This window comes from Klebsiella sp. 141161, assembly GCF_050600815.1.
Lineage (GTDB): Bacteria > Pseudomonadota > Gammaproteobacteria > Enterobacterales > Enterobacteriaceae > Klebsiella > Klebsiella aerogenes.
This window is the reverse complement of sequence record NZ_JAQIRN010000007.1, coordinates 114846-171337: the sequence shown is the minus strand read 5'-3', so window position 1 is coordinate 171337 and position 56492 is coordinate 114846. Positions and strand designations below refer to the sequence as shown.

At 53.4% G+C, this 56492-nt stretch carries 54 protein-coding genes, 2 tRNA genes, 1 other RNA gene and 1 other annotated feature (2 of these 58 cut by a window edge); of the genes, 35 read left to right on the top strand and 22 right to left on the bottom strand.

Annotated features, from left to right (window positions below; all coding sequences use genetic code 11):
• Positions 1 to 778 carry the 5' end (the start) of a nitrate/nitrite two-component system sensor histidine kinase NarX gene (gene narX, locus PGR79_RS18555; protein WP_430922245.1) on the bottom strand. It extends 1001 nt beyond the left edge of the window, so only the first 778 of its 1779 coding nucleotides appear in the window; its start codon is at positions 776 to 778; its stop codon lies off the left edge, out of view.
• A gap of 311 nt (positions 779 to 1089) precedes the next feature.
• Here narX and PGR79_RS18550 point away from each other — a divergent pair, with 311 nt between their 5' ends.
• The 5 genes from PGR79_RS18550 (at position 1090) to narI (ending at position 9524) form a co-directional block, all read left to right on the top strand.
• On the top strand, positions 1090 to 2478 hold the full coding sequence (locus PGR79_RS18550; RefSeq protein WP_045375160.1) for a NarK family nitrate/nitrite MFS transporter: 1389 nt from the start codon (positions 1090 to 1092) through the stop codon (positions 2476 to 2478).
• A 386-nt stretch (positions 2479 to 2864) separates the two neighbouring features.
• Positions 2865 to 6608, top strand: coding sequence for a nitrate reductase subunit alpha (locus tag PGR79_RS18545; protein WP_045393812.1), 3744 nt, complete (start codon positions 2865 to 2867; stop codon positions 6606 to 6608).
• The gene (gene narH / locus PGR79_RS18540; RefSeq protein ID WP_087857950.1) at positions 6605 to 8140 is read left to right on the top strand and encodes a nitrate reductase subunit beta; all 1536 of its coding nucleotides are present in this window, start codon (positions 6605 to 6607) and stop codon (positions 8138 to 8140) included. Before PGR79_RS18545 ends, narH begins: the two co-directional genes overlap by 4 nt.
• Positions 8137 to 8847, top strand: a complete 711-nt coding sequence (gene narJ / locus PGR79_RS18535; protein ID WP_045375167.1) for a nitrate reductase molybdenum cofactor assembly chaperone — start codon at positions 8137 to 8139, stop codon at positions 8845 to 8847. The genes narH and narJ overlap by 4 nt, the downstream gene beginning before the upstream one ends.
• Complete coding sequence (narI, locus tag PGR79_RS18530) at positions 8847 to 9524, top strand: respiratory nitrate reductase subunit gamma (RefSeq protein WP_015367083.1); 678 nt, start codon at positions 8847 to 8849, stop codon at positions 9522 to 9524. The genes narJ and narI overlap by 1 nt, the downstream gene beginning before the upstream one ends.
• Here the strand turns inward: narI and PGR79_RS18525 are convergent.
• The gene (locus PGR79_RS18525) at positions 9521 to 10417 is read right to left on the bottom strand and encodes a DMT family transporter (RefSeq protein WP_430922242.1); all 897 of its coding nucleotides are present in this window, start codon (positions 10415 to 10417) and stop codon (positions 9521 to 9523) included. The genes narI and PGR79_RS18525 overlap by 4 nt on opposite strands.
• A gap of 107 nt (positions 10418 to 10524) precedes the next feature.
• On the opposite strand from PGR79_RS18525, the gene PGR79_RS18520 reads away from it, so the two are divergent.
• Complete coding sequence (locus tag PGR79_RS18520) at positions 10525 to 10968, top strand: Lrp/AsnC family transcriptional regulator (RefSeq protein WP_049056889.1); 444 nt, start codon at positions 10525 to 10527, stop codon at positions 10966 to 10968.
• A 185-nt stretch (positions 10969 to 11153) separates the two neighbouring features.
• Here PGR79_RS18520 and PGR79_RS18515 read toward each other — a convergent pair.
• The 5 genes from PGR79_RS18515 to PGR79_RS18495 form a co-directional block, all read right to left on the bottom strand.
• A non-coding RNA gene (locus PGR79_RS18515) (RtT sRNA) lies at positions 11154 to 11286 on the bottom strand.
• A 43-nt stretch (positions 11287 to 11329) separates the two neighbouring features.
• Positions 11330 to 11414: transfer RNA gene (locus PGR79_RS18510), tRNA-Tyr, on the bottom strand.
• Positions 11415 to 11453: 39 nt separating this feature from the next.
• Positions 11454 to 11538, bottom strand: a tRNA-Tyr gene (locus tag PGR79_RS18505).
• Between the two features lie 159 nt (positions 11539 to 11697).
• Positions 11698 to 12540 (bottom strand): formyltetrahydrofolate deformylase, encoded by an 843-nt coding sequence (gene purU / locus PGR79_RS18500; RefSeq protein ID WP_087857947.1) that lies wholly within the window; start codon positions 12538 to 12540, stop codon positions 11698 to 11700.
• A gap of 44 nt (positions 12541 to 12584) precedes the next feature.
• Positions 12585 to 13043 (bottom strand): YchJ family protein, encoded by a 459-nt coding sequence (locus PGR79_RS18495; RefSeq protein ID WP_113374297.1) that lies wholly within the window; start codon positions 13041 to 13043, stop codon positions 12585 to 12587.
• Positions 13044 to 13153: 110 nt separating this feature from the next.
• Between PGR79_RS18495 and rssA the strand changes: the two genes are divergently transcribed.
• The 3 genes from rssA (at position 13154) to galU (ending at position 16257) form a co-directional block, all read left to right on the top strand.
• Positions 13154 to 14053 carry a patatin-like phospholipase RssA gene (rssA, locus tag PGR79_RS18490; protein WP_113374163.1) on the top strand — a complete coding sequence of 300 codons (900 nt, stop codon included), beginning with the start codon at positions 13154 to 13156 and terminating at the stop codon, positions 14051 to 14053.
• Between the two features lie 89 nt (positions 14054 to 14142).
• A complete protein-coding gene (rssB, locus tag PGR79_RS18485; protein ID WP_087857945.1) occupies positions 14143 to 15156 on the top strand; it encodes a two-component system response regulator RssB in 1014 nt (337 codons plus the stop codon).
• Between the two features lie 198 nt (positions 15157 to 15354).
• Positions 15355 to 16257: a UTP--glucose-1-phosphate uridylyltransferase GalU gene (gene galU / locus PGR79_RS18480; RefSeq protein ID WP_045397556.1), complete on the top strand. Its 903-nt coding sequence runs from the start codon at positions 15355 to 15357 to the stop codon at positions 16255 to 16257.
• Positions 16258 to 16381: 124 nt separating this feature from the next.
• Here the strand turns inward: galU and hns are convergent, their stop codons facing one another.
• Positions 16382 to 16789 carry a histone-like nucleoid-structuring protein H-NS gene (gene hns / locus PGR79_RS18475; protein WP_004103116.1) on the bottom strand — a complete coding sequence of 136 codons (408 nt, stop codon included), beginning with the start codon at positions 16787 to 16789 and terminating at the stop codon, positions 16382 to 16384.
• A 546-nt stretch (positions 16790 to 17335) separates the two neighbouring features.
• Here hns and tdk point away from each other — a divergent pair.
• Positions 17336 to 17956, top strand: a complete 621-nt coding sequence (gene tdk / locus PGR79_RS18470; protein WP_045397553.1) for a thymidine kinase — start codon at positions 17336 to 17338, stop codon at positions 17954 to 17956.
• A gap of 184 nt (positions 17957 to 18140) precedes the next feature.
• On the opposite strand, the gene adhE is transcribed toward tdk, so the two are convergent.
• The gene (adhE, locus tag PGR79_RS18465; RefSeq protein ID WP_087857943.1) at positions 18141 to 20819 is read right to left on the bottom strand and encodes a bifunctional acetaldehyde-CoA/alcohol dehydrogenase; all 2679 of its coding nucleotides are present in this window, start codon (positions 20817 to 20819) and stop codon (positions 18141 to 18143) included.
• Positions 20820 to 21297: 478 nt separating this feature from the next.
• Here adhE and PGR79_RS18460 point away from each other — a divergent pair, with 478 nt between their 5' ends.
• The 7 genes from PGR79_RS18460 to PGR79_RS18430 all read left to right on the top strand — a co-directional run bounded on the left by PGR79_RS18460 (position 21298) and on the right by PGR79_RS18430 (position 29167).
• Positions 21298 to 21945 carry a YchE family NAAT transporter gene (locus tag PGR79_RS18460; protein ID WP_045397549.1) on the top strand — a complete coding sequence of 216 codons (648 nt, stop codon included), beginning with the start codon at positions 21298 to 21300 and terminating at the stop codon, positions 21943 to 21945.
• 753 nt (positions 21946 to 22698) lie between these two features.
• Positions 22699 to 24330 (top strand): oligopeptide ABC transporter substrate-binding protein OppA, encoded by a 1632-nt coding sequence (oppA, locus tag PGR79_RS18455; RefSeq protein WP_045397547.1) that lies wholly within the window; start codon positions 22699 to 22701, stop codon positions 24328 to 24330.
• A gap of 84 nt (positions 24331 to 24414) precedes the next feature.
• The gene (oppB, locus tag PGR79_RS18450; RefSeq protein ID WP_015367069.1) at positions 24415 to 25335 is read left to right on the top strand and encodes an oligopeptide ABC transporter permease OppB; all 921 of its coding nucleotides are present in this window, start codon (positions 24415 to 24417) and stop codon (positions 25333 to 25335) included.
• A 14-nt stretch (positions 25336 to 25349) separates the two neighbouring features.
• Complete coding sequence (oppC, locus tag PGR79_RS18445) at positions 25350 to 26258, top strand: oligopeptide ABC transporter permease OppC (RefSeq protein WP_087857941.1); 909 nt, start codon at positions 25350 to 25352, stop codon at positions 26256 to 26258.
• Between the two features lie 11 nt (positions 26259 to 26269).
• Positions 26270 to 27283 (top strand): ABC transporter ATP-binding protein, encoded by a 1014-nt coding sequence (locus tag PGR79_RS18440; RefSeq protein WP_113374162.1) that lies wholly within the window; start codon positions 26270 to 26272, stop codon positions 27281 to 27283.
• Positions 27280 to 28284 (top strand): murein tripeptide/oligopeptide ABC transporter ATP-binding protein OppF, encoded by a 1005-nt coding sequence (gene oppF, locus PGR79_RS18435; protein ID WP_059304977.1) that lies wholly within the window; start codon positions 27280 to 27282, stop codon positions 28282 to 28284. The genes PGR79_RS18440 and oppF overlap by 4 nt, the downstream gene beginning before the upstream one ends.
• Positions 28285 to 28300: 16 nt before the next feature.
• Complete coding sequence (locus tag PGR79_RS18430) at positions 28301 to 29167, top strand: ion transporter (RefSeq protein WP_162750197.1); 867 nt, start codon at positions 28301 to 28303, stop codon at positions 29165 to 29167.
• 68 nt (positions 29168 to 29235) lie between these two features.
• Here the strand turns inward: PGR79_RS18430 and PGR79_RS18425 are convergent, their stop codons facing one another.
• On the bottom strand, positions 29236 to 29565 hold the full coding sequence (locus tag PGR79_RS18425) for an HI1450 family dsDNA-mimic protein (protein ID WP_015367064.1): 330 nt from the start codon (positions 29563 to 29565) through the stop codon (positions 29236 to 29238).
• 34 nt (positions 29566 to 29599) lie between these two features.
• Positions 29600 to 31060 carry a cardiolipin synthase gene (cls, locus tag PGR79_RS18420; RefSeq protein ID WP_045397543.1) on the bottom strand — a complete coding sequence of 487 codons (1461 nt, stop codon included), beginning with the start codon at positions 31058 to 31060 and terminating at the stop codon, positions 29600 to 29602.
• 144 nt (positions 31061 to 31204) lie between these two features.
• Between cls and PGR79_RS18415 the strand changes: the two genes are divergently transcribed.
• Positions 31205 to 31378, top strand: coding sequence for a YciY family protein (locus PGR79_RS18415; RefSeq protein ID WP_086538044.1), 174 nt, complete (start codon positions 31205 to 31207; stop codon positions 31376 to 31378).
• Positions 31379 to 31430: 52 nt separating this feature from the next.
• Here PGR79_RS18415 and PGR79_RS18410 read toward each other — a convergent pair whose 3' ends face one another.
• A complete protein-coding gene (locus PGR79_RS18410; RefSeq protein ID WP_015367051.1) occupies positions 31431 to 31727 on the bottom strand; it encodes a YciI family protein in 297 nt (98 codons plus the stop codon).
• Between the two features lie 210 nt (positions 31728 to 31937).
• On the opposite strand from PGR79_RS18410, the gene tonB reads away from it, so the two are divergent.
• Positions 31938 to 32678 (top strand): TonB system transport protein TonB, encoded by a 741-nt coding sequence (gene tonB, locus PGR79_RS18405; RefSeq protein ID WP_113374161.1) that lies wholly within the window; start codon positions 31938 to 31940, stop codon positions 32676 to 32678.
• Between the two features lie 43 nt (positions 32679 to 32721).
• On the opposite strand, the gene PGR79_RS18400 is transcribed toward tonB, so the two are convergent.
• From PGR79_RS18400 to pfkB, 3 genes are all read right to left on the bottom strand, one after another.
• Entirely contained in the window at positions 32722 to 33582 is an 861-nt protein-coding gene (locus tag PGR79_RS18400; protein WP_087857938.1) for a fructosamine kinase family protein, read from the bottom strand.
• A gap of 105 nt (positions 33583 to 33687) precedes the next feature.
• Positions 33688 to 33972 carry a type V toxin-antitoxin system endoribonuclease antitoxin GhoS gene (gene ghoS / locus PGR79_RS18395; protein ID WP_087857937.1) on the bottom strand — a complete coding sequence of 95 codons (285 nt, stop codon included), beginning with the start codon at positions 33970 to 33972 and terminating at the stop codon, positions 33688 to 33690.
• 86 nt (positions 33973 to 34058) lie between these two features.
• The gene (gene pfkB, locus PGR79_RS18390; RefSeq protein WP_087857936.1) at positions 34059 to 34991 is read right to left on the bottom strand and encodes a 6-phosphofructokinase II; all 933 of its coding nucleotides are present in this window, start codon (positions 34989 to 34991) and stop codon (positions 34059 to 34061) included.
• 357 nt (positions 34992 to 35348) lie between these two features.
• Here pfkB and PGR79_RS18385 point away from each other — a divergent pair, with 357 nt between their 5' ends.
• The 9 genes from PGR79_RS18385 (at position 35349) to ihfA (ending at position 43704) form a co-directional block, all read left to right on the top strand.
• The gene (locus PGR79_RS18385; protein ID WP_015705111.1) at positions 35349 to 36107 is read left to right on the top strand and encodes a DUF481 domain-containing protein; all 759 of its coding nucleotides are present in this window, start codon (positions 35349 to 35351) and stop codon (positions 36105 to 36107) included.
• Positions 36108 to 36537: 430 nt separating this feature from the next.
• Entirely contained in the window at positions 36538 to 38466 is a 1929-nt protein-coding gene (thrS, locus tag PGR79_RS18380; RefSeq protein ID WP_045374332.1) for a threonine--tRNA ligase, read from the top strand.
• A 3-nt stretch (positions 38467 to 38469) separates the two neighbouring features.
• A complete protein-coding gene (infC, locus tag PGR79_RS18375; protein WP_004189469.1) occupies positions 38470 to 39012 on the top strand; it encodes a translation initiation factor IF-3 in 543 nt (180 codons plus the stop codon).
• A 90-nt stretch (positions 39013 to 39102) separates the two neighbouring features.
• Positions 39103 to 39300, top strand: coding sequence for a 50S ribosomal protein L35 (gene rpmI / locus PGR79_RS18370; RefSeq protein ID WP_001124225.1), 198 nt, complete (start codon positions 39103 to 39105; stop codon positions 39298 to 39300).
• Positions 39301 to 39350: 50 nt separating this feature from the next.
• Positions 39351 to 39707 carry a 50S ribosomal protein L20 gene (gene rplT, locus PGR79_RS18365; protein ID WP_004102963.1) on the top strand — a complete coding sequence of 119 codons (357 nt, stop codon included), beginning with the start codon at positions 39351 to 39353 and terminating at the stop codon, positions 39705 to 39707.
• Between the two features lie 118 nt (positions 39708 to 39825).
• Positions 39826 to 39950: a sequence feature (Phe leader region), on the top strand.
• Positions 39831 to 39875 carry a pheST operon leader peptide PheM gene (gene pheM, locus PGR79_RS18360; RefSeq protein ID WP_001386830.1) on the top strand — a complete coding sequence of 15 codons (45 nt, stop codon included), beginning with the start codon at positions 39831 to 39833 and terminating at the stop codon, positions 39873 to 39875. (Overlaps the previous feature by 45 nt.)
• Positions 39951 to 40013: 63 nt before the next feature.
• Positions 40014 to 40997 (top strand): phenylalanine--tRNA ligase subunit alpha, encoded by a 984-nt coding sequence (gene pheS / locus PGR79_RS18355; RefSeq protein WP_015367044.1) that lies wholly within the window; start codon positions 40014 to 40016, stop codon positions 40995 to 40997.
• A gap of 15 nt (positions 40998 to 41012) precedes the next feature.
• Positions 41013 to 43400 carry a phenylalanine--tRNA ligase subunit beta gene (pheT, locus tag PGR79_RS18350; protein WP_113374159.1) on the top strand — a complete coding sequence of 796 codons (2388 nt, stop codon included), beginning with the start codon at positions 41013 to 41015 and terminating at the stop codon, positions 43398 to 43400.
• A 4-nt stretch (positions 43401 to 43404) separates the two neighbouring features.
• Complete coding sequence (ihfA, locus tag PGR79_RS18345) at positions 43405 to 43704, top strand: integration host factor subunit alpha (protein WP_015367042.1); 300 nt, start codon at positions 43405 to 43407, stop codon at positions 43702 to 43704.
• A 57-nt stretch (positions 43705 to 43761) separates the two neighbouring features.
• Here ihfA and PGR79_RS18340 read toward each other — a convergent pair whose 3' ends face one another.
• The 3 genes from PGR79_RS18340 to PGR79_RS18330 are packed head-to-tail and all read right to left on the bottom strand — an operon-like array spanning position 43762 to position 46330.
• The gene (locus tag PGR79_RS18340) at positions 43762 to 44115 is read right to left on the bottom strand and encodes a RidA family protein (protein ID WP_081044938.1); all 354 of its coding nucleotides are present in this window, start codon (positions 44113 to 44115) and stop codon (positions 43762 to 43764) included.
• Positions 44112 to 45377, bottom strand: a complete 1266-nt coding sequence (locus tag PGR79_RS18335; RefSeq protein WP_333780163.1) for a D-amino acid dehydrogenase — start codon at positions 45375 to 45377, stop codon at positions 44112 to 44114. The genes PGR79_RS18340 and PGR79_RS18335 overlap by 4 nt, the downstream gene beginning before the upstream one ends.
• 38 nt (positions 45378 to 45415) lie before the next feature.
• Positions 45416 to 46330: a LysR family transcriptional regulator gene (locus PGR79_RS18330; RefSeq protein ID WP_015705115.1), complete on the bottom strand. Its 915-nt coding sequence runs from the start codon at positions 46328 to 46330 to the stop codon at positions 45416 to 45418.
• 278 nt (positions 46331 to 46608) lie between these two features.
• On the opposite strand from PGR79_RS18330, the gene PGR79_RS18325 reads away from it, so the two are divergent.
• A complete protein-coding gene (locus PGR79_RS18325) occupies positions 46609 to 48042 on the top strand; it encodes a hypothetical protein (RefSeq protein WP_015367038.1) in 1434 nt (477 codons plus the stop codon).
• 127 nt (positions 48043 to 48169) lie between these two features.
• Complete coding sequence (gene btuC, locus PGR79_RS18320; RefSeq protein WP_113374156.1) at positions 48170 to 49156, top strand: vitamin B12 ABC transporter permease BtuC; 987 nt, start codon at positions 48170 to 48172, stop codon at positions 49154 to 49156.
• Positions 49157 to 49192: 36 nt separating this feature from the next.
• Here the strand turns inward: btuC and PGR79_RS18315 are convergent, their stop codons facing one another.
• Positions 49193 to 49993 carry a MetQ/NlpA family ABC transporter substrate-binding protein gene (locus tag PGR79_RS18315; RefSeq protein WP_087857930.1) on the bottom strand — a complete coding sequence of 267 codons (801 nt, stop codon included), beginning with the start codon at positions 49991 to 49993 and terminating at the stop codon, positions 49193 to 49195.
• Between the two features lie 231 nt (positions 49994 to 50224).
• Between PGR79_RS18315 and PGR79_RS18310 the strand changes: the two genes are divergently transcribed.
• The 4 genes from PGR79_RS18310 to selO all read left to right on the top strand — a co-directional run bounded on the left by PGR79_RS18310 (position 50225) and on the right by selO (position 53627).
• Positions 50225 to 50776 carry a glutathione peroxidase gene (locus tag PGR79_RS18310; RefSeq protein ID WP_087857929.1) on the top strand — a complete coding sequence of 184 codons (552 nt, stop codon included), beginning with the start codon at positions 50225 to 50227 and terminating at the stop codon, positions 50774 to 50776.
• Complete coding sequence (btuD, locus tag PGR79_RS18305) at positions 50776 to 51525, top strand: vitamin B12 ABC transporter ATP-binding protein BtuD (RefSeq protein ID WP_113374155.1); 750 nt, start codon at positions 50776 to 50778, stop codon at positions 51523 to 51525. Before PGR79_RS18310 ends, btuD begins: the two co-directional genes overlap by 1 nt.
• 81 nt (positions 51526 to 51606) lie before the next feature.
• The gene (locus tag PGR79_RS18300; protein ID WP_045374354.1) at positions 51607 to 52071 is read left to right on the top strand and encodes an NlpC/P60 family protein; all 465 of its coding nucleotides are present in this window, start codon (positions 51607 to 51609) and stop codon (positions 52069 to 52071) included.
• A 113-nt stretch (positions 52072 to 52184) separates the two neighbouring features.
• Entirely contained in the window at positions 52185 to 53627 is a 1443-nt protein-coding gene (selO, locus tag PGR79_RS18295; protein WP_113374154.1) for a protein adenylyltransferase SelO, read from the top strand.
• 28 nt (positions 53628 to 53655) lie between these two features.
• Here selO and hemP read toward each other — a convergent pair whose 3' ends face one another.
• The 3 genes from hemP to ppsR form a co-directional block, all read right to left on the bottom strand.
• Positions 53656 to 53835 carry a hemin uptake protein HemP gene (hemP, locus tag PGR79_RS18290; RefSeq protein WP_162750204.1) on the bottom strand — a complete coding sequence of 60 codons (180 nt, stop codon included), beginning with the start codon at positions 53833 to 53835 and terminating at the stop codon, positions 53656 to 53658.
• Positions 53836 to 54004: 169 nt separating this feature from the next.
• Positions 54005 to 55051 (bottom strand): 3-deoxy-7-phosphoheptulonate synthase AroH, encoded by a 1047-nt coding sequence (aroH, locus tag PGR79_RS18285; RefSeq protein WP_113374296.1) that lies wholly within the window; start codon positions 55049 to 55051, stop codon positions 54005 to 54007.
• A gap of 154 nt (positions 55052 to 55205) precedes the next feature.
• Positions 55206 to 56039, bottom strand: a complete 834-nt coding sequence (gene ppsR / locus PGR79_RS18280) for a posphoenolpyruvate synthetase regulatory kinase/phosphorylase PpsR (protein WP_113374152.1) — start codon at positions 56037 to 56039, stop codon at positions 55206 to 55208.
• A gap of 329 nt (positions 56040 to 56368) precedes the next feature.
• Here ppsR and ppsA point away from each other — a divergent pair, with 329 nt between their 5' ends.
• Positions 56369 to 56492, top strand: the 5' portion of a protein-coding gene (gene ppsA, locus PGR79_RS18275; RefSeq protein WP_015367026.1) for a phosphoenolpyruvate synthase. It continues 2255 nt past the right edge of the window; only the first 124 of its 2379 coding nucleotides appear in the window; its start codon is at positions 56369 to 56371; the stop codon falls past the right edge of the window.

Below are 56492 nucleotides of genomic sequence, written 5' to 3'. Positions count from 1 at the left end.
AGTGTAACCGACGGTTGGCCTGCCATAAAAAGGCCAGGATTTCGTTTTTCTGCTCGAGCCCGGCAGTCTTTTCCTGTACCCGTCGTTCAAGCACGGCGTAGCTTTCCGCCAGCTCTTCCGACATGTTATTCAACGCCATGCCGAGGGTCGCCATTTCGTTGCGCCCGCTAATGTGCGCGCGCTGGGTAAAGTCGCGCTGGCTGACCGCCCGCGCCATACCCAGTAACTGTTTCCACGGTCGCAGCAGACGGGCGCGTAGCCAGATGATGGTAAAGATCAGCAGCAGCGCCATGCCAACGGCGAGGATCCGGTGGATCCAGACCACGCGCTCGATACGTTGTTCGGTGGTGTGGTCGAAGGCGGTCACCAATTGGTCAATACGGTCGACAAAATCGGCGACATCCTGTGCCACGTCGCTTTGCCTGACAGCCTGTTTCATACCTGGTCCCAGCGACAACTGCCAATATTGCTGTAGCGCTTTCAGCTGGACTTCCTGGCCGTCACGACGCGCGGAGTATTGCAACTCCGGGCTGAAAACGGTAGAGGTCATATCGTTAAACAGTTTTTGATCGTTGTCCGTTAGCGGAATAGCCGCCAGCAGGCGGTAGCTCTGCATACGCAACGAGCCGGCCTTGTTAATGGCGTGGGCGCTGCCCTGCACCCCATGCACCAGGCGGGCGGATATCGCCATGCCGGCCACGCCGATGATGGTGGCGAGCAGCACGATTAACGCCAGCTGATTAACCAACGTGAGCGGCGTAAAAAGACGTTTTAACATGGAATGGGTGGCTCCTGATGGGTCATCTCTCCGGGAGTGGCGCTTATTCTCAGCTATCCCCTGGAGTATACCCATACCCCTAAGGTATTACTCCTTAATTGTCGGTGGTAGACGCCGTGGTGGGAGGGATAACCAGAAACCCGGCAGTCGCGTGAAAAACCACACTTTTTTTCTCATAATTATCTACTCACTTCGGAGCATTATTTATTTTTGCACAAAATGGCCCGCGCTTTTCCTTTGATTTATATCAACTTACAGCCTTGAGCAACCCCTAAGGTAGCATCAGGAAATATGAATAATCAGAGGTATCTATGAGTCACTCTTCAATCCCGGAGAAGGCTAACAGCTCAGTCATCACCGACTGGCGTCCTGAAGATCCTGAGTTTTGGCAACAGCGCGGCCACCGTGTGGCGAGCCGTAATTTGTGGATCTCCGTTCCCTGCCTTTTACTGGCGTTCTGCGTCTGGATGTTGTTCAGCGCCGTCGCCGTGAATCTTAATAAAGTTGGCTTTCAGTTTACTACCGATCAGCTGTTTATGCTGACCGCGCTCCCGGCCCTTTCCGGCGCATTGCTGCGCGTACCTTATGCCTTTATGGTCCCGCTGTTCGGCGGCCGCCGCTGGACGGCCTTTAGTACCGGCATCATGATTATTCCGTGCGTATGGCTGGGCTTCGCGGTACAGGATACCTCTACGCCGTTTAGCGTGTTCGTGATTATCTCTCTGCTGTGCGGCTTTGCCGGCGCTAACTTTGCATCCAGTATGGCGAACATCAGCTTCTTCTTCCCGAAAGAGAAGCAGGGCGGCGCGCTGGGTGTTAACGGTGGGCTTGGCAACATGGGCGTCAGCGTGATGCAGCTGGTTGCGCCGCTGGTGGTCTCGCTCTCTATCTTTGCCGTATTTGGCGGAAGCGGTAGCGAGCAACCGGATGGCTCAATGCTGTATCTGGAAAACGCCGCATGGATCTGGGTGCCTTTCCTGATTATCTTTACCCTGGCAGCGTGGTTCTTTATGAACGACCTGTCGGCCTCGAAAGCGTCACTGAGCGAACAGTTGCCGGTACTTAAACGCCTGCATCTGTGGATTATGGCGCTGCTGTATCTGGCGACCTTCGGATCCTTCATCGGTTTCTCCGCCGGGTTTGCGATGCTGTCTAAAACCCAGTTCCCGGACGTGCAGATCCTGCACTATGCCTTCTTCGGTCCGTTTATTGGCGCGCTGGCGCGCTCGATGGGCGGCGCGATTTCCGACCGTCTCGGCGGGACCCGCGTGACGCTGGTGAACTTCGTGGTGATGGCGGTTTTCTGCGCGTTACTGTTCCTGACTCTGCCGACCAACGGTCAGGGCGGCAACTTCATCGCCTTCTTCGCGGTATTTATGGTGCTGTTCCTGACCGCCGGACTGGGCAGCGCCTCCACCTTCCAGATGATTTCCGTTATTTTCCGTAAGCTTACGATGGATCGCGTGAAAGCGCAGGGTGGTAGCGAAGCGCAGGCGATGCGTGAAGCGGCAACGGATACCGCCGCGGCGCTGGGCTTTATTTCGGCGATTGGCGCGATTGGTGGTTTCTTTATTCCGAAAGCATTTGGTATTTCGCTGGATCTGACCGGCTCGCCGGCCGGGGCAATGAAAGTCTTCCTCGTGTTCTATATTGCCTGCGTAGTGATCACATGGGCGGTATACGGCCGTAAACAGAAATAAGTCTTTTCTTAACGGTAAGTGACAGGGCGCGCCACAGGGTGCGCCCTTTTTATTATTTGTTGTTAGTTACAACATACTTTCACTTGTGCAAACTTGTTGAATTCAGGGAAATAACTATCGGTACGTCATCTACCACTTAATACCTAAGCGTGGCATAAATCCCGGTTAACATTCTGTCATATTTAAAATAATCCTTATAAAACAATTGGATATTTAATAAATATCGTTACTACTTTGGTGGTATCTGCGGGTTGGGTGCGGATTTATAAGCTATTTCGCATTGATCGCCATCAATTCTCCTCCTCCGACATGGCGCTATTTTCGCTGCAAATCCAGCAATGTCGATTTATCAGAGAGCCGTCAGGCTCCATATCAGGAGAAACCCGATGAGTAAATTTCTGGACCGGTTTCGCTACTTCAAACAGAAGGGTGAAACCTTTGCCGATGGGCACGGCCAGCTTCTTAAAACCAACCGGGATTGGGAGGATGGATACCGCCAGCGTTGGCAGCATGACAAAATCGTGCGTTCCACTCACGGTGTGAACTGCACCGGCTCATGCAGCTGGAAAATTTATGTCAAAAATGGCCTGGTCACCTGGGAAACCCAACAAACTGATTACCCGCGTACCCGCCCCGATCTGCCGAACCATGAGCCACGCGGCTGCCCGCGCGGCGCCAGCTACTCCTGGTATCTGTATAGCGCTAACCGCCTGAAATATCCGCTGATGCGTAAGCGTCTGATGAAGATGTGGCGTGAAGCGAAAGTTCAGCATAGCGATCCGGTTGAGGCATGGGCTTCTATTATTGAAGATGCCGATAAAGCGAAAAGCTTTAAACAGGCCCGCGGCCGTGGCGGTTTTGTTCGTTCTTCATGGAAAGAAGTGAACGAACTGATTGCCGCCTCAAACGTCTACACCGTCAAAACTTACGGTCCAGACCGCGTGGCAGGCTTCTCGCCAATCCCGGCGATGTCTATGGTTTCCTACGCGTCCGGCGCCCGTTACCTGTCGTTGATTGGCGGTACCTGCCTGAGCTTCTACGACTGGTACTGCGACCTGCCGCCGGCCTCGCCGATGACCTGGGGCGAACAGACCGATGTGCCGGAATCTGCCGACTGGTATAACTCCAGCTACATCATCGCCTGGGGCTCCAACGTCCCGCAGACCCGTACCCCGGACGCGCACTTCTTTACCGAAGTTCGCTACAAAGGGACCAAAACCGTGGCGATTACTCCGGACTATGCCGAAATCGCCAAGCTGTGCGATCTATGGCTGGCGCCGAAGCAGGGTACCGATGCCGCGATGGCGCTGGCGATGGGCCACGTTATGCTGCGTGAGTTCCACCTCGATAAACCGAGCCAGTACTTCACTGATTACGTACGCCGCTACACCGACATGCCGATGCTGGTTATGCTCGAAGAGCGCGATGGCTACTATGCCGCTGGCCGTATGCTGCGCGCTGCCGACCTGGTTGACTCCCTGGGCCAGGAGCAGAATCCGGAATGGAAAACCGTCGCCTTTGACGAGAAGGGCGAAATGACCGTACCTAACGGTTCTCTGGGCTTCCGCTGGGGTGACAAAGGCAAGTGGAACCTCGAGCAGCGCGATGGTAAAACCGGCGAAGAGATTGAACTGCGTCTGAGCCTGCTTGGCAGCCACGACGATATCGCCAACGTCGGCTTCCCATACTTTGGCGGCGAAGGTTCCGAGCATTTCAACAAAGTCGACCTCGAAAACATTCTGCTGCACAAACTGCCGGTAAAACGCCTGCAGATGGCCGACGGCTCCACCGCGCTGGTGACCACCGTTTATGACCTGACCATGGCGAACTACGGCCTGGAGCGCGGTCTGAACGATGAAAACTGCGCCACCAGCTACGATGACGTCAAAGCGTACACTCCGGCCTGGGCAGAAAAAATCACCGGCGTACCCCGCGCGCATATCATCCGTACCGCTCGTGAATTTGCCGATAACGCCGATAAGACCCATGGCCGCTCGATGATTATCGTCGGTGCGGGCCTGAACCACTGGTTCCACCTGGACATGAACTACCGCGGGCTGATCAACATGCTGATCTTCTGCGGCTGCGTTGGCCAGAGCGGCGGTGGCTGGGCGCATTACGTTGGTCAGGAAAAACTGCGTCCGCAGACCGGCTGGCAGCCGCTGGCGTTCGCCCTCGACTGGCAGCGTCCGGCACGCCACATGAACAGTACATCGTACTTCTATAACCACTCCAGCCAGTGGCGTTATGAAACGGTCACCGCGCAGGAACTGCTGTCGCCGATGGCGGATAAATCCCGCTACAGCGGACATCTGATCGACTTCAACGTGCGCGCTGAGCGTATGGGCTGGCTGCCGTCGGCGCCGCAGCTGGGCGTGAACCCGCTGCGTATTGCTGACGAAGCGAAGAAAGCCGGCATGACGCCGGTCGATTACACCGTGAAATCGCTGAAAGAGGGGTCTATTCGCTTTGCGGCCGAACAGCCGGAGAACGGTAAAAACCATCCGCGTAACCTGTTTATCTGGCGTTCCAACCTGCTGGGTTCCTCCGGTAAAGGCCATGAATACATGCTCAAGTACCTGCTGGGTACCGAGAATGGTATTCAGGGCAAAGACCTTGGCAAGCAGGGCGGCGTGAAGCCGGAAGAAGTTGAATGGCGGGATAACGGTCTCGACGGCAAACTGGATCTGGTCGTTACGCTCGACTTCCGTCTGTCGAGCACCTGTCTGTACTCTGACATCGTGCTGCCGACCGCAACCTGGTACGAAAAAGACGACATGAATACTTCGGATATGCATCCGTTTATTCACCCGCTGTCTGCCGCCGTTGACCCGGCCTGGGAATCCAAAAGCGACTGGGACATCTATAAAGGTATCGCTAAGAAATTCTCTGAAGTCTGCGTAGGCCACCTCGGCAAAGAAACCGACGTCGTGACGCTGCCGATTCAGCACGATTCCGCCGCAGAAATGGCGCAGCCGTTTGACGTTAAAGACTGGAAAAAAGGCGAATGTGACCTGATCCCAGGTAAAACCGCTCCGCATATTATTCCGGTCGAGCGCGATTACCCGGCGACCTACGAGCGCTTCACCTCTATCGGCCCGCTGCTGGAAACCATCGGCAACGGCGGTAAAGGTATCGCCTGGAATACCCAGAGCGAGATGGATCTGCTGCGTAAGCTCAACTACACCAAGGCGGAAGGCCCGGCGAAAGGCCAGCCGAAGCTGGAGACCGCTATCGACGCCGCCGAGATGATCCTCACTCTGGCGCCGGAAACCAACGGTCAGGTAGCCGTGAAGGCGTGGAAAGCGCTGAGCGAATTTACCGGCCGCGAGCATGCGCACCTGGCGCTGAATAAAGAAGACGAGAAGATCCGCTTCCGCGATATTCAGGCGCAGCCGCGTAAGATCATCTCCAGCCCGACCTGGTCTGGCCTGGAAGACGAACATGTCTCCTATAACGCTGGCTATACCAACGTTCACGAGCTCATCCCTTGGCGTACGCTGTCCGGCCGTCAGTCGCTGTATCAGGATCACCAGTGGATGCGCGACTTTGGCGAAAGCCTGCTGGTCTATCGTCCGCCGATCGACACCCGTTCGGTGAAAGCGGTGATGGGCGAGAAGTCCAACGGCAATCCAGAGAAGGCTCTTAACTTCCTGACGCCGCACCAGAAGTGGGGGATTCACTCGACCTACAGCGATAACCTGCTGATGCTGACCCTGTCGCGCGGCGGGCCGATCGTCTGGATGAGCGAAGCGGACGCGAAAGATCTGGGTATCGAAGATAACGACTGGATCGAAGTATTTAACGCCAACGGCGCCCTGACGGCGCGTGCGGTAGTGAGCCAGCGCGTACCGGCCGGAATGACCATGATGTACCACGCGCAGGAACGTATCGTTAACCTGCCGGGCTCTGAAGTCACCGGTCAGCGCGGCGGTATCCACAACTCGGTTACCCGTATTACGCCAAAACCGACCCATATGATCGGCGGCTACGGCCACCTGGCGTACGGCTTTAACTACTATGGCACCGTCGGTTCCAACCGCGATGAGTTTGTTGTGGTACGTAAGATGAAGAACATTAACTGGTTAGACGGCGAAGGTAATGACCAGGTACAGGAGAGCGTAAAATGAAAATTCGTTCACAAGTCGGCATGGTGCTGAATCTCGATAAATGCATCGGCTGTCACACCTGCTCCGTAACCTGCAAAAACGTCTGGACCAGTCGTGAAGGGATGGAGTACGCCTGGTTCAACAACGTAGAAAGTAAGCCGGGCGTCGGTTTCCCGAACGACTGGGAAAACCAGGAAAAATGGAAAGGCGGCTGGATCCGTAAAATCAACGGTAAACTACAGCCGCGTATGGGCAACCGCGCGATGCTGCTGGGTAAAATCTTCGCCAACCCGCATCTGCCGGGAATCGATGATTACTACGAACCGTTTGATTTTGACTACCAGAATCTGCATAACGCGCCGGAAAGCAAACATCAGCCGATCGCCCGTCCGCGCTCGCTGATTACCGGCCAGCGGATGGACAAAATTACCAGCGGCCCGAACTGGGAAGAGATCCTCGGCGGCGAGTTTGAAAAACGCGCCAAAGACCAGAACTTCGAAAACATGCAGAAGGCGATGTACGGCCAGTTCGAAAACACCTTCATGATGTATCTGCCGCGCTTATGCGAGCACTGCCTGAACCCGGCGTGCGTCGCGACCTGCCCGAGCGGCGCCATCTATAAGCGTGAAGAAGACGGTATTGTCCTGATCGACCAGGATAAGTGCCGCGGCTGGCGTATGTGCATCACCGGCTGCCCGTACAAGAAGATCTATTTCAACTGGAAGAGCGGGAAATCCGAGAAATGCATCTTCTGCTACCCGCGTATTGAATCCGGGATGCCGACGGTGTGCTCCGAAACCTGTGTAGGACGTATTCGCTATCTCGGTGTCCTGCTCTACGACGCGGATGCGATTGAAAACGCAGCCAGCACCGAGAACGAGAAAGATCTGTATCAGCGTCAACTGGACGTCTTCCTCGATCCTAACGATCCAAAAGTGATTGAACAGGCGTTAAAAGATGGCGTACCGCAGGGCGTAATTGAAGCCGCGCAGCAGTCGCCGGTTTACAAAATGGCGATGGACTGGAAGCTGGCGCTGCCGCTGCACCCGGAATATCGCACCTTGCCAATGGTCTGGTACGTGCCGCCTCTGTCGCCGATTCAGTCCGCCGCCGATGCAGGCGAGCTGGGTAGCAACGGGATCCTACCGGACGTAGAAAGCCTGCGTATTCCAGTCCAGTATCTGGCGAACCTGCTGACCGCGGGCGATACCCAGCCTGTACTGCTAGCGCTGAAACGTATGCTGGCGATGCGCCACTTCAAACGTGCGGAAACCGTCGACGGCGTCGTTGATACCCGCGCGCTGGAAGAGGTGGGGCTGAGCGAAGCGCAGGCGCAGGAGATGTACCGCTATCTGGCCATCGCTAACTACGAAGACCGTTTCGTGGTGCCGAGTAGCCATCGTGAACAGGCCCGCGATGCCTTCCCGGAGAAGAGCGGCTGCGGCTTTACCTTCGGCGATGGTTGCCACGGTTCTGATAGCGAATTCAACCTGTTCAACAGCCGTCGTATCGACGCCATTGACGTTACCAGCAAAACGGAGCCGCACTCATGATTGAACTCGTGATTGTGTCGCGTCTGCTCGAATACCCTGACGCTGCCTTATGGCAGCATCAGCAGGAGATGTTCGAGGCTCTCGCGTCATCGGAAAAACTCGCCAAAGAAGATGCCCAGGCGCTGGGCGTTTTCCTGCGCGATTTAGTGGCTCAGGATCCGCTGGACGCCCAGTCTGCGTACAGCGAGCTGTTTGACCGCGGCCGCGCTACCTCGCTGCTGCTGTTTGAACATGTCCACGGCGAGTCCCGCGATCGCGGGCAGGCGATGGTCGACCTGATGGCGCAGTACGAGCGCCACGGCCTGCTGCTGGACAGCCATGAGCTGCCGGATCACCTGCCGCTGTATCTGGAGTATCTGGCGCAGCTGCCGGAAGAGGAAGCGCTTGGCGGCCTGCGGGACGTTGCGCCGATCCTCGGCCTGCTCAGCGCGCGTCTGCAACAGCGCGAAAGCCGCTATGCGATGCTGTTCGAGCTGCTGTTGAAGCTTGCCAATACTCAGGTCGATAGCCAGAAAGTGGCGGAGAAGATCGCCGACGAGGCCCGCGACGATACGCCGCAGGCGTTGGATGCCGTTTGGGAAGAAGAGCAGGTCAAATTCTTTGCCGACCAGGGCTGCGGCGAGTCGGAGATTTCCGCTCACCAGCGTCGTTTTGCCGGAGCCGTGGCCCCGCAATATTTGAATATCTCTAACGGAGGACAGCACTAATGCACTTCCTGAATATGTTCTTCTTTGACATTTATCCGTACATTGCGGGTTCGGTGTTCCTTATTGGCAGCTGGCTGCGCTACGACTACGGTCAGTACACCTGGCGCGCCGCCTCCAGTCAGATGCTGGATCGTAAAGGGATGAACCTGGCGTCAAACCTGTTCCATATCGGGATCCTGGGTATTTTCGCCGGTCACTTCCTCGGCATGCTGACCCCGCACTGGATGTATGAGTCCTTCCTGCCGATCGACGTGAAGCAGAAGATGGCCATGTTTGCCGGCGGCGCGTGCGGCGTGATGACGCTGGTCGGCGGCTTACTGCTGCTCAAGCGCCGTCTGCTGAGCCCACGCGTTCGTGCCACCACCACCACAGCGGATATTCTGATCCTCTCGTTGTTGATGGTGCAATGCGCGCTGGGACTGCTGACCATTCCATTCTCCGCCCAGCATATGGACGGTAGCGAAATGATGAAACTGGTCGGTTGGGCGCAGTCGGTGGTCACCTTCCACGGCGGAGCTTCGCAGCATCTCGATGGCGTGGCGTTTGTCTTCCGCGTTCACCTGGTGCTGGGGATGACGCTGTTCCTGCTGTTCCCGTTCTCTCGTCTGGTTCACATCTGGAGCGCGCCGGTCGAGTACCTGACGCGCAAATACCAGATTGTGCGCGCGCGTCGCTAGTTCATTCGCGACGGCTGACTCACCCCGCCATGGCGGGGTTTTTTTTCGCCCCAACCAAGGTTGTTGCCGGCAGCGGCAAGCAGAATCAGTACCCCTCCAGCCAACTGCAGCGGCGCCAGCGCATGATGGAAAACCAGATAGTCAACCAGAATGGCCACCAGCGGATAGATAAACGAGAGCGAACCGGTGACCGGCGTCGGCAATTTTTGAATCGCGCTATATAAAAGCTGGTACATAATCCCGGTATGGACGATGCCGAGGATTAACAAATAGCGCCAGGGAAAATGGCTGTTAAATTCGGGGTGATGAACCAGCGGTAAAAGCATCACCGTGCCGACGATAACTTGAATAAAAGCGATATGCTGCGCCGGTAGCGGCTGCAGTTTGCGGGCGATAATGGCGGTCAGGACATAGAAAAATGCCGCGCCTAACGCCAGGATAATACCAGTGACGAGATTATCGCTGTGGGCGGGAGTCAGTTCGCTCGACAGCAGAATCACCACGCCGCCAAAGGCCAGGAGTAACCATCCCCATTTTACCGCGCTTACCTTTTCACCCAGCATCATGCTCAGTAATACCAGCATAAAGGGCTGGGTATTGTAGACCACGGTGGCCATCCCGATAGAAACGCGTGAGTAGGCGGCAAAAAGCAGAAGCCAGTTGATGACCAGCGCGACGCCGCCAAGGATTGCCAGCGCCAGAGTGAGGCGCGTCAGGCGGCTGAAGGGCTGTCGGCTTAACAAAATAAACAGCAATAATGTGACTGCGCCAATAAGACAACGCCAGAACACCACATCAATCACCGGTAACCCTGAGAGCAGCACGAACGCGCCAATTGAGCCGGAAATTATCATCGCCAGACTCATTTGCCAGACTCCACGAGAAAGTTGCATATTTCACCTCCAGAAGTTTTCCATTATTGTCGTGAAAAGCCTGACAGCTTGATATATCTGAATTAAGGTAAGAACAAATGAATGCCTTTATTTATTAGGTGAAATAAATGGAATACATAATTGATGAAATAGACCGGGCGATTCTTGCCTGCCTGACGCAAGATGCCAGAGTTTCGCTTAAGGTATTGAGTGCGCAGGTGGGATTGACCTCGCCGAGTACCGCCGAGCGGGTAAAACGCCTTGAGGAAAAAGGGGTGATTCAGGGTTATAGCGCGCGGGTTAATCTGGCGGCGTTGGGATATAGCCTGCAGGCATTAGTTCGAGTGAGACCGCTACCGGGATTGCTGCAAAAAGTGGATAAATATATCCAGGCGATGCCGGAGTGTATTGAAAGCGACAAGGTCACCGGAGAGGATTGTTTTGTTATGCGTCTCGTGGTCCGTGATATTGCGCAGTTGGATACGATATTGGATGGTCTGGCTGAATATGCCCAGTGTAATACCTCTGTGGTGAAAAGCTCGCCGGTCAAAAGACGATTGCCCCCGCTGTGAGTTTTCCCGGAGGCGGTGCTGCGCACCTGTCCGGGCTACCAAACGGCACCACCTGTAGCCTCGCTAAGCGAAGCGCGAGCGAGGGGATAGTAGTACCGGTGGCTGAGAGAGTGCAAGAGTGTGTAGCCTCGCTAAGCGAAGCGCGAGCGAGGAGATAGCAGAACAGGTGGCTGAAGAGAGTGCAACAGGAGTGGGGGAAGGATTACTCGGCGCTAAAGCGCCTCGCCCTTCGGGCCGTTGCCTGCGGCAACGTTCTCTCGCTGACGCTCGAGTCGAACCTTAATCGAAGCTTCTCATCCTTCCCCGTAGGGCAGAATATTAAGTATTGTAGGTAGATTAAACTGGGTATGACATGGGGAGATGGTGGTGGGGGAAGGATTCGAACCTTCGAAGTCGATGACGGCAGATTTACAGTCTGCTCCCTTTGGCCGCTCGGGAACCCCACCAGGGGTAAAATCAAATTGTAGGCTATTCAGCAAAATGAATGGTGGTGGGGGAAGGATTCGAACCTTCGAAGTCGATGACGGCAGATTTACAGTCTGCTCCCTTTGGCCGCTCGGGAACCCCACCACGGGGTAATGCTTTTTACTGGCCTGCTCCCTTCTCGGGAAGCGGGGCGCATCATACCAAATGACGCGCCCCTGTAAAGCATTCCTTTGACAAAATTAAACTGGTTGCCTGATTTTTACGCGTAACGCCGTAAAGCTAACCAATTCATTTCGCTGTTGATTAAAGAATGATCGTCCGGTTGCCGTAAACAAAGACGCGCTGCGCCAGTACCTGATATAGCGCACGGCTTAAGACGTTTTTTTCAACGTCACGGCCCGCGCGCATCATATCTTCGGCGGTATAGGTATGATCGACGTGAATCACGTCCTGCATGATGATTGGGCCTTCATCCAGATTATCATTCACATAGTGGGCGGTGGCGCCAATGATCTTCACGCCGCGCTCATAGGCCTGGTGATACGGACGCGCGCCGATAAACGCCGGCAGGAACGAGTGGTGAATATTAATGATTTTGTTCGGGAAACGAGCGACAAACGCCGGAGTAAGCACGCGCATGTACTTTGCCAGTACCACGTAGTCCGGATCGTGGGCGGCTATCGCATCGCCCATCTGCTGGTCGTGCTCTTCGCGGCTCAATCCTTCATGGCTCACCAGCTCAAAGGGAATACCGAAACGTTCCACCAGCGTGCGCAGCGTTTCATGGTTGCCGATAACCGCGGCGATCTCGACATCCAGCCCGCCGTAGTTGGCTTTCATCAGCAGATCGCCGAGACAGTGCGCTTCTTTAGTGACCAGAATCACCACCCGGCGACGGCCGGCCGGGTTGAGTTCACGGATTGAACCTTCCGGCAGCGCGCTATCGAGGTCGGCCAGCAGAGTGGCGTCGTTAAAGATACCTTCGAGCTCGGTACGCATGAAGAAACGACCGGTACGGTGGTCGACAAACTCATTGTTCTGCACGATGTTTAACTCGTGCTTGTAGCAGATATTCGTGATACGCGCGATGAGGCCTTTCTGATCAGGGCAAATGGTGCGTAGTACTTTACGTTGTAATGAATGCATCGCGGGGGAAATCCTGTTGTGTTTGCAATTGCTGATGCCGGGCCTTACTGGCCGCAGCATTTTTTAAATTTTTTACCTGAACCGCAAGGGCAGGGGTCATTACGGCCAATTAATGGTCGGGTGCCGTCAATATAGTACCACTGTCCGTTTTCTTTTAAGAATCTGGAACGTTCAATAATCGCGCCGGGGCGGTTATCTTCAGTAAAACGTGCGATAAAACTGACGAAACCTTCATCGGGGCTACGCCCGTTATCGGTAGCGAAAACGGTTAAACCGAGCCACTGCGTGTTAGCAAAGCCTTTTTCGATATCGGCGCGAAAACGTGGTGCTTCACAGCCTGGATGCCAGGTTTTGATTAAATAATCGACATCTTTCATCACGAATGCGCTATAACGGGAACGCATCAGCTGTGACGGGCTCGGCGCAAGCTGACCGCCAGTCAGATATCGCTGGCAACATGAGCTATACTCGAGAGCGCTGCCACAGGGGCATAATTGCGACAAAATCGCCTCCATGGAAAAGAATAACGGCGCCAGAGCGCCAAAGTGCATTATGTTAACTGAGCGATGGCGCTAATGTCATGCTCGGAGTGGAAGGATATGTATCTGTACTAATGAGAAAGTTGAAGATTGGTTTAGCGCTAGGGGCTGGCGCCGCGCGCGGTTGGTCGCATATCGGCGTGATAAAAGCGCTGCATCGGGCAGGAATTGATGTCGATGTAGTGGCAGGATGTTCTATTGGTGCCTTAGTCGGTGCGGCTTACGCCTGCAATCGTCTCCCTGCGTTGGAAAAGTGGGTTAGCTCCTTTAGCAACTGGGATGTGCTGCGATTGATGGATCTCTCCTGGCGGCGCGGCGGTTTGTTACGCGGCGAGCGGGTGTTCAATCAATACCGGCAAATTATGCCTGTTGCGCAAATCGAAGAGTGCGAACGTCGTTTTGCCGCCGTGGCGACTAACCTGAGCACCGGGCGTGAATTATGGTTTACGGAAGGTGACCTGCACATGGCGGTCCGCGCTTCTTGTAGTATGCCGGGCCTGATGTCGCCGGTGATGCATAACGGCTACTGGCTGGTGGATGGCGCGGTGGTCAATCCGGTTCCGGTCTCGCTAACGCGAGCCTTGGGGGCGGATATTGTGATTGCCGTCGACCTCCAGCATGACGCCCATCTTATGCAGCAGGACCTGTTATCAATCGAATCGCCGCGTCCGGAGCCGATAGAGGAGCTCAGTTGGCATTCCCGCCTGCGATCCCGGTTGGGGAGAATGAGCTCTCGCCGTACGACAATAACCCCCACGGCGATGGAGATTATGTCTACCTCGATTCAGGTGCTGGAAAACCGTCTGAAACGTAATCGTATGGCAGGCGATCCGCCAGATATCCTGCTACAGCCGTTTTGTCCGCAAATTTCCACTCTTGATTTTCATCGTGCTGGCGAAGCGATGGCCGCAGGACAGCTGGCCGTTGAGAAAAAAATGGATGAATTATTACCCTTGGTGCGCACTTCCGCGTAGCGCACTTGTCCAACACTTAAGTAAATTCTGACAGGCGATAGCGTGAATAGCGTGCCACTATTTAATTATCGTCAGCCAGGGGAGAGAACATGACGCAGCCATTGGCGGGAAAACAGATTCTGATAGTAGAAGACGAACCCGTTTTCCGCTCTCTCCTGGACAGCTGGCTAACTTCACTGGGAGCGACGACTCGCCAGGCGGAAGACGGCATTGAGGCGCTGCAGCAAATCGCGATTTCGAAACCGGATCTGATGATTTGCGATATCTCGATGCCGAGGATGAACGGCCTGGAGCTGGTTGAACAGGTTCGCAACCAGGGTGAACAACTTCCTATTTTGATGATTTCCGCGACCGAAAACATGGCGGACATTGCCAAAGCGCTGCGTCTTGGCGTGCAGGACGTCTTACTGAAGCCGGTAAAAGATTTTAATCGCTTGCGTGAAACGGTGTATGCATGTCTCTACCCGACAATGTTTAGTTCTCGAGTAGAAGAGGAAGAGCGATTATTTGAAGACTGGGATGCGTTAGTTAGCGATCCCCTGGCGGCGTCAAGGTTATTGCAGGAGCTTCAGCCGCCGGTACAGCAGGAGATATCTCATTGTCGCATTCATTACCGCCAGCTTATCTCTGCAGATAAACCGGGGCTGGTGCTGGATATTGCGCCGTTATCAGAAAACGATCTGGCGTTTTATTGCCTGGATGTTACCCGTGCCGGTGATAATGGCGTTCTGGCTGCATTATTATTACGTGCTTTGTTTAATGGCTTGCTGCAAGAACAGCTCGCTCATCAAGGGCAGCGCCTGCCGGAAATGGGCGCATTGTTAAAACAAGTTAACCAATTACTCCGCCAGGCCAATTTACCAGGTCAATTCCCATTGTTGGTTGGTTATTATCACAGCGGATTAAAAAATTTGATTCTGGTTTCTGCAGGTCTTAACGGCACGTTGAATACCGGTGAGCATAAAATTCAAATTAGTAACGGCGTTCCGTTAGGAACGTTGGGCAACGCATACCTCAACCAAATTAGCCAGCGCTGTACTTCATGGCAGTGCCAAATTTGGGGCGCGGGGGGACGTTTACGACTGATGTTGTCTGCAGAATGAACAATTCTATCTATTTTTAGTAGGTGGGATTACCGGGCCTACATTTCCGGTGGTACTATCACTGCGTTTTATGCGTAAAAGTCCTAATTCGAGGGTATCCAAACCTTTTCAGACCAGGTTTAACTGATCAGACTGATATACTCGATGCGTTATTTATTGACGATTAAGTTCAAAAAACGAACAGTCCAGGAGATTTCAATGGCTGCCCTTAATTCTAAAGTAAGAAAAGCTGTTATCCCGGTAGCGGGATTAGGCACCAGGATGCTACCCGCCACCAAGGCTATTCCGAAAGAAATGCTGCCACTGGTAGATAAACCATTAATCCAATATGTTGTTAACGAATGTATCGCCGCTGGGATTACTGAAATTGTTCTGGTGACACACTCTTCGAAAAACTCTATTGAAAACCATTTCGATACCAGCTTCGAGCTCGAAGCGATGCTGGAAAAACGTGTAAAACGTCAGCTTCTGGAAGAAGTTCAGTCTATTTGTCCGCCGCACGTTACCATCATGCAGGTACGTCAGGGGCTGGCTAAAGGTCTGGGTCATGCGGTGCTGTGCGCGCATCCCGTTGTCGGCGACGAGCCGGTTGCGGTTATTCTGCCGGACGTTATTCTGGACGAATATGAGTCCGATCTGACCCGTGATAACCTGGCGGAAATGATTGCTCGCTTTGACGAAACGGGCGCCAGCCAGATCATGGTTGAGCCAGTTGATGACGTTACGGCTTATGGTGTTGTTGATTGCAAAGGCGAAAGCCTGCAGCCTGGCGAAAGTGTGCCGATGGTTGGCGTTGTTGAGAAGCCGAAGGCAGACGTCGCGCCATCTAATCTGGCGGTTGTCGGCCGTTATGTACTGAGCGCCGATATTTGGCCGCTGCTGGCTAAAACCCCTCCGGGAGCCGGCGATGAAATTCAGCTGACTGATGCTATTGATATGCTGATCGAGAAAGAGACCGTGGAAGCCTACCACATGAAAGGCAAAAGCCATGACTGCGGTAATAAGCTCGGTTATATGCAGGCCTTCGTAGAATATGGCGTTCGCCATAAGACTTTGGGCGAAGACTTTAAAGCCTGGCTTGAGCAAGCTGTCGCGAAGTAATATTCGTCGCCAGAACAACCGGGTCGCCTGATAGCGATCCGGTTTTTTTATGCCTGATACTTTAGCGCGTAGCGATAAAAAAAATCCCGCCGAAGCGGGATTTTTATATCAAGCATAAAGCTAATTAGAGCAGGAAATCGTCCAGTGTTTTACCTTGCTCATCCATTGCTTTCTTGATGACTGCCGGAGTACGACCCTGGCCAGTCCAGGTTTTAGTTTCGCCGTTTTCATCAACGTAGCTGTATTTAGCCGGACGTGCAGCACGTTTAGTTTTGGTGCCAGCTTTAACTGCCGCCATGGTGCTCAGCAGTTCATTCGGATCAATACCGTCAGCGATCAGCATTTCGCGGTACTGTTGCAGTTTACGAGTACGCTCTTCAATTTCTGCAGCAGCGGCGCTTTCTTCTTCGCGACGTTCGTTAACAACAACTTCTAATTTTTCCAGCATCTCTTCAAGCGTTTCAAGGGTGCATTCTCTTGCCTGCGCACGAAGAGTACGGATGTTGTTCAAAATTTTAAGTGCTTCGCTCATTGTAGTAATCTCAAACTTATATTGTGGGGTGGTTTGTTGAAGTAATAATAGAGCGATAAAATCAGATGTGCAATAGGGGAGAATGTAAGGAATTCAAAATTACTTGTTATTTGTCTGGTTGATTAAATAATTTAAGTTAAATTTTCGCGCGACCTCACATCTTCTCGCTTATAGCTTAAGCATACGCACTGGCGCTAAAACCATGAGTCAGGATGATTTTCCCGCGTTTCGAGAGTAAATTTATACTTCACGTGGATAAATATCGCTCTTCAGTTTTAGCGCATTAGTTACGGTGATGCTTAATATAAATTGGCGGCCAAAACCCATTATAGTTGTCCGGAGAATGGCGGTTTAAGCACAAAACGACAATGATTTGTATCCGCTGGCGCGGCGACGGTGGTGCCTGACGCTATTCATTCGCTGGCCGTTTCATTTTTTGTAAAGCATTATCAGCCTGCCAGCAATACCCCCTGTGAAAGCACGGTCGGCTCGGTAATATATGATACAATTGCGCGGTAAAACACATTGATTGGGGTTACGCAGCCGATGGCACAACTTTATTTTTACTATTCTGCAATGAATGCCGGTAAGTCTACTGCGCTGTTGCAGTCTTCGTACAATTACCAGGAACGAGGGATGCGTACCGTCGTTTATACCGCTGAAATTGACGACCGTTTTGGTTCTGGCAAAGTGAGCTCGCGAATCGGGCTCTCTTCGCCGGCGCGGCTGTATAATCCTCAGACGTCGTTATATGCCGATATCGCGTCGGAGCATGCCCGCCAGCCCATTCATTGCGTGCTGGTGGACGAGAGCCAGTTCTTGACCCGTGAACAGGTCCACGAGCTCTCTGAAGTGGTGGATGAGCTCGATATCCCGGTATTGTGCTACGGATTGCGTACGGACTTTCGCGGTGAGTTATTTAGCGGTAGTCAGTATTTGTTAGCATGGTCAGATAAGCTGGTTGAATTAAAAACGATTTGCTTCTGTGGGCGAAAGGCAAGCATGGTTTTACGTCTTGATCAGGAAGGGCGCCCGTACAATGAGGGGGAGCAGGTAGTTATTGGCGGTAATGAGCGCTACGTTTCCGTCTGTCGTAAGCATTATAAAGAGGCGCTGAATATCGGTTCGTTAACCCAGGTGCAAAGTAAGCTGCGTCACTGCGAATAATTCTTTAATTTCATTACTTTCAGGCGCCTGTATGGCGCCTGTTGTCTTTTATGGAATCGGTTCCTGTATTCAGATATTACCAGGTTTATTGTCTTTTGTACTTCTGTAGGCAAACGTTAATAAAGTATGAAAATAAAAAAAGCCCCATCAATAGATGGGGCTTCGTTCATATCAATGCCGTGAATTAAGCGGATTTTTTCGCTTTTTTCTCTGCTTTGACTGGAGCGGCTTCTTTTTTCACAGCCGCAGCTTCGCCTTCGACAAAGTCACGACCGTAGTAGGTATCCAGCAGAATCTGTTTCAGCTCGGCGATCAGAGGGTAGCGCGGGTTAGCGCCGGTGCACTGGTCATCAAAGGCGTCTTCAGACAGCTTATCAACGTGAGCCAGGAAGTCAGCTTCCTGAACGCCGGCTTCGCGGATAGATTTCGGAATACCCAGTTCAGCTTTCAGGCTTTCCAGCCATGCCAGCAGTTTCTCGATTTTCGCAGCAGTGCGGTCGCCCGGAGCGCTCAGACCCAGGTGGTCTGCGATCTCGGCATAACGACGGCGCGCCTGCGGACGGTCATACTGACTGAATGCGGTCTGCTTGGTCGGGTTGTCATTCGCGTTATAGCGGATAACGTTGCAGATCAGCAGGGCGTTTGCCAGACCGTGCGGAATGTGGAACTGCGAGCCCAGTTTGTGAGCCATTGAGTGGCACACGCCCAGGAAGGCGTTAGCAAACGCGATACCAGCGATAGTGGCGGCACTGTGCACACGTTCGCGGGCTACCGGGTTTTTAGAACCTTCATGGTAAGAGGCCGGCAGATACTCTTTCAGCAGTTTCAGCGCCTGCAGAGCCTGACCATCAGAGAACTCAGAGGCCAGTACGGAAACGTAAGCTTCCAGGGCGTGAGTCACGGCATCCAGACCACCGAAGGCACAGAGAGATTTCGGCATATCCATGACGAGGTTGGCATCGACAATCGCCATATCCGGAGTCAGCGCGTAGTCGGCCAGCGGATATTTCTGTCCAGTTGCATCGTCGGTTACCACGGCGAACGGGGTAACTTCAGAACCGGTACCGGAAGTGGTGGTAATGGCAACCATCTTGGCTTTGACGCCCATTTTCGGGAACTTGTAGATACGTTTACGGATATCCATAAAGCGCAGCGCCAGTTCTTCGAAGTGGGTTTCCGGGTGCTCATACATGACCCACATGATTTTGGCAGCATCCATCGGGGAACCGCCGCCCAGCGCGATGATTACGTCTGGTTTGAAGGAGTTGGCCAGATCCGCGCCTTTACGCACGATGGTCAGCGTTGGGTCAGCTTCAACTTCAAAGAATACTTCGGTTTCTACGCCAGCCGCTTTCAATACGGAAGTGATCTGGTCTGCATAACCGTTGTTGAACAGGAAGCGGTCAGTCACAATCAGCGCGCGTTTGTGACCATCAGTAATCACTTCATCCAGTGCGATTGGCAGTGAGCCACGACGGAAGTAGATAGATTTCGGAAGTTTATGCCACAACATGTTTTCAGCTCGCTTAGCAACGGTTTTCTTGTTGATCAGGTGTTTCGGACCAACGTTTTCAGAGATGGAGTTACCACCCCAGGAACCACAACCCAGAGTCAGGGAAGGTGCGAGTTTGAAGTTATACAGGTCGCCGATACCACCCTGAGAAGCCGGGGTGTTGATCAGGATACGCGCGGTTTTCATCATCTGGCCGAAGTAGGCCACGCGAGTCGGCTGGTTGTCCTGGTCGGTGTACAGGCAGGAGGTATGGCCGATACCGCCCATGGCGACCAGTTTTTCTGCTTTATTGACCGCGTCTTCGAAATCTTTCGCACGGTACATTGCCAGCGTCGGGGACAGTTTTTCGTGAGCGAACGGTTCGCTTTCGTCAACGTCGGTAACTTCGCCGATCAGAATCTTAGTGGTGGCCGGCACGGTGAAGCCCGCCAGTTCGGCGATTTTTGCCGCTGGCTGACCAACGATAGCCGCGTTCAGCGCGCCATTTTTCAGGATAATGTCCTGAACGGCTTTCAGTTCTTTGCCCTGCAGCAGGTAGCCGCCGTGGCTGGCAAAGCGTTCGCGAACGGCATCGTATACAGAGTCAACGACGACGACAGACTGTTCAGAAGCACAGATAACGCCGTTATCGAAGGTTTTTGACATCAGTACGGACGCTACTGCGCGTTTAATATCGGCAGTTTCATCGATGACAACCGGCGTGTTGCCTGCGCCAACGCCGATAGCTGGTTTACCAGAACTATAAGCGGCTTTAACCATACCTGGGCCACCGGTGGCGAGGATCAGGTTGATGTCAGGGTGGTGCATCAATGCATTAGACAGTTCTACTGAAGGTTGGTCGATCCAACCAATCAAATCTTTCGGCGCGCCTGCGGCAATCGCCGCCTGCAATACAATATCCGCCGCCTTGTTAGTTGCGTCTTTAGCACGCGGGTGCGGAGAGAAGATGATGGCGTTACGCGTCTTCAGGCTGATCAGCGATTTGAAAATTGCCGTTGAGGTTGGGTTGGTAGTCGGGACGATACCGCAAATAATACCGATTGGTTCAGCAATGGTGATGGTACCGAAAGTGTCGTCTTCAGACAGGACGCCACAGGTTTTTTCATCTTTATAGGCGTTGTAGATATATTCGGAGGCGAAGTGGTTTTTGATCACTTTATCTTCAATAATACCCATGCCGGATTCGGCAACGGCCATTTTTGCGAGAGGGATTCGAGCATCTGCAGCGGCCAGAGCGGCGGCACGGAAGATCTTATCAACTTGTTCTTGAGTGAAACTGGCATATTCACGCTGGGCTTTTTTTACGCGCTCTACAAGTGCGTTAAGTTCAGCGACATTAGTAACAGCCATAATGCTCTCCTGATAATGTTAAACTTTTTTAGTAAAACAGTAGCTCGATTCGACATTATAGACAGGCTGTTAACAGCTTGCATGTAAATGTTAACGTAAAGATTTCTAACGCTTTGAACACACTGATTTACTAAAAAAGCTTTGTCTTACTACGCACTCAGGTACTTCGGCCTTTCACTCTGTTGGTGTAGCCAAGATTACTCACTTCTGAGTATGAATTACGTGATTTGGATCAATATTTGGCGATGCTGATACCTTTCAGCAGGGCAATAATTGACCAGTTAAATCATGAGGAGTGATAAGGTATGCATATTTAATGAATAAAGCGCATACATTAAACAAATATATAACAAATAAAATCCATCAGCCGCGGCTGCATATTTGAGATGAATTGTGGCTATGAAAAGGGTATCTTCTGCAAAATTAATTCGTACTGACGCTGTCAACAGCCTTTTTTAATGGTGCTGCGGAGTTCACTGTGACCCTACCGTTGTTTGATTTCGCTGTTTATTTTAAATTTTTTATCGGCCTGTTCGCGCTGGTCAATCCTGTCGGCATCATTCCGGTTTTCATTAGTATGACCAGTTATCAGACGGCGCTGGTACGTAATAAGACGAATCTGACGGCTAACCTGTCGGTGGCTATCATCCTCCTTACCTCGCTTTTCCTCGGTGATGGAATCTTGCAAATTTTCGGCATCTCAATTGATTCTTTCCGTATCGCGGGGGGGATCCTGGTGGTGACTATCGCCATGTCGATGATCAGCGGGAAACTCGGCGAGGATAAACAAAACAAACAGGAAAAGTCGGAGACGGCCATTCGTGAAAGCATCGGTGTCGTACCGTTAGCGCTGCCTTTAATGGCGGGGCCGGGGGCGATAAGTTCCACGATCGTGTGGGGCACGCGTTATCACTCAATTGCCCATCTGATCGGTTTTTCAATCGCCATTGCGCTGTTTGCCGCCTGTTGTTGGGGAATCTTTCGCATGGCCCCATGGTTGGTCAGATTGCTGGGGCAGACCGGAATTAACGTCATTACGCGTATCATGGGTCTGTTGCTGATGGCTTTAGGGATCGAGTTTATCGTCACCGGGATTAAAGCGCTGTTTCCTGGATTAACAGGGTGACTGACGCAGCAGACGCGGGGCGCTGAGCCTCGCGTTTGAAAGATTATTAGCAAAACTTATTCCTGTCGTTGCTATAAATGGTAAGCGATAACTTTTGCTGATAATGATTTTATTTTATATTTATCATATTGTTAGTTGTTTTTATTCTATCTCGTCAGACTGTTTTTCTCCCCTCATCACTGTTATTTTTGTCACATCATTCTCTGGCGCTTGCTGTCGGATCATCGAAATGATATTAGTAATTTCTTCGAGACAGCAGATTAATGTGCTAAAAATTAGACAATTGTTAAATTTTTGTGCAAAAAAGCAACTTTGCGTACAGAGCGGGAACGTAAAACGACAGGGTGTTCCTATCCGTGTGATTTTAAACGCTATTTTTGCTTTTTAAACGTCATAAGTCTCAGGTTAAGCACGGTAAAAAAAACAATAAAAGAGAATCCGGTAACATATTTGCAAATTGCATTGGCGGACAAGAAACCGTTTTGGTACTTTCCGGCCTGATCGCTAACTAAATAATGTGCACAAATGAGAATTATTATTACATAACTCATTGTGCCGGCATTCCCCCTCTGGACAGGGGATAAAGAATCGACGTCAAGGCTGCCGTTTGAGCGGTCGTAATAAATAAGTCGGTGATAGCAAGCAGTAGAATCTGACAGCGGCAAAGACTCCTGCACTGTACAGAATCCCTATAAGGGAAAAATAACAGGCTGGTTAAATAACCAGTAATTATAATGAGTGGAGTAACAACACATGACCATCATCACTAAAAAAAGTCTGGTAGCGGCGGGAATTTTATCTGCGCTCATCACCGCAAATGTTGCTATGGCAGCTGATGTCCCTGCCGGGGTGCAACTGGCGGATAAACAAACGCTGGTACGTAATAACGGGGCAGAGGTGCAATCTCTGGATCCGCATAAAATTGAAGGTGTACCGGAGTCCAACGTTAACCGCGATCTGTTTGAAGGGTTAGTGATTGGCGATCTTAACGGCCATCCAGTTCCGGGCGTTGCCGAATCGTGGGATAACAAGGATTTTAAAGTCTGGACTTTCCATATTCGCAAAGATGCCAAATGGTCCGACGGTTCACCGGTTACCGCGCAAGATTTCGTTTATAGCTGGCAGCGTTTGGCGGACCCGAAAACGGCATCCCCTTACGCCAGCTATCTTCAGTATGGCCATGTGGCTAACGTCGATGAGATTATTGCCGGCAAAAAACCGGCAACCGATCTCGGCGTCAAAGCGATCGATGACAAAACGTTTGAAGTCACGCTGAGCGAACCGGTTCCGTATTTCTATAAACTCCTCGTCCATCCATCCGTTTCTCCAGTACCAAAAGCCGCCATCGAAAAATATGGCGAGAAATGGACGCAGCCTGCGAATATCGTCACCAACGGCGCCTATAAATTAAAAGACTGGGTGGTGAACGAACGTATTGTGCTCGAGCGTAATACGAATTACTGGGACAACGCCAAAACCGTTATTAACCAGGTAACTTACCTGCCAATTTCTTCTGAAGTTACCGATGTGAACCGCTACCGCAGCGGCGAAATCGACATGACTTATAACAACATGCCGATTGAACTGTTCCAGAAGCTGAAAAAAGAGATTCCGAAAGAAGTTCACGTCGATCCTTATCTGTGTACTTATTATTACGAAATCAATAACCAGAAAGCGCCATTTACCGACGTACGCGTCCGTACCGCGCTTAAGCTGGCGCTGGATCGCGATATTATCGTTAATAAAGTGAAAAACCAGGGCGATCTGCCGGCTTACAGTTATACCCCGCCATACACCGATGGCATGAAACTTGTTGAACCGGAGTGGTTCAAATGGTCTCAGGACAAGCGTAATGAAGAAGCGAAAAAATTGCTGGCGGAAGCCGGCTATACCGCTGATAAGCCGCTGACCTTTAACCTGCTGTATAACACCTCTGATTTACATAAAAAACTGGCTATCGCCGTGGCGTCCATCTGGAAGAAAAACCTTGGCGCTAACGTTAAGCTGGAAAATCAGGAGTGGAAAACCTTCCTCGATAGCCGTCATCAGGGCACCTTTGACGTCGCGCGCGCTGGCTGGTGCGCTGATTACAATGAGCCGACATCGTTCCTGAACACCATGCTCAGCGACAGCTCTAACAACACGGCGCATTATAAGAGCCCGGCATTCGATAAGATCATCGGCGATACTCTGCAGGTCACCGATGAAGCGAAACGCGCCGAGCTGTACGCGCAGTCCGAACAACAGCTGGATAAAGATTCCGCGATTGTTCCTGTTTACTACTATGTGAACGCACGCCTGGTGAAACCGTGGGTTGGCGGTTATACCGGTAAAGACCCGTTGGATAATATTTACGTGAAGAACCTTTATATTATCAAACATTAATGGCAAGACGTGGGGCAGGCTGAGCTTGCCCCACCGTGTCTGAATTCATCGCACTCGATAGGCACAGGCCAGAAGGTACGGGCAATGTTAAAATTCATATTACGTCGCTGTCTGGAAGCGATTCCGACGCTATTTATTCTTATTACTATCTCTTTCTTCATGATGCGCCTCGCGCCGGGCAGTCCTTTTACCGGTGAACGCACGCTGCCGCCGGAAGTCATGGCGAACATTGAAGCGAAATATCATTTAAACGACCCCATCATGACCCAGTACTTCAATTATCTGAAGCAACTGGCGCACGGTGATTTCGGTCCTTCCTTCAAATATAAAGATTATTCGGTGAACGATCTGGTTGCATCAAGCTTCCCGGTTTCCGCCAAATTGGGCCTTGCAGCCTTCTTATTAGCCGTGATTCTTGGCGTTAGCGCCGGGGTTATTGCCGCCTTAAAACAGAATACCAAATGGGACTACGCGGTGATGGGGGTGGCAATGACCGGCGTCGTCATACCGAGTTTCGTGGTGGCGCCGCTGCTGGTGATGATTTTCGCCATCACGCTGCACTGGCTGCCTGGCGGCGGCTGGAACGGCGGGGCACTGAAATTTATGATCCTGCCGATGGTGGCGTTATCGCTGGCCTATATTGCCAGTATCGCCCGTATCACCCGCGGTTCGATGATTGAAGTTTTGCACTCTAACTTCATCCGCACCGCGCGGGCGAAAGGCCTGCCGATGCGCAGAATTATCTTCCGCCACGCGCTGAAGCCTGCGTTGCTGCCGGTGCTTTCCTATATGGGCCCGGCGTTCGTTGGCATTATCACTGGCTCAATGGTTATCGAGACAATTTACGGCCTGCCGGGTATTGGCCAGTTATTCGTCAACGGAGCGCTTAACCGCGACTACTCGCTGGTGCTCAGCCTGACGATTCTGGTCGGCGCGCTGACCATTCTGTTTAACGCGATCGTCGACGTGCTGTACGCCGTCATCGATCCGAAAATTCGCTACTGAAGCCGGAGTTCGCCATGATGTTAAGTAAGAAAAATAGCGAGGCGCTGGAGAACTTCAGTGAGAAACTGGAAGTTGAAGGCCGTAGCCTGTGGCAGGATGCGCGTCGCCGCTTTATGCATAACCGCGCGGCGGTGGCCAGCCTGATTGTGCTGGTGATTATTGCGCTGTTTGTGACTATCGCTCCAATGCTGTCGCAGTTTTCCTATTTCGATACCGACTGGGGGATGATGTCTAACGCTCCGGATATGGAGTCTGGTCACTATTTTGGCACCGATTCATCCGGTCGCGACCTGCTGGTGCGCGTGGCGATAGGCGGACGCATATCGCTGATGGTTGGCGTGGCTGCGGCGCTGGTGGCGGTGATCCTCGGCACCCTCTATGGTTCACTTTCCGGTTATCTCGGCGGCAAAGTGGACTCGGTGATGATGCGTTTACTGGAAATCCTCAACTCCTTCCCGTTCATGTTCTTCGTGATCCTGCTGGTGACCTTCTTTGGTCAGAACATCCTGCTGATCTTTGTGGCTATCGGGATGGTGTCGTGGCTGGATATGGCGCGTATCGTACGCGGTCAGACCCTGAGTCTGAAACGTAAAGAGTTCATCGAAGCCGCGCAGGTCGGCGGGGTCTCCACCGCGAATATCGTTATTCGTCATATTGTGCCGAACGTCCTGGGCGTGGTGGTGGTTTACGCTTCACTGCTGGTACCCAGCATGATTCTGTTCGAATCCTTCCTGAGCTTCCTCGGCCTTGGCACCCAGGAACCGCTGAGCAGTTGGGGCGCGTTACTCAGTGATGGCGCCAACTCAATGGAAGTCTCGCCGTGGCTGTTGTTGTTCCCTGCCGGTTTCCTGGTGGTAACGCTGTTTTGTTTTAACTTTATCGGCGATGGCCTGCGTGATGCCCTCGACCCGAAAGACCGCTAAGGAGCGCCGTCATGAGCACAATTGAAATGGCTAAAGCGCCGCAGGCCGCGCAGCAAAGCGGTCTGCTGCTGGATGTGAAGGATCTTCGGGTGACGTTTAAAACGCCGGACGGCGATGTCACCGCGGTTAACGATCTGAATTTTAACCTGCGGGCCGGCGAAACCTTAGGAATCGTCGGTGAGTCAGGTTCCGGGAAATCGCAAACGGCATTCGCGCTAATGGGGCTTTTGGCCGCGAATGGTCATATTAGCGGTTCCGCCACTTTTAACGGTCGCGAAATCCTTAATTTGCCCGAGCGCGATCTGAATAAGCTGCGTGCCGAACAGATTTCGATGATTTTCCAGGACCCGATGACGTCGTTGAACCCTTATATGCGGGTTGGCGAGCAGCTGATGGAAGTGCTGATGCTGCATAAAGGGCTGAGCAAAGCCGCGGCTTTTGAAGAGTCGGTAAGAATGCTCGATGCGGTGAAGATGCCGGAAGCGCGTAAGCGCATGAAGATGTTCCCGCACGAGTTCTCCGGCGGGATGCGCCAGCGCGTGATGATTGCCATGGCGCTGTTATGTCGGCCAAAACTGCTGATTGCCGATGAACCGACCACCGCGTTGGACGTTACCGTGCAGGCACAGATCATGACCCTGCTTAACGAGCTGAAGCGCGAGTTTAACACCGCGATTATTATGATTACCCACGACCTCGGCGTGGTAGCGGGGATCTGCGATAAGGTTCTGGTGATGTATGCCGGGCGTACTATGGAATACGGTCAGGCGCGCGACGTCTTCTATCAACCGTCGCACCCGTACTCGATTGGTTTACTCAATGCGGTACCGCGTCTCGATGGCGAAGGCGATTCCTTGCTAACGATTCCTGGTAACCCGCCGAACCTGCTGCGTCTGCCGAAAGGCTGTCCGTTCCAGCCGCGCTGCCCGCATGCCATGGAAATCTGTAATAGCGCTCCGCCTCTGGAGTCGTTTGCGCCAGGCCGCCTGCGCGCTTGCTTTAAACCGGTAGGGGATCTGCTATGAACGCCGTGATCGAACAAAGAAAAGTGCTGCTCGAAATTGCCGATCTGAAAGTGCATTTTGATATTAAAGATGGCAAGCAATGGTTCTGGCAACCGTCAAAAACGCTCAAAGCGGTGGATGGCGTTACTCTGCGCCTGTATGAAGGCGAAACGCTGGGCGTGGTCGGCGAATCCGGCTGCGGTAAATCGACCTTCGCCCGCGCCATCATCGGCCTGGTGAAAGCTACCGACGGTAAAGTGGCCTGGCTTGGAAAAGATCTGTTAGGCATGAAGCCGGAAGAGTGGCGCGACGTGCGCAGCGATATCCAGATGATCTTCCAGGATCCTTTAGCATCGCTGAATCCGCGTATGACCATTGGGGAAATTATCGCTGAACCGCTGCGGACCTATCATCCTAAGATGTCTCGTCAGGAAGTGCGCGATCGCGTGAAGGCGATGATGATGAAGGTCGGCCTGTTGCCGAACCTGATTAACCGCTATCCGCATGAATTCTCCGGCGGCCAATGCCAGCGCATTGGTATCGCTCGCGCGCTGATCCTTGAGCCTAAGTTGATTATTTGCGATGAGCCAGTATCGGCGCTGGACGTTTCCATTCAGGCGCAGGTGGTGAACTTACTACAGCAGCTGCAGCGGGAGATGGGGCTATCGTTGATTTTTATCGCCCACGACCTGGCGGTAGTGAAACACATTTCCGACCGCGTGCTGGTCATGTATTTAGGCCATGCGGTGGAGTTGGGCACCTATGATGAGGTGTATCATAATCCGCTGCATCCTTATACCAAAGCGCTGATGTCGGCCGTACCGGTGCCGGATCCGGATCTGGAGAAGAATAAAACCATCCAACTATTGGAAGGGGAATTACCTTCACCGATTAATCCGCCTTCGGGTTGCGTATTTCGCACCCGATGTCCATTGGCCGGGCCCGAATGCGCCAAAACGCGGCCGGTGCTGGAGGGCAGTTTCCGCCATGCGGTTTCCTGCCTGAAGGTAGACCCGTTATAATCACTCGGGCTGACTGATGTCAGCCCTTTTTTATTGTGAGGTTAACGTGGCAGTTTCGCTCTCCGCCGCCCGTTTGCGGCTATACCATCTACTCTTCGATCAAACTCGTCGCTCTGGCCGTCGTTTTGAAGGGCTTTGCGGTTTATTCGCCCTGTTAAGCGTGGTCATTATTTTTGTTGAGTCTGGACTCGGCTCGCAATATCACCTGTCGCTTGATGAGTGGCATGTTTTTGTTTGGCTGGAGCTGGGGGTTACCGCGGTCTTCACCGCAGAATATATTCTACGCGTTATAAGCTGGCCGAATCCGCTACGCTATATCTTCAGCTTCTGGGGATTTATCGATCTGGCGACCGTTTTACCGCTGTATGTGATGTGGTTATGGCCGGAAATGAGCCTCGAGTATGTCTTTGCCTGGCGGGCCATGCGGGTTATCCGCGCGCTGCGTATTCTTAAACTGCTGCGCTTTATGCCGTCGCTGAATATTTTTTGGCGGGCTATCGTCAGCGCCCGTCATCAGCTCATTCTGTTTTACTCGTTTATTGCTATTGTGATGGTGATTTTCGGCTCGCTGATGTATTTAATTGAAGGGCCGCAATACGGGTTTACCACCTTAAATGCTTCGGTCTATTGGGCAATCGTCACCATTACTACCGTGGGATACGGCGACATTACGCCACATACTCCATTAGGGCGGATACTCGCCTCTGTACTTATTCTCATCGGTTATTCTATCATCGCCATCCCAACCGGGCTGATAACGACGCATATGACTACGGCGTTGCAAAACCGACGCGCTCGCCGCGTTTGCCCAAACTGCAATAACGCCGAGCATGATAAAAATGCCCGTTTCTGCCACGCCTGCGGAACAGAATTACCGCAATAACGTATAAAACAAAAAGCCTGCCGATATTACTGTCGGCAGGCTTTTTTACAGGCGCATTAGCCTAATGCCTATTCGCGCCAAAGAATGTGGCACAGTTTGTGATCTTTTTCCCGGCACAGCAGAACGCGAGCGAAAATATCGTTGATCTCGCCGCCATCGGTATCGGCAAGGCCAATAACGACTTCGGCGAAGAAATCTGGATTGAGGTCGTAATCGACATGCTCTTGCCAGTCTTCCGCCGGGTCAAACAGTTCGGCTCCGCCGCGCTCCTCAAACTGCAGGTTGAAAAGGATGATATCTGCCGGGTCGAGGTTATCCGCCGCCAGCTCAAGAAAGATATCGTAGGCCTGTTCGAGCGTTTCGTCTTCGGTCAGGCGATTGTTTAAATCCATATCCATGATTGCTACCCGTTAAGCATCTGATGGGCACGTTTTACAGCAACGGGCTGAAGAAGTAAAACAGTCGCTCTGCGATCCGCTGCCATAGCGGTCGTTTGGCCCACAATTTTGCATCCAGCAGGCGTGAACGGGAGATGTAATCGTCCTGCACCGCCGCCAGGTCGCCGCCGAAGCCCACGTCGTCGATCGCCAGCGTGATCTCGAAATTAAGCCACAGGCTGCGCATATCGAGATTAACGGTACCGACCAGGCTCAATTCGCCATCCACCAGCACGCTTTTGGTATGTAGCAGGCCGCCTTCGAATTGGTAAATTTTCACGCCAGCGGCAAGCAGTTCAGTGAAGAAGGCGCGGCTGGCCCAGCCTACCAGCAGGGAGTCGTTTTTGCGCGGCATAATAATACTGACCTCGACGCCGCGCTGGGCTGCGGTACAGATGGCGTGCAGCAGGTCATCGCTGGGGACGAAGTAGGGGGTGGTCATAATCAGGTGTTCTTTCGCCGCATAGGCTGCGGTTAACAACGCTTGATGAATCAAATCTTCCGGGAAGCCGGGACCGGATGCAATGGTATGAATGGTATGCCCGTTAGCCTCTTCAAACGGCATGATGTTGACGTCCGGCGGCGGGGGCAAAATTCGCTTGCCGGTTTCAATTTCCCAGTCGCAGGAGTAGACGATCCCCATCGCCGTCGCCACCGGGCCTTCCATTCGCGCCATCAGATCGACCCACTGACCGACGCCGGAATCCTGTTTGAAGTAGCGCGGATCGACCATATTCATGCTGCCGGTGTAGGCGATATAGTTGTCAATCATCACCATTTTACGGTGCTGACGCAGATCCATACGACGTAAGAATACACGCATCAGGTTAACTTTAAGCGCTTCAACCACCTCGATACCGGCGTTACGCATCATGGCCGCCCACGGGCTGCGGAAAAAGGCGACGCTACCGGCTGAATCGAGCATTAGTCGACAATGCACGCCGCGACGCGCGGCGGCCATCAACGATTCCGCCACCTGGTCGGCCATCCCGCCGGGCTGCCAGATGTAGAACACCATTTCGATGTTATGCCGCGCCAGCTGGATGTCTCGAATCAGCGCCTGCATCACATCATCAGATTCGGTCAGCAGCTGTAGCTGGTTACCTTTTACGCCAGCGATCCCCTGGCGACGTTCACAGAGTTTGAACAGTGATTCGGCAACCGGGCTATTTTCTTCAGCAAAGATATGTTTGCAGCTTTTCAGGTCCGTTAGCCATTTGGCGGTGGAGGGCCACATGGCGCGAGCGCGCTCGGCTCGACGCTTACCAAGATGCAGTTCGCCGAAGGAGAGGTAAGCGATAATTCCCACCAGCGGCAGGATATAAATAATCAGTAACCATGCCATGGCGGAAGGTACCGCGCGGCGTTTCATTAGAATGCGTAATGTAACACCGGCAATCAACAGCCAGTACCCCAGAATGACCAGCCAGTTTACGACCGTGTAAAAGGTTGTCATAGATGAAAAATCCTTTTGAATAGCCCGATGCCATGAGTTTACGCATCATCATCCATCTGGCAAATAAAAACGCAGCGAAAGCGATGGTCAGACAGATTCATCGGTTTATAATGGGGGCTGTTTTTCACTCGTAGAGTAGTAGCAATGAAGCGTAGTAGAACGGAAGTAGGGCGCTGGCGCATGCTTAGACAGGTAAGTCGCCGTAAATCGCGCTGGCTGGAAGCCCAATCTCGCCGCAACATGCGGATTCTTTCAATCAGGAAGTGCCTGGTCAAACGGCAACGTCATGCTTTGCTGTTCACCTTCTCTGAATTCTGAGCGTTAAAACGAAAGGCACCGCTTGCGGTGCCTCTGTGTTTTAAGCGCTTGATTAAAATACTTTCTTGTAAGGTTTTACCGAGACGTGCTGATAGACGCCCGCGGCGATATAGGGGTCATCGTTGGCCCAGGACTGCGCCGCTTCCAGCGATTCAAATTCTGCGATAACCGTTGAGCCGCTAAATCCTGCCGCGCCAGGTTCATTGCTATCTACCGCGGGCATCGGGCCTGCGGTCAGTAAACGGCCTTCATCATGTAATAGTTGTAGGCGCGCCAGATGGGCAGGGCGCACCGCCTGGCGTTTTTCCAGAGAATCGGCGATATCTTCTGCGTAGATGACGTAAAGCACGGCAAGGCTCCTTAATCAAAAAATAGGCAAATCACGTGACGTGAAAGCGTTATGAGCAGCAATGTAAGATGCGCACGCCTTTAGCATGCCACGGCACGCCGGTTTTTTTCCACAAAACGAGGCAAAATTTGATGCAGGATAACACGCCTTATTGAATATGATTGCTATTTGCATTTAAAATCAGGGCATCATTTTTCAACAGAAACGACTATGAGCGCAATGACCCTTGATTTACCTCGCCGCTTTCCGTGGCCAACGCTGCTGTCCGTGGCTATCCACGGTGCCGTTGTGGCGGGGTTGCTTTATACCTCGGTACATCAGGTTATTGAAAAGCCTTCGCCTTCACAGCCAATCGAAATAACAATGGTGGCGCCGGCGGATTTAGAGCCTCCGCAGGCGGCGCAGCCGGTCGTTGAAGCCGTTGTTGAACCGGAGCCGGAACCGGAGCCTGAAGTGGTGCCTGAGCCGCCAAAAGAGGCGCCAGTGGTTATTCACAAACCGGAACCGAAGCCCAAACCTAAGCCGAAACCAAAGCCTAAACCAGAGAAAAAAGTCGAGCCGAAACGCGAGGTGAAACCCGCTGAGCCGCGCCCGGTCTCGCCGTTTGAGAACAGCAATACGGCGCCTGCGCGTACCGCGCCGAGTACGACGGCGGCAACGGCAAAACCGATGACCACCGCGCCGAGCGGTCCTAAAGCGTTGAAACGCGGCGACCCTTCTTACCCGCAACGTGCCCAGGCGCTGCGTATTGAAGGTGATGTGCGCGTGAAATTTGATGTTACTGCCGATGGTCGCGTGGAGAATATTCAGATACTCTCTGCGAAGCCGGCCAATATGTTTGAGCGTGATGTCAAAACAGCGATGCGCAAATGGCGCTACGAGGCAGGCAGGCCGGGCACTGGTTTGACGATGAACATCAAATTCCGCTTAAACGGCGTAAAAATGGATTAAACTTGCTGAAGAAAAAGGCCCCTTTGAGGGCCTTTTTTTACGCTTATTGCAGGGCTTCATCGAGCGCTTTTTGCGCGGTGACCAGGTGCTGGCCGCCGAACAGAATCGCCCGATTAAGTAAGGTATAAAGCTGGTAAATCGGTTGTCGTTCAAGGAAGCCAGCAGGCAGCGGCGAGACCGACTGGTAGCCGTCGTAAATCTGCGGCGGCTGTTCCGGATGCAGAGGCAGCATTGCCAGATCGCATTCGCGATCGCCCCAATAACATGCCGGATCGAAAATATACGGCCCATTGGGCCCTAGCGCGCAGTTACCGGACCACAAGTCGCCATGTAATAAAGAGGGCTGCGGCTGATGGTTGCTGAGCCGCTGCTGTACGGTGTCGACAATGCTGTCAATATCGCCGAAGTGCAGTCCTTTTTCCGCCGCTAACTCCAGCTGCCAGCCAATGCGTTGTTCAGCGAAAAACGTTGACCAGCGGCGCTGCCAGGCATTCGGCTGCGGGGTCGTCGACAGATCGTTGTCAAAATCAAGGCCAAATTGCGGCTGGTCGCTCCACTGATGTAAATGGGCAATTTGCTGACCGAGCAGAAACGCGTTATGCGCGTCCAGCGGTCGCGGCGGTAAATATTCCATCACCAGAAAGCTGTAATCCCGATCGCTGCCGACGGCAAAGACCTGCGGAACGCTGACGGTTTTACAGCGCGAGAGCAGCTCCAGCTGATCCGCCTCCGCGGTAAAAATGGGGAGCAGCTCGCGTTCATCGCATTTGACGAAATAGTCTTTCCCGCCAAAACGTAAATGCCAGGCGGCATGGATTTCCCCGCCGGGTAGCTCGTTGCGCAGTTCGATTTCAGCGCCGTCAGTGTGCTGCTCGCTTAACAAATTGCTAATAGCTTGCCACATGCTGTCTCTCCCCATGTTTTCCACCATATCATAAGGTTAGCGTATAACCTGGCCGTAAAGTTCGAGCTAACGCACAACTGGCGCCTTCCACGATGGCGATCGCACTTATTGAGCTTTTAACCATTCGCTAAATGTGGTGATGGCTATCTCTGCTGGTCTGCCTAGAGCAGTTTCCGCAAGGCCTGCGCTTAAAGCCCGCACGTCGTCGGCGCTCTGCGCGCTCAGCAGGCCAAACGTGTTGGTGCCTAATTCATGCGTTTTTCCATCTTCGTCGTTGAGCGTCAGGACAAAACCTGCGCGGATGAAATGATTGCTGAGCTCATTTATCTCGGTCAGCGTCTGTTCCTGAAATTTAACGGTGATCACGTGCGCGGTAATATCGTTGCTCATTTTTCACTCTGTTGTTATGCATGGAATTTCTAGCATAGACCATGATAGCGAATTGACCCCCTTCACCGGAGCGAAGGGGGGCGAGACTAGCGGGCACACAGGTAATCGTAGATTTTTTGCGTATTGGCTAATGAACACAGACGGGTGCCGTGGTTAATCGTGGCGGCGCTACCGGCGGCGACGCCAAAGCGGACCATATCTTCCAGCGAGGCGTGCTCGGCGAGACGCAAAGTCATCGCGCCGACCATACTGTCGCCGGCACCTACGGTGCTTTGGCTTTTCATCGGCGGCGGCACCACCTGTACGCTGCCGGAGGCATCAACTCCCAGCGCCCCCTGCGGGCCCAGCGAAACCACAACCCGGCGTACTTTTCCGGAGCGGATGAGCTCCAGCGCGGCATTGCGTACGTCGTCAGGCTGGCTGAGGTCGCGCTGTACCAGCGCGCTAAGCTCTTTCTGGTTCGGTTTGACCAGCTCAATGTTGCCGACGTCCAGCGCGGCGGCCAGCGCATCGCCGGAGCTGTCGATGATGCAACGTAGCCCGTGCTGCTGCGCGTTTTTTACCAGTTGAGTCAGATGCTCGACGCTGATACCGGGAGGCAGACTGCCGCTGATAACCAGCAGCGAACCGGGCTCAATCGCCAGCACTTTCTCTTCCAGGCGGCGGAACTCATCCTCGGTTAGCGCCGCGCCGGGCATGACAAAGCGATATTGTTCACCGCTGGCATCGACATGCACATGTAAGTTTTGCCGCGTCCAGTCGCGGGTTTCTATTGTTTCGACCGGGACCTGCTCGTCTGCCATCAGGGCGGTAAGATGCTCGCCGGTGGCGCCCCCAACCGGGAAAATAGCCGTCGCTTTACCACCCAGAAAGGTAATGGCCCGGGCGACGTTGATCCCGCCGCCTCCAGGTTCGAATACCGGTGCGCTACAGCGTAATTTGCCTTCGGGATAAATTTGCGGCGTCAGCGTTGCGCTGTCGAGTGATGGGGCCAGCGTGAGCGTATAAATTTTGGTCATCCTGTTCCTCCTTAATACGAATAAAGCTGCTTTTTTAAGCATGGCACCGAAATGGAGTAAGGGGAAGCGGGGTGGGCGGCGGATTTGCAAAGATGTCTGTGTTTTTATCTTTATGAAATAAAGATTGTTTTGGGAACCGTCTTATTCAAAAAACGAAATAGCAATTGATTGCTAAGTTATTCGTGCCTTTTTATAATCAAGCGCCTTTCTTAGGACTCGCATTCAGCGCGCCTCGCGAAAGTTTCCGGGACCTGTCGGGTCTCCTTAAATGTTGTACGGACTCTAAATTCAATGAAGGGATCTCTGGTCCATTCATCATTTGTACTGTCCTGAAGATATGTATTTTAGAGAGTTATAATGAAGCTTTTGAAGACAGTACCCGCAGCGGCATTGCTGGCGGGGGGGCTTTTTGCGTCTGTAAACGCACTGGCCGATGATTCCGTTTTTACCGTCATGGATGACCCTTCCACTGCCAAAAAACCTTTCGAAGGTGCTGTGAATGCGGGTTATCTCGCTCAGTCCGGCAATACGAAAAGCTCCTCAATGACCGCTGACTCCACGCTGACCTGGTACGGCGACACGACGGCCTGGTCACTGTGGGGCAATGCGAGCAACACGTCCTCTAACGATCAACGCTCTTCGGAAAAATATGCCGTGGGCGGCCGTAGCCGTTATAACCTGACCGATATGAACTACGTATTTGGTCAGGCCAGCTGGCTGACCGACCGCTACAACGGTTATCAACAGCGCGACGTACTGACCGCCGGTTATGGTCGCCAGATCCTTAACGGCCCGGTTCACAGCCTGCGTTTTGAATTTGGTCCGGGCGTGCGCTATGACGAATATACCGATGGCGATAACGAAACTCAGCCGCTGGGGTATGCGTCCGGAACCTGGGCGTGGCAGATGACCGACAACGCTAAATTTACACAAGGTGTTTCGGTATTCGGGGCTGAAGACACGACGCTGAATTCGGAAAGCGCATTAAACGTGGCCATCAACGCCCACTTTGCGCTGCGTGTCGCCTATAACCTGACGTGGAACTCGCAGCCGCCGGCCTCGGCGCCTGAGCATACCGACCGCCGCACCACCTTGTCGCTCGGTTATAAAATGTAATTTACAGGCCGGGCAACCGGCCTGATTCCTGTTATTTCCTGCCGGGTATGAATACTCACTATAACGGATGATTTTTTCATTCATTTTTTAGCGGTGGGGGGATTTATTTATGTATGCAGGTAATTTATCGATTAATTAACCGCGTGGTATGAGCGGGAATTGCCACGATAAATTGTCAGCGCCCCTTGCTATTTAAAAGAAGAATAACCATTTGGTTATTACGTCTTTAATCGCGCACTAATGATGTGTACACTAACCCTCGGTGTTATCAACGAGCGGCTGCAGGTGAGGGCGGTTCAATAGATAGACGGGCGTACTCATATTTTCGCAGAGTGAAGCGGGAGCTGAGCCATAACTCGTTGATAATTATGATTATATTGTTTTGTATGTGCTCTTTCGTGTGGGGCACCACTGCAAATAAGGACATAAAATGCCTGTAATTACGCTTCCTGATGGCAGCCAACGCCATTTCGACCACGCAGTTAGCCCGATGGATGTGGCTCTGGATATCGGTCCAGGCCTGGCGAAAGCCACCATCGCCGGACGTGTAAACGGTGAGCTGGTTGACGCCTGCGACCCGATCGAAACTGACTCCACGCTTTCTATTATCACCGCAAAAGATGAAGACGGTCTGGAAATCATTCGTCACTCCTGCGCTCACCTGTTAGGTCATGCGATCAAACAGCTGTGGCCGAACACTAAAATGGCCATTGGCCCGGTTGTCGACAATGGTTTTTACTATGATGTCGATCTGGACCACACCCTGACTCAGGAAGACATCGACGCGCTCGAAAAACGTATGCACGAGCTCGCCGAGAAAAACTACGATGTCATCAAGAAGAAAGTCAGCTGGCACGAAGCGCGTGAAACCTTCGTGAAGCGTGGCGAAACCTATAAAGTTTCTATTCTTGACGAAAACATCGGCCATGATGACAAGCCAGGCTTGTATCATCACGAAGAATATATCGATATGTGCCGCGGCCCGCACGTACCGAATATGCGTTTCTGCCATCACTTCAAACTGATGAAAACCGCTGGTGCGTACTGGCGTGGCGACAGCAACAATAAAATGTTGCAGCGTATCTACGGTACAGCCTGGGCAGATAAAAAAGCGCTGAACGCCTACCTGCAGCGTCTGGAAGAAGCCGCTAAGCGTGACCATCGTAAAATCGGTAAACAGCTTGACCTGTATCATATGCAGGAAGAAGCGCCGGGTATGGTGTTCTGGCACAATGACGGCTGGACCATCTTCCGTGAACTGGAAACTTTCGTTCGTTCTAAACTGAAAGAGTACCAGTATCAGGAAGTCAAAGGCCCGTTCATGATGGACCGTGTGCTGTGGGAAAAAACCGGCCACTGGGACAACTACAAAGATGCGATGTTCACCACCTCTTCCGAGAACCGTGAATACTGCATTAAGCCGATGAACTGCCCGGGTCACGTGCAGATCTTCAACCAGGGGTTGAAATCTTACCGCGATCTGCCGCTGCGTATGGCTGAATTCGGTAGCTGCCACCGTAACGAGCCGTCGGGCGCGCTGCATGGCCTGATGCGCGTCCGTGGCTTTACTCAGGATGATGCGCATATCTTCTGTACTGAAGATCAGGTTCGCGATGAAGTGAACGCCTGTATTCGTATGGTTTATGATATGTACAGCACCTTTGGCTTCGAGAAAATCGTCGTCAAGCTGTCTACTCGCCCGGAAAAACGTATCGGTAGCGATGAGACCTGGGATCGCGCGGAAGCGGATCTGGCGGTGGCGCTGGAAGAAAACAACATCCCATTTGAATATCAACTGGGCGAAGGGGCGTTCTACGGCCCGAAAATTGAATTTACCCTGTATGACTGCCTCGATCGTGCATGGCAGTGCGGTACTGTACAGCTGGACTTCTCCCTGCCTCAGCGTTTAAGCGCCTCTTATGTTGGCGAAAACAACGAGCGTCAGGTACCGGTAATGATTCACCGCGCGATTCTCGGCTCGCTGGAGCGCTTCATCGGCATCCTGACCGAAGAGTTCGCTGGCTTCTTCCCAACCTGGCTTGCGCCAGTGCAGGTAGTGGTCATGAATATTACTGATTCTCAGTCTGAATACGTTAACGAATTGACGCGTAAACTACAAAATGCGGGCATTCGCGTAAAAGCGGACTTGAGAAATGAGAAGATTGGCTTTAAAATCCGCGAGCACACTTTACGTCGTGTCCCGTATATGTTGGTCTGTGGCGACAAAGAAGTCGAAGCCGGCAAAGTGGCCGTGCGTACCCGTCGCGGTAAAGACCTCGGCAGCATGGACGTAAATGAAGTGATCGAGAAGCTGCAACAAGAGATTCGCAGCCGCAGTCTTCAACAACTGGAGGAATAAGGTATTAAAGGCGGAAAACGAGTTCAAACGGCACGTCCGAATCGTATTAATGGCGAGATTCGCGCCCAGGAAGTTCGCTTAACTGGTCTGGAAGGTGAGCAGCTGGGTATTGTGAGTCTGAGAGAAGCTATCGAAAAGGCTGAAGAGGCTGGAGTAGATTTAGTTGAAATCAGCCCTAACGCCGAACCGCCAGTTTGTCGTATCATGGACTACGGCAAGTTCCTTTATGAAAAGAGTAAGTCTTCTAAGGAACAGAAGAAGAAGCAGAAAGTTATCCAGGTTAAGGAAATTAAATTCCGCCCTGGTACTGATGAAGGTGACTATCAGGTAAAACTCCGCAGCCTGATTCGCTTTCTCGAAGATGGCGATAAGGCCAAGATCACGCTGCGTTTCCGCGGTCGTGAGATGGCCCACCAGCAGATCGGTATGGAAGTGCTTAATCGCGTGAAAGACGATCTGGTTGAACTGGCAGTAGTCGAATCCTTCCCAACGAAGATCGAAGGCCGCCAGATGATCATGGTGCTCGCTCCGAAGAAGAAACAGTAAGGCCATCAAGTAACATTCCGGTGGGCTTCGGCTCACTGGTTTGTTCGCCTTTGTTTCGTTTATTAACAATGCGAAGTGGAAGTTATTAAAATGCCAAAAATTAAGACCGTACGCGGTGCTGCAAAGCGCTTCAAAAAAACCGGTAAAGGTGGTTTTAAGCACAAGCACGCTAACCTGCGTCACATTCTGACCAAAAAAGCTACCAAGCGTAAACGTCACCTGCGTCCGAAAGCCATGGTTTCCAAAGGCGATCTGGGCCTGGTAATCGCGTGCCTGCCGTACGCATAAGTCGTTAACCCTTTTAACTTTTTAATTAGAATAGATACAGGAGAGCACATATGGCTCGCGTAAAACGTGGTGTAGTTGCCCGTGCACGTCACAAGAAAATTTTGAAACAAGCTAAAGGTTACTACGGTGCGCGTTCTCGCGTATACCGCGTTGCCTTCCAGGCTGTTATCAAAGCTGGTCAGTACGCTTATCGTGACCGTCGTCAGAAAAAGCGTCAGTTCCGCCAGCTGTGGATTGCGCGTATCAACGCAGCAGCACGTCAGAACGGTATTTCTTACAGCAAATTCATCAACGGCCTGAAAAAAGCCTCTGTTGAAATCGACCGTAAGATCCTGGCTGACATCGCTGTATTCGACAAATTAGCGTTCACCGCTCTGGTCGAAAAAGCGAAAGCAGCTCTGGCATAAGCCAGTTGAAAGAGGGAGCTTGTCTCCCTCTTTTCGTTTCAACACTATCAATACATTGACTTTTATCCGTGCAGGCTTTTCAATACAGGTCTGACGTTTCTTACCAAACAAGGTAATGCAAGCATGAATGCTGCTATTTTCCGCTTCTTTTTTTACTTTAGCACCTGAACTCAGGAGGCTAGCGCGTGAAAGAAGAAACGGAAAACAGCGCCAGAAAGCCTCCCCTGTGGAGGCTTTTTTCGTATATAGATTCGGGATATTTGTTTCACTAAAACCGGTGTCTGCACCGACATAATGAGGAAAACCATGTCACATCTCGCAGAGCTGGTTGCCAGTGCCAAGGCAGCCATTAACGAGGCATCAGATGTTGCCGCGCTGGACAACGTCCGCGTTGAATATCTGGGTAAAAAAGGGCATCTGACCCTGCAAATGACCACCCTGCGTGAGTTGCCGCCGGAAGAGCGTCCGGCAGCGGGTGCGGTCATTAACGAAGCGAAAGAGCAGGTGCAGCAGGCGCTGAACGCGCGTAAGGCTGAGCTGGAAGGCGCCGCGCTCAATGCCCGTCTGGCGGCAGAGACCATCGACGTTTCGCTGCCGGGTCGCCGCATCGAAAATGGTGGTTTGCATCCGGTTACCCGCACTATCGACCGTATCGAAAATTTCTTCGGCGAGCTTGGCTTCACCGTGGCGACTGGCCCGGAAATCGAAGATGACTATCATAACTTCGATGCGCTGAACATTCCGGGTCACCATCCGGCTCGCGCCGACCATGATACCTTCTGGTTCGATGCGACCCGTCTGCTGCGTACTCAGACTTCTGGCGTGCAGATCCGCACCATGGAAAACCAGCAGCCGCCAATTCGTATTATCGCGCCGGGCCGCGTCTATCGTAACGATTACGATCAGACCCACACCCCGATGTTCCATCAGATGGAAGGTCTGATTGTCGATAAGAACATCAGCTTCACCAATCTGAAGGGTACCCTGCACGATTTCCTGAATAACTTCTTCGAAGAAGATCTGCAGGTACGCTTCCGTCCGTCCTACTTCCCGTTCACCGAGCCGTCTGCAGAAGTTGACGTGATGGGTAAAAACGGAAAATGGCTGGAAGTGCTGGGCTGCGGCATGGTGCACCCGAACGTACTGCGTAACGTCGGTATCGACCCGGAAGTTTACTCCGGCTTCGCCTTCGGCATGGGCATGGAGCGTCTGACCATGCTGCGTTATGGCGTGACCGATTTGCGCGCATTCTTCGAAAACGATCTGCGTTTCCTCAAACAGTTTAAATAAGGGCAGGACAGAACAATGAAATTCAGTGAACTGTGGTTACGCGAATGGGTTAACCCGGCGATCGACAGCGACGCGCTGTCCGATCAGATTACCATGGCGGGCCTGGAAGTTGATGGCGTTGAGCCGGTGGCCGGTAGCTTCAACGGCGTGGTCGTCGGTGAAGTGGTCGAGTGCGGCCAGCATCCGAATGCTGACAAACTGCGCGTGACCAAAATCAATGTCGGCGGCGAGCGTCTGCTGGACATCGTCTGCGGTGCGCCGAACTGCCGTCAGGGCCTGAAGGTGGCCGTCGCGACCATTGGCGCCGTACTGCCGGGTGATTTTAAAATTAAAGCGGCGAAACTGCGCGGCGAACCGTCAGAAGGGATGCTGTGCTCTTTCTCCGAGCTGGGTATTTCCGACGACCATAGCGGTATCATCGAGCTGCCGGCCGATGCGCCGATCGGTACCGATATTCGCGAATACCTCAAGCTTGACGATAACACCATTGAAATCAGCGTCACGCCAAACCGCGCCGACTGCCTGGGTATCATCGGCGTGGCGCGCGATGTCGCTGTGCTGAACAAAGCGCCGCTGAACGCGCCGGAAATCACTCCAGTTGCCGCGACTATTGACGACGTGCTGCCGATTCAGGTTGACGCGCCGCAGGCGTGCCCGCGCTATCTGGGCCGGGTGGTGAAAGGCATCAACGTCAAAGCGCCCACTCCGCTGTGGATGAAAGAGAAGCTGCGTCGCTGCGGTATCCGTTCCATCGATGCGGTGGTTGACGTGACCAACTACGTGCTGCTCGAGCTCGGCCAGCCGATGCACGCCTTTGACCGTGACCGCATTGAAGGTGGTATCGTGGTGCGGATGGCAAAAGAGGGCGAAACGCTGGTACTGCTGGACGGCTCTGAAGCTAAGCTCGATAGCGATACGCTGGTCATTGCTGACCACAAGAAAGCGCTGGCGATGGGCGGTATCTTCGGCGGCGAACATTCCGGCGTTAACGATGAAACCCAGAACGTGCTGTTGGAATGTGCGTTCTTCAGCCCGCTGTCTATCACCGGTCGCGCGCGCCGTCATGGCCTGCACACCGATGCATCCCACCGCTACGAACGCGGCGTCGATCCGGCCCTGCAATATAAAGCGCTGGAGCGTGCGACCCGTCTGCTGATCGACCTGTGCGGCGGGGAAGCCGGCCCAATTATCGATGTGACCAACGAAGAGACGCTGCCAAAACGCGCCACTATCACCCTGCGCCGTAGCAAGCTGGATCGCCTGATTGGCCATCATATTGATGACGCTCAGGTGAGCGACATTCTGCAACGCCTGGGTTGCGAAGTGACCATTGGTCAGGACGAGTGGCAGGCCGTGGCGCCAAGCTGGCGTTTCGATATGGAGATCGAAGAAGATCTGGTTGAAGAAGTGGCCCGCGTCTACGGCTACAACAACATTCCTGACGAGCCGGTACAGGCAGGTCTCATCATGGGAACCCACCGTGAAGCGGATCTGTCGCTGAAGCGCGTGAAAACGCTGCTTAACGACAAAGGTTATCAGGAAGTGATTACCTACAGCTTCGTTGACCCGAAAGTACAGCAGCTAATCCACGCCGGTGAAGAGGCGCTGATTCTGCCAAGCCCTATCTCCAGCGAAATGTCGGCGATGCGTCTGTCGCTGTGGACCGGTCTGTTGGGCACCGTCGTCTACAACCAGAACCGTCAACAGAGCCGCGTGCGCATCTTTGAGAGCGGTCTGCGCTTCGTGCCGGATACGCAGGCGCCGCTGGGTATTCGTCAGGATGTGATGCTGGCCGGGGTGATTAGCGGTAACCGTTACGAAGAGCACTGGAACCTGGCAAAAGAAACCGTCGATTTCTATGATTTAAAAGGCGATCTGGAATCTGTTCTTGATCTGACCGGTAAATTAGCCGATATCGAATTCCGCGCAGAAGCGGCTACCGCACTGCATCCGGGACAATCCGCGGCGATTTATCTGAAAGGTGAACGCATTGGTTTCATTGGGGTTGTTCATCCGGAACTGGAACGTAAACTGGATCTCAACGGCCGCACTCTGGTGTTCGAAATCGAGTGGAACAAGCTTGCAGACCGCGTGGTGCCTCAGGCGCGCGAAATTTCTCGCTTCCCGGCGAACCGTCGCGATATCGCGGTACTGGTCGCGGAAAACGTCCCTGCAGCCGATGTTTTGGCCGAATGTAAGAAAGTTGGCGTAAATCAGGTAGTTGGCGTAAACTTATTTGACGTGTACCGTGGTAAGGGTGTGGCGGAAGGCTTTAAGAGCCTTGCGATTAGCCTGATCCTTCAGGATACCAGCCGTACACTCGAAGAAGAGGAGATTGCCGCTACCGTTGCCAAATGTGTAGAGGCATTAAGAGAGCGATTCCAGGCATCATTGAGGGATTGAACCTATGGCGCTTACAAAAGCTGAAATGTCAGAATATCTGTTTGATAAGCTTGGGCTTAGCAAGCGGGATGCCAAAGAACTGGTAGAGTTGTTTTTCGAAGAGATCCGTCGTGCTCTGGAAAACGGAGAACAGGTAAAACTCTCCGGGTTTGGCAACTTCGATTTGCGTGATAAGAACCAACGCCCGGGACGTAACCCGAAAACGGGGGAAGATATTCCCATTACAGCCCGGCGTGTGGTGACCTTCAGACCCGGACAGAAGTTAAAAAGCCGTGTCGAAAACGCTTCACCCAGAGAGAAATAATCTGGACTGACTAATTAAAAAGGCCGCTATGCGGCCTTTTTTCTTACCTGTTTTATCTTACGCTTTTACGGCGGTGACCATGATTTCCACCAGGATGTCGGGCCGCGCCATCTCGGCCTGAACGGCTGCCCGCGCCGGGCTATGACCTTCCGGCATCCACGCTACCCAGACCTCATTGAACGCGGCAAAATCGCGTGAGATATCCTTAAGCCAGATCTGTGCGGAAAGGATGTGCTGCTTGTCGCTACCGGCGGTAGCCAGCAGGGCGTCGATCTTCTCCAGAACTTCACGGGTTTGCAGCGCAATATCATCAGTACTGCTTTTCGGCGTTTGTCCGGAGAGAAACACCAGGTTGCCGTACTCGACGCTGGCGGAAAGTCGGGGTTGCGGATTATTACGAATAATTGTCATGCGGATTGTTTCCATGTCAGACCATCTAAAGAAATTGCCGGCGCTTCGCCATCGAGGAGCGCTCCCAGTACCACGGCGCTGCCGGCCGCGAGGGTAAAACCGAGGCTACCCTGGCCGAGATTCATCCACAGATTCTGGTATCCAGCACGCCCCAGCATCGGTGGGCCCGCGGGGGTCGACGGGCGCATACCGGTCCAGGCTTCAGCCTCATCCAGTCCCTGCAGTTCGGGAAAGCTGCTAGCGACGATTTTCTTCAGCGCCTGAACGCGGCTATCACGTAGTTCATCGCCGTCGTAACCGATATCCACCATCGCCGCGATGCGTAACCGATCGCCCAGGCGGGCGTAAACGATTTTGTGTCCGTAGTCGGTTACGCTGATATCCGGCGCGATCCCGGATTGCTTAGGGTAGGGAAGGGTCAGGCTGTATCCCTTCAGCGCGCACAGCGGCACGCGCACGCCCAGATGACCCAGCAGCGGGCCGCTGCCGTTGCCGGCGGCGACGACATAATCATCGCCGGTTATCGTACCGCGGCTGGTCTCAAGTGAACTGATGCGCCCGTCGCGCTTATTGAGCCGCAGCACTTTGCAGTGGGTGAGCAGGCTGAAGTTGCTGCTGGCATTGAGTTTGTCGAGCAGCGCGAGACAGAATTTATGGCAGTCTGCCGTTTCATCTCCTGGCGAATAAATCCCGCCCTGTAGCGAATGGCTGATGTGTTTCAGCGCCGGTTCAAGCTGCAGGCAGGCTTCGGCGCTCAGCGCATGCTGGTATTGGGGGTTAATCCCTTTTGCCGCTTTATGAAAATCATATTCCCGGCGATGGATGATGAGTTTGCCGCTACGCCGCCAGTGAAAATCAGCAAGATTATCTTCATCAAGCCACGACTGCATGACCTGACGGCTGAGCAGTGATAAACGTAAAATATGATCGCCGTTAATTTTGTTGCTTTGGCTATTGCAGGCGCGCAGAAACTGCAACAGCCAGCGCCACTGCTGGAAAGACATTTGCAGGCGCATATTCAGCGGTGAATCGGCTTTGCCCATCCATTTAATTCCCTGCAGGGGAACGCCGCGGTCGGCAAGCGGCGCCACGTAGCGGTAGCTTAATTGCCCGCCGTTGGCGAAACTGGTGGCGCTGCCCGGCTCGGCGTTGCGCTCCAGTAGCTGCACCTGGTGTCCGCTCTTAATTAATACCCAGGCGGTGGCCAGCCCCACCACGCCGCCGCCGATAATCACAATGCGTTTTTTCATAACCTGATATATCCACCGCTGATAAATATCTTGCGGTTATGTCAAAGCATTTACCCCAGCGGCGCAATTGACTTTTTATGGTCAGGGTATAACTGCAGGTTAATTTCTTTGAGCTGTTGACGCAGCTGTTTACACAGAAAATCGACAAATTTCTGTGTGATTGGGCTGAGCGAAACATCGGCGCGACGCAGCAGGCAAAGGTTGATTTTCATTGGCGGCGTAATCGGGTGAATCATCTCCGGCGACAAATTATGCCGCGCCGAGAAGATATCGGTGATACTGCAGCCGATGCCGCGCTTCACGAACTCGGTGGCCATGTAGTAGGTCTGCACATTAAGCCGGGTAGTGGAAAAATCACGGCGGGTGGCGATGGCGGCAGAGAGCGAATGCGGCCCCGGCGAGATCCAGCGCTGCTGATCGATCTCTTTGATGTCTACCGCGCCTTGTCGGTAATCGCGGTCGATATAGACCAGCGGCACTTCGGCAATCAGGGTGGTGATGATCTCCCCCTGTTGGACCGGCTGCAGCGTCAGCGCTAAATCTATTTCGCGCAGATCCAATTTTTTGACCAACGTCTCAGTATGCTCGGTGGTTAAGGTCATCACCAGATTACTGTTTTGTTGATAAAAATCGGTCACCAGCTCCGGCACCAGGCTTAATCCGAGGCTTGGTAAACAGCCTAAGGTGATTTTGGCGCGCGGATCGCGGGCCAGATTATCCGCCAGCAGGCGCAGGTTATCGAGATCCTGATAAATGCTCTGCGCTTTTTCAAAAAGTGTGAGCGCTTCGCTACTTGGCAGCAGCTTGCCCCGTACCCGCTGAAACAGCTTAAAACCGAGCTTAAGCTCGGCGTTTTTTAACGCTTTACTGGCGGCCGGCTGGGAGATATTCAGCGATTCCGCCGCACGTGAAAGAGAGCCGCAAGTCATCACGGCGTAGAAGATTTCCAGATGGCGCAGTTTCATGAACAGTTAACTCAGGGTTATAGCTTGCCGATAAAAAGTCATTTTCTACTAACACTAAATTAACATAAATTTAATCGCCAATCAGCGCTCCGGTTACATATTGTGCTGCTGGTACCGTCTTCAGACGGACTTTTACGTTCTCAGAACCATTCCCTTTGTTCCCTACAAACCCTCAGGCCATCGAGCCAATAATGATAACGAGGGGGGGATATTTTCTGAGCAGGCCCGAATACGCCAACCTGCAAGTGCGGTCGGTTTTAATGGCTTTAAGGAGTTATATGAGTGACTCAACGCTCGCTGGCAATACCCTCGCCAGACGAAATATCACAAGAAAAAACGTTATTATTGGCCTGTTATTGGTGCTTTTTGTGTTGACCGCGTGGTGGTGCCATGGCCGCCCGAGTAATGAACTCGGCCTGTTGGGCTTTACGCCATTAGTGGCGTTAGCGGTGCTGTCGCTGGTCGGTGTCGATATTGTGCTGGCGGTGATTTCTTCGATTATTATCGCCATGATTATGACCTCCACCGGATTGCCGGAAATGGGCACCATGCTGGCGAAATCCACCGGTTCATTTATCGCCACCGTCGGGCTGATTATTATGCTCGGCGCCGGGGTGGGCGAAGTCGCCACCCGTACCGGCGCCGCGGTTGAGTTAGTGAAATTTGTCGTTCACCGCATCGGCCTGTCCAGCCAGACCCGAGTGAAGTTTGGCATTGTGGTGTCCTCGATTTTAATCTGCGGCTCGCTGGGGACGATGGCCGGTGGTAACGCGATTATTGTCGCGGTAATCATCCCGGTAGCGGCAGCGGTACGCCTGACTCCGCCAACGGTAGCCGCGCTGATGATGACCGCCGGCTCCGTGGGATTGTTTACCGGGCCGTTTACCCCTAGCACCGTGACTATCCTGAGCCTGGGTGGATTAAGCTATCCGGATTATCTGCTGTACGTGGGGCTGCCGATGAGCGCGGTGACGTTGCTGGCCGGCTGGGTGATGGCGGGACGGATCCAGAAGATGACCGAAGGCAAACTACGCTATGAAGTCGATCTCACGGAGAAGCCAACAGAAGCACTGAGCGCCGCGCAGCTGCGTCGGCGTAAGCTCAGCGCGCTGGCCTTCGCGGCAACGATTATTGTGATGGCGGTCATTGGCGTGGTGATTAAAGCCGGATTCAGCTTTGCGATTATCGTGATGCTGCTGGTGGCCCTGATTACCGGGCTGGTGGGCGGCCTGCGCCCGACGCAGATCCTGCAGGCGCTGTACCACGGTTGTGGCCGTCTGGTGTGGATGTTTATCCTCTACTGGCTGTATAACCCGATCCTGGAGCTGATGGATGGTCTTCATGCCTACCAAGGGCTGCTCGACTATACCCAGCCGCTGCTGGAAGGCATTTCGCCTGCCTGGTTGTGCTTTTGCATCTTCGCTTTCAATATTATTGGCCACGTACCGGGGGCGGCGGTGGCGCAGATGACCTTCACCCACAAAATATTCGGCCCGATGCTGATGGCCGCTGGCGTACCGCCGCAGGGAACGACTGCGGTGCTGCTGGCCTCTTCGCAGGTCGACTGGTTTGGCCCATTCCCCTCTTCGGATATGTTTGGTCAGATGGGGCTGGCGCAATCTACCCATCTGAAATATATGCTTTATAACGGCTGGGCGATTGTGGTGGCGAATATCATTCTCTTCGCGCTACTGTTCCAGGTATTGGTGTAAATTCCATTCCCACGCTGGCGTCTCGAGGAGCGCCGGCGCCAGCGTGGTGATAACTCAGAGTTTTTCCTTTTCTCCCCGCCATCGCCACCGTAAAATCAATCACCTCGCTCACTTGTCTCCGGGACTTATGCAGACCTTCGCCGATATTCAACAGCGCCATAACCGTCGTTGGCTAACCGCCTTAACGCTGATCCTACTTGTCACATTGACAATTAGCCTGTGCGCCGGTGACCAATGGATCGCGCCGCAGGAGTGGTTTAGCGCTAAAGGCGAGCTGTTTATCTGGCAAATCCGTCTGCCGCGCACGCTGGCGGTGCTGTTAGTAGGGGCGGCGCTGGCGCTTTCCGGGGCGATCATGCAGGCGCTATTTGAAAACCCGCTGGCGGAACCGGGACTGCTGGGCGTCTCTAACGGCGCGGGCGTTGGGTTGATTGCTGCCGTGCTGTTAGGTCACGGCGTGTTACCCATGTGGGCGCTGGGGCTGTGCGCCATCGCCGGCGCGCTGCTGATTACCTTTATTCTGCTCCGTTTCGCCCGACGTCACCTGTCCACCAGCCGTCTGCTGCTGGCAGGGGTGGCGCTCGGCATTATTTGTAGCGCCTTGATGACCTGGGCGGTCTATTTCTCAACGTCTTTTGATCTGCGCCAGCTGATGTACTGGATGATGGGGGGTTTTGGCGGCGTCGACTGGCAGCAGCTGTGGCTGATGCTGGCGCTAATACCGGTGCTGCTGTGGGTATGCTGGCAGTCGCAGCCGCTGAACCTACTGGCGTTGGGCGAAGTCTCGGCGCGTCAGCTCGGCCTGCCGCTGTGGTTATGGCGAAAACTACTGGTGGTGGCCACCGGCTGGCTGGTCGGCGTCAGCGTGGCGCTGGCGGGGGCGATTGGCTTTATTGGTCTGGTGATCCCGCATATTTTGCGCCTGTGCGGCCTGAGCGATCATCGGGTGCTGCTTCCCGCCTGCCTGTTAGCTGGCGCCAGCGCGCTGCTCGGCGCCGATATCATCGCCCGTCTGGCGTTATCGGCGGCGGAATTACCGATCGGCGTGGTGACGGCGACGCTGGGGGCGCCGGTGTTCATCTGGTTGCTGCTGCGTTCGGGACGGCGGGGGTAGGGAGACGCCGTCGTAATGGACGGCGTCGGGTGACGATTACCAGCCTTTGATGGCATCGCCTTTATAGACTTCCTGCGCTTTATCGGCGACTTCCTTGGTCTGGAAGGCCTCTTTCAGCTCCTGGATTTTCTTGCTGTCTTTATTGTCTTCGCGAGAGACAATCGCATTGACATAAGGTGAATCCGGGCCTTCCATAAACAGGCCATCGCGGGCGGCAGATAAACCGACCTGCGCCGAGAAATTAGTGTTGATGATGGCAAGCGTTACGTTCGGATCGTCGAGCGTACGGGTCAGCTGCGGAGTATCGACTTCAACAATCTTCAGGTGTTTCGGGTTATCAATGATATCCAGCGTAGTGGGCAGATAGCCTACGCCATCTTTCAACTTGATTAATCCTTGCGCCTGTAACAGCAGCAGGCTGCGGCCAAGCGTGGTGGTTTCGTTAGAGATAGAGACGGTCGCGCCGTCAGGCAGTTCGCTGATATTTTTGATTTTGCGCGAATAGGCGGCAATCGGGAAGACGAACGTTTTACCGACGATGGCGAATTTATAGCCGCGCTCTTTCGACTGCGCTTCGAGATAGGGCAGCGTCTGGAAGGCGTTGGCGTCGACATCTTTATTATTTAACGCTTCATTCGGCAGGACGTAATCATTGAAAGAGATAACCTCAACGTCGAGGTTATATTTGTCTTTTGCTACCTGCTCCACGACTTTCCAGATAGCTTCATCCGGGCCGGTATTGATCGCGACTTTAACCTTATCGTTATCGTCCGGAGAGCAGGCGGATAACAGCGCCACCGATGTGGCGATTAATACCGAGCTTAATAACTTCTTCATCTATAAAAACTCTCATAAATTAACAAGTAACGAAACACTATTACATCTGTTTCACACTGTACACTGATTTGTCCATTGCTGATATTGAGAGGAATTCATGTTGCCGGTGGCAAACGCAGCGGTGTTACATCAAGCGACATTTACCCACGAATCAAAGTAGAATCAGCCGCGTTGAATCCGCTACAGTAGATAGGGATCTCCTTAACCTGCATTATTGACTGAGGGAAGGCTATGCAACACGACATTCTAAATACCGAAGTGACGACCATCGATGGCGAGAAAACCACCCTGGCAGCGTATGCCGGAAAGGTGCTGCTGATCGTCAACGTAGCCTCAAAATGCGGCCTCACGCCGCAGTATGAGCAACTGGAAGCGCTGCAAGAAGAGTTTGCCCCGCAGGGATTCAGCGTCCTTGGCTTTCCTTGTAATCAGTTTCTCGGCCAGGAGCCGGGCAGCGAAGAAGAGATTAAAACGTTCTGCAGCGTGACCTACGGCGTCACTTTCCCACTGTTCAGTAAAATTGACGTTAACGGCGAACATCGCGCGCCGCTGTATCAAAAACTGATTGCCGCCGCCCCGAAAGCCGTCGCGCCGGAAGGGAGCGGTTTTTATGAGCGGATGGCCAGTAAAGGCCGAGCGCCGCTGTACGTTGACGACATCCTGTGGAACTTTGAAAAATTCCTCGTGGGCCGCGATGGCCAGGTCATTCAGCGTTTCTCTCCGGACATGACGCCGGACGACCCGCAGCTACTGGCTGCGCTAAAAGGAGCATTAGCGCAATAATGCCGTTTTTGATGCAGCTACAGGATGTAGCGGAAGCGGGGCGGCTGTCGCCGTTTACCGCTGACGTTCGGCCCGGAGAGATAGTCCATCTGGTGGGGCCGAACGGCGCGGGTAAAAGTACCCTGCTGGCGCGGATGGCCGGGCTGACCAGCGGCCCCGGCCTGATTACGCTTAACCAGCGGGCGCTGGATAAGTGGCCCGCGGCGGAGCTTGCCCGCCATCGCGCCTATCTGAGCCAGCAGCAGCTCCCGCCCTTCGCAATGCCGGTGTGGCACTATCTGTCGTTACATATGCAGGATAGCGCCCCGCAGGGGTTGCTCAACGAGATCGCCGGGCAACTGGGGTTAAGCGATAAGCTGGGGCGCCAGGTCAACCAGATCTCCGGCGGCGAGTGGCAGCGGGTGCGTCTGGCGGCGGTGATCCTGCAGATTCACCGCCGCGCGAATCCAGCCGGCCAGCTGTTATTATTGGATGAACCGATGAACAGCCTCGATGTCGCGCAACAGGCGGCGCTGGATAGCGTGTTGGCGTCGCTATGCGGGCTGGGGATCGCTATCGTGATGAGCAGCCACGATCTCAACCATACGTTGCGACATGCGCAGAGGGCGTGGCTCATTTGTGGTGGGCAGATGATTGCCAGCGGGGAAACGTATGAGGTGCTGAGTGAGGAAAATTTGACCGCCGCTTATCATATCGCTTTCCAGCGTGTGGAAGTCGCGGGTCATCTTATGCTCGTGGCGTCACAGTAGCAGGTAAGGATCTTGCCTGTACGCCGCTAAACAGGCTAAATTATTGCAATAACAGGACAGGGAACAGAGGAATCGTCTGAGATGCGTTTGTGGTTCATTTTTATTGCGGCGATGGTGCTGGCTGGCTGTAGCAGCCACCGGGCGCCGCCGCCGAATCCGCGGCTGGCTGATTCCATTACCGTGGTGGCGAATCTGAATGAGCAATTGCGCAACTGGCGTGGTGCGCCGTACCGTTATGGCGGCATGACGCCGCGCGGCGTTGACTGTTCGGGCTTTGTGGTACGCACGTTCCGCGACAAATTCGCCATGCAGTTGCCGCGGGAAACTCGCGAGCAGGCGGAAATCGGCACCCGCATTGATAAAAGCGATCTGTTGCCCGGCGACCTAGTATTCTTCAAAACCGGATCCGGCGAAAGCGGCCTGCACGTCGGTATCTATGATACCGACAATCAATTTATTCACGCCTCTACCAGCCAGGGCGTTACCCGCTCGTCGCTGGACAACGTCTACTGGAACAAAAAATTCTGGCAGGCGAGGCGCATTTAACCCGCATTCGGTGAGAAAGGGGAGCGATGGCTCCCTTTTTTAATTGCCATAACCCTGCAGTTCGCCCGTGTTAATACCCTGTTGAAGGCACTACACTGGCGGCAGGAGGAACCATGACCCTGTCTTTTACTACTCACTGGCGCGATCGGCTGCCGGGTTTTTACACTTCTCTGGCGCCCACGCCGCTGGAGAACGCGCGTCTCATCTGGCGCAACACCGCTCTGGCGCAAACGTTGGGCGTCCCGGAAACGTTATTCGAACCCGAGCGCGGAGCGGGCGTCTGGGGTGGCGAAGCGTTGCTGCCGGGGATGTCGCCGCTGGCGCAGGTCTATAGTGGCCATCAATTTGGCGCCTGGGCCGGTCAGCTTGGCGATGGGCGCGGCATTTTGCTTGGCGAGCAGCAGTTGCCGGATGGTCAACGTTTTGACTGGCATCTTAAAGGCGCTGGTCTGACGCCCTATTCTAGAATGGGCGATGGCCGGGCGGTACTGCGTTCAACTATCCGCGAAAGCCTTGCCAGCGAAGCAATGCATGCGCTTGGGATCCCAACCACCCGCGCGCTGGCGATGGTGACCAGCGACACGCCGGTTTACCGCGAACGCGAAGAACGCGGCACCATGCTGATGCGCATCGCCGAAAGTCACGTACGCTTTGGCCATTTCGAACATTTTTACTATCGTCGCGAAGCGGGAAAAGTGCAGCAGCTGGCCGATTATGTGATTGAACACCACTGGCCGCAGCTGCAGCAGGAGGCGGATAAGTATATTCTCTGGTTCCGTGACGTTGTCATGCGTACCGCGGAAATGATCGCCAGCTGGCAGACCGTTGGCTTTGCCCACGGGGTGATGAATACCGACAATATGTCGATTCTTGGCCTGACCATGGATTATGGTCCGTATGGCTTCCTCGATGATTTCCAGCCCGGTTTTATCTGTAACCACTCTGATTACCAGGGGCGCTACAGCTTTGATAACCAACCGGCTGTAGGGTTGTGGAACCTGCAGCGTCTGGCCCAGTCGCTCTCGCCGTTTATCAGCGCCGACGCGCTGAACGCGGCGCTGGATGACTATCAGCATGCCTTGTTGACCGCCTACGGCCGCCGCATGCGCGACAAACTCGGCTTCTATACTCAGCAAACCGGTGATAACACTCTGCTTGATGGACTGTTCAGCCTGATGGAGCGTGAAGGGAGTGACTACACTCGTACCTTCCGGATGCTGAGCCAAAGCGAGCAGCATAGCGCGGCATCGCCGCTGCGCGATGAGTTTATCGACCGCGCGGCGTTTGATAGCTGGTTTGCCGACTACCGGGCGCGGCTGCGCGATGAACAGATCGACGATAGCGAACGCCAGCAGCGGATGCAGGGCGTCAACCCGGCGGTGGTGCTACGCAACTGGCTGGCGCAGCGGGCAATAGAAAAAGCCGAAGATGGCGACATGCGCGAGCTGGAACGTCTGCATGAGGCCCTCGCGCAGCCGTTTGCCGATCGTTCAGATGATTATGGCAGCCGCCCGCCTGACTGGGGTAAACATCTGGAAGTCAGCTGCTCCAGCTAACCGTAAAGCCTCGCCATCGCGCGAGGTTTTATTTGGTCAAAATTAGCTTACCGGCGTGTGTCTGGCGCAGCAGATAGCGCTGGCCGTCATGTTCGATCACCACGCGGCCTTCCGCGCCCAACAGCGTCCGGCTGCTGATTTGGCGATCGCTGGCAATAGGATAGGGAGCATTGTCTTTCGTTTTCTCAGCTGTGGCAGTGTTATCCATACGCGTCATAGCACCAAAGTAAAAATAAAAGCAACAATGATAATCATTATCAGTAATGTTAATTTTCACGGCAAGCCTTTTTTGTCGTGGTTTACCATTTCAGGTAGCTATTGCGCAGAGGATGAACGGCGAGCGATGAATACCCGCCGCGAGCGCGGCGGGGGAAGGGTTACAGCCGTGTAGCGGTGGCAGCAGCCAGTTCGGCGAGCATTTTTTCGCTATCTTCCCAGCTCAGACACGGGTCGGTAATCGACTGGCCCCAGGTCAGCGGCTGACCGGGGATCACTTTTTGCGTCCCTTCGGCGAGGAAGCTCTCCGCCATAACCCCGGCAATGGCGGTAGATCCATCGCGGATCTGCTGGCAGATATTGGCGCACACTTCCAGTTGACGGCGATGCTGCTTCTGACAGTTGCCGTGGCTGAAGTCGACGACCAGTTGCTCAGGGAGATCGAATTCCCGTAGCGCTTCACCGGCGGCGGCGATATCCGCTGCATGATAATTTGGCCGTTTACCGCCGCGCATAATGATATGGCCGTACGGGTTACCGCTGGTCTGGTAGATGGTCATCTGGCCCTGTTTATCCGGCGACAGGAACATATGGCTGGCGCGCGAAGCGCGTATCGCGTCGACCGCGATGCGGGTGTTGCCGTCGGTACCGTTTTTAAAACCAACCGGGCAGGAGAGCGCCGAGGCCATCTCGCGGTGGATTTGACTTTCGGTGGTGCGCGCGCCGATGGCGCCCCAGCTAATCAGATCGGCAATAAACTGCCCGGTCACCATATCCAGGAATTCGGTGGCGGTGGGGATACCCAGCTCGTTGACCTGCAGCAGCAGACGACGCGCCAGTTCGATACCGTGGTTGACCCGGTAGCTGCCGTTGAGGTCAGGGTCGGAAATGAGTCCTTTCCAGCCCACGACGGTGCGCGGTTTTTCGAAATAGGTGCGCATGACAATTTCCAGCTGCGGCTGGTAACGTTCGCGCATGCCCTGCAGGCGGCGCGCATATTCCAGCGCCGCTTCGGGGTCGTGAATGGAGCAGGGGCCGATAATCACCAGCAGGCGGCGGTCTTCGCCGTTGAGGATTTTTTCAATCCGCCGGCGGGAGGCGGAGACGTGGGCGGCAACCTCGGCCGACACGGGATGGCGCTGCGCCAGTTCCGCGGGCGTTACCAGGCTTTCAATGCGCGCGGTACGCAATTCGTCTGTTTTATTCATTGGGGTCTCAAAAATCTGTTTCTTCCGCGGCGAAAATGCCGGGAAGTGATGCGCATCACGATAAACCAATCCCTGCTTATTGCAAGAGCAGGGCATGATCCTGTATAGGCCACGAGCGATAGCATAAACAAATTTTCAATAATGTACTAGTGTGTTAGTACATCCTGCGATTAAGCCCCATGATATCCATGATTTTGGTAGCAATTTCCTCTACCGAATAGTTGGTACTGTTAAGGCAGGGGATCTTGTTTTTGCGATACAGCGCTTCGACTTCGGTTACTTCCATACGGCACTGGCGCAGCGAGGCGTAACGGCTGTTTTCCCGGCGCTCTTCGCGGATTGCCGCCAGTCGCTCCGGGTTAATCGTCAGGCCGAACATCTTGTGCTGCAGCGGTTTTAACGAGGCCGGGAGAATCAGATTGTCCATATCGTCGGCGATAAAGGGGTAGTTAGCGGCGCGAATGCCATACTGCATTGCCAGATACAGGCTGGTCGGCGTTTTGCCGCAGCGCGATACGCCGAGCAGGATCACCTGCGCCTGATCGAGATTGCGCAGCGAAATGCCGTCGTCATGGGCGAGCGTGTAATCGATGGCGGCGATACGCGCATCGTATTTAATCAGGTTACCGGGGTTCAGGCCGTGGGTGCGGTGAGCCACCGGCGTGGGATCCAGATGTAACTCTTGCTGCAGCGGGGCCACCAGCGCCTGCACGATATCCTGACAAAAACCCTCGCTTTGCAAAATAATGTCGCGAATTTCGGGGATAACGATGGAATAGAAGACCAGCGGGCGGATGCCGGTTTGTTGATAAATGGCATCGATTTGTTCTTTTACCGCCCGGGCGCGGCTGACGTTTTCAACAAACGGCAACGTCACGCTACTGATGGCCACCGGGAATTGCGACATTACCGCATGACCTAAAACTTCCGCCGTAATAGCGGTACCGTCAGAAATATAAAATACGTGGCGATCTACAGCACTGTCCATTTTGACCATCCGGTATAATTATCTAAAAGCAGAGTAAATTTAAGCACAGAGCTTTAACCTTTGTCTCACTTAAAAAATGAAACGCTAATTTTGTTTTTAATGAAATGGCAGGTTCAGTTTCGGGTTTTGCACACTATTTGTATCAAATATCAATAGAATCCATTTTAATCATATAGTTAGGGAATTCCGGAAAACAATCCTAAAAACAGAAAATTAATTTGCTTGAACGATTCACCGTTTTTTTCAGCGGCATAAATATGTCAGGATGAATACCGTAGTCGATCGTGTGTTTTCTATAATTTGTATTAAATCACAAAAGGATTGTCTCGATGTCCAACAATGGCTCGTCACCGCTGGTGCTTTGGTATAACCAACTCGGCATGAATGATGTAGACAGAGTTGGGGGCAAAAATGCCTCCCTTGGTGAAATGATTACTAACCTGTCCGGTATGG

Excerpts from the sequence above, each read along its gene's own strand:
- PGR79_RS18425 (WP_015367064.1), bottom strand. The coding sequence starts at position 29,565 with ATGGATATGGATTTAAACAATCGCCTGACCGAAGACGAAACGCTCGAA.
- narH (WP_087857950.1), top strand. The coding sequence starts at position 6,605 with ATGAAAATTCGTTCACAAGTCGGCATGGTGCTGAATCTCGATAAATGC.
- tonB (WP_113374161.1), top strand. The coding sequence starts at position 31,938 with ATGAGCGCAATGACCCTTGATTTACCTCGCCGCTTTCCGTGGCCAACG.
- rssA (WP_113374163.1), top strand. The coding sequence starts at position 13,154 with ATGAGAAAGTTGAAGATTGGTTTAGCGCTAGGGGCTGGCGCCGCGCGC.
- PGR79_RS18415 (WP_086538044.1), top strand. The coding sequence starts at position 31,205 with ATGAAGCGTAGTAGAACGGAAGTAGGGCGCTGGCGCATGCTTAGACAG.
- pheS (WP_015367044.1), top strand. The coding sequence starts at position 40,014 with ATGTCACATCTCGCAGAGCTGGTTGCCAGTGCCAAGGCAGCCATTAAC.
- purU (WP_087857947.1), bottom strand. The coding sequence starts at position 12,540 with ATGCATTCATTACAACGTAAAGTACTACGCACCATTTGCCCTGATCAG.
- PGR79_RS18325 (WP_015367038.1), top strand. The coding sequence starts at position 46,609 with ATGAGTGACTCAACGCTCGCTGGCAATACCCTCGCCAGACGAAATATC.
- PGR79_RS18310 (WP_087857929.1), top strand. The coding sequence starts at position 50,225 with ATGCAACACGACATTCTAAATACCGAAGTGACGACCATCGATGGCGAG.
- oppF (WP_059304977.1), top strand. The coding sequence starts at position 27,280 with ATGAACGCCGTGATCGAACAAAGAAAAGTGCTGCTCGAAATTGCCGAT.
- thrS (WP_045374332.1), top strand. The coding sequence starts at position 36,538 with ATGCCTGTAATTACGCTTCCTGATGGCAGCCAACGCCATTTCGACCAC.
- PGR79_RS18340 (WP_081044938.1), bottom strand. The coding sequence starts at position 44,115 with ATGACAATTATTCGTAATAATCCGCAACCCCGACTTTCCGCCAGCGTC.
- oppC (WP_087857941.1), top strand. The coding sequence starts at position 25,350 with ATGATGTTAAGTAAGAAAAATAGCGAGGCGCTGGAGAACTTCAGTGAG.
- PGR79_RS18430 (WP_162750197.1), top strand. The coding sequence starts at position 28,301 with ATGTCAGCCCTTTTTTATTGTGAGGTTAACGTGGCAGTTTCGCTCTCC.
- pfkB (WP_087857936.1), bottom strand. The coding sequence starts at position 34,991 with ATGACCAAAATTTATACGCTCACGCTGGCCCCATCACTCGACAGCGCA.
- pheT (WP_113374159.1), top strand. The coding sequence starts at position 41,013 with ATGAAATTCAGTGAACTGTGGTTACGCGAATGGGTTAACCCGGCGATC.
- oppB (WP_015367069.1), top strand. The coding sequence starts at position 24,415 with ATGTTAAAATTCATATTACGTCGCTGTCTGGAAGCGATTCCGACGCTA.
- ghoS (WP_087857937.1), bottom strand. The coding sequence starts at position 33,972 with ATGAGCAACGATATTACCGCGCACGTGATCACCGTTAAATTTCAGGAA.
- PGR79_RS18385 (WP_015705111.1), top strand. The coding sequence starts at position 35,349 with ATGAAGCTTTTGAAGACAGTACCCGCAGCGGCATTGCTGGCGGGGGGG.
- tdk (WP_045397553.1), top strand. The coding sequence starts at position 17,336 with ATGGCACAACTTTATTTTTACTATTCTGCAATGAATGCCGGTAAGTCT.
- narI (WP_015367083.1), top strand. The coding sequence starts at position 8,847 with ATGCACTTCCTGAATATGTTCTTCTTTGACATTTATCCGTACATTGCG.
- oppA (WP_045397547.1), top strand. The coding sequence starts at position 22,699 with ATGACCATCATCACTAAAAAAAGTCTGGTAGCGGCGGGAATTTTATCT.
- PGR79_RS18550 (WP_045375160.1), top strand. The coding sequence starts at position 1,090 with ATGAGTCACTCTTCAATCCCGGAGAAGGCTAACAGCTCAGTCATCACC.
- PGR79_RS18520 (WP_049056889.1), top strand. The coding sequence starts at position 10,525 with ATGGAATACATAATTGATGAAATAGACCGGGCGATTCTTGCCTGCCTG.
- cls (WP_045397543.1), bottom strand. The coding sequence starts at position 31,060 with ATGACAACCTTTTACACGGTCGTAAACTGGCTGGTCATTCTGGGGTAC.
- PGR79_RS18315 (WP_087857930.1), bottom strand. The coding sequence starts at position 49,993 with ATGAAGAAGTTATTAAGCTCGGTATTAATCGCCACATCGGTGGCGCTG.
- selO (WP_113374154.1), top strand. The coding sequence starts at position 52,185 with ATGACCCTGTCTTTTACTACTCACTGGCGCGATCGGCTGCCGGGTTTT.
- PGR79_RS18545 (WP_045393812.1), top strand. The coding sequence starts at position 2,865 with ATGAGTAAATTTCTGGACCGGTTTCGCTACTTCAAACAGAAGGGTGAA.
- btuC (WP_113374156.1), top strand. The coding sequence starts at position 48,170 with ATGCAGACCTTCGCCGATATTCAACAGCGCCATAACCGTCGTTGGCTA.
- ihfA (WP_015367042.1), top strand. The coding sequence starts at position 43,405 with ATGGCGCTTACAAAAGCTGAAATGTCAGAATATCTGTTTGATAAGCTT.
- PGR79_RS18440 (WP_113374162.1), top strand. The coding sequence starts at position 26,270 with ATGAGCACAATTGAAATGGCTAAAGCGCCGCAGGCCGCGCAGCAAAGC.
- rplT (WP_004102963.1), top strand. The coding sequence starts at position 39,351 with ATGGCTCGCGTAAAACGTGGTGTAGTTGCCCGTGCACGTCACAAGAAA.
- galU (WP_045397556.1), top strand. The coding sequence starts at position 15,355 with ATGGCTGCCCTTAATTCTAAAGTAAGAAAAGCTGTTATCCCGGTAGCG.
- hemP (WP_162750204.1), bottom strand. The coding sequence starts at position 53,835 with ATGGATAACACTGCCACAGCTGAGAAAACGAAAGACAATGCTCCCTAT.
- hns (WP_004103116.1), bottom strand. The coding sequence starts at position 16,789 with ATGAGCGAAGCACTTAAAATTTTGAACAACATCCGTACTCTTCGTGCG.
- btuD (WP_113374155.1), top strand. The coding sequence starts at position 50,776 with ATGCCGTTTTTGATGCAGCTACAGGATGTAGCGGAAGCGGGGCGGCTG.
- rpmI (WP_001124225.1), top strand. The coding sequence starts at position 39,103 with ATGCCAAAAATTAAGACCGTACGCGGTGCTGCAAAGCGCTTCAAAAAA.
- PGR79_RS18525 (WP_430922242.1), bottom strand. The coding sequence starts at position 10,417 with ATGCAACTTTCTCGTGGAGTCTGGCAAATGAGTCTGGCGATGATAATT.
- adhE (WP_087857943.1), bottom strand. The coding sequence starts at position 20,819 with ATGGCTGTTACTAATGTCGCTGAACTTAACGCACTTGTAGAGCGCGTA.
- rssB (WP_087857945.1), top strand. The coding sequence starts at position 14,143 with ATGACGCAGCCATTGGCGGGAAAACAGATTCTGATAGTAGAAGACGAA.
- PGR79_RS18400 (WP_087857938.1), bottom strand. The coding sequence starts at position 33,582 with ATGTGGCAAGCTATTAGCAATTTGTTAAGCGAGCAGCACACTGACGGC.
- aroH (WP_113374296.1), bottom strand. The coding sequence starts at position 55,051 with ATGAATAAAACAGACGAATTGCGTACCGCGCGCATTGAAAGCCTGGTA.
- narJ (WP_045375167.1), top strand. The coding sequence starts at position 8,137 with ATGATTGAACTCGTGATTGTGTCGCGTCTGCTCGAATACCCTGACGCT.
- PGR79_RS18330 (WP_015705115.1), bottom strand. The coding sequence starts at position 46,330 with ATGAAACTGCGCCATCTGGAAATCTTCTACGCCGTGATGACTTGCGGC.
- ppsR (WP_113374152.1), bottom strand. The coding sequence starts at position 56,039 with ATGGACAGTGCTGTAGATCGCCACGTATTTTATATTTCTGACGGTACC.
- PGR79_RS18300 (WP_045374354.1), top strand. The coding sequence starts at position 51,607 with ATGCGTTTGTGGTTCATTTTTATTGCGGCGATGGTGCTGGCTGGCTGT.